Source organism: Bacillus sp. RC251, assembly GCF_044908765.1.
Classification (GTDB): Bacteria; Bacillota; Bacilli; order Bacillales; family Bacillaceae_G; genus Bacillus_A; species Bacillus_A wiedmannii.
On the sequence record NZ_JBIYDP010000009.1, the window covers coordinates 1 to 57671 of the forward strand.

At 33.0% G+C, this 57671-nt stretch carries 47 protein-coding genes and 7 pseudogenes (1 of these 54 running past the window's edge); 16 read left to right on the forward strand and 38 right to left on the reverse strand.

From position 1 onward, the window contains the following. Window positions 1-139: IS3 family transposase (locus ABH961_RS21840; protein ID WP_404520087.1), on the forward strand; the 139-nt coding region annotated here is incomplete at its 5' end. Window positions 140-299: 160 nt separating this feature from the next. Here ABH961_RS21840 and ABH961_RS21845 read toward each other — a convergent pair. From ABH961_RS21845 to ABH961_RS21895, 11 genes and pseudogenes are all read right to left on the reverse strand, one after another. Continuing rightward, on the reverse strand, window positions 300-626 hold the full coding sequence (locus ABH961_RS21845; protein WP_404520089.1) for a binary toxin-like calcium binding domain-containing protein: 327 nt from the start codon (window positions 624-626) through the stop codon (window positions 300-302). After that, window positions 627-836 (reverse strand): annotated as a pseudogene (locus tag ABH961_RS21850) (PA14 domain-containing protein); the annotation flags it as partial. Window positions 837-848: 12 nt separating this feature from the next. Beyond that, window positions 849-1019, reverse strand: coding sequence for a hypothetical protein (locus ABH961_RS21855; RefSeq protein WP_404519973.1), 171 nt, complete (start codon window positions 1017-1019; stop codon window positions 849-851). 332 nt (window positions 1020-1351) lie between these two features. Next, window positions 1352-2173 (reverse strand): hypothetical protein, encoded by an 822-nt coding sequence (locus ABH961_RS21860; protein WP_404519975.1) that lies wholly within the window; start codon window positions 2171-2173, stop codon window positions 1352-1354. Window positions 2174-3187: 1014 nt separating this feature from the next. Beyond that, window positions 3188-3661 (reverse strand): hypothetical protein, encoded by a 474-nt coding sequence (locus ABH961_RS21865; protein ID WP_404519977.1) that lies wholly within the window; start codon window positions 3659-3661, stop codon window positions 3188-3190. 577 nt (window positions 3662-4238) lie between these two features. Further along, window positions 4239-5150 (reverse strand): DMT family transporter, encoded by a 912-nt coding sequence (locus ABH961_RS21870; RefSeq protein WP_404519979.1) that lies wholly within the window; start codon window positions 5148-5150, stop codon window positions 4239-4241. 94 nt (window positions 5151-5244) lie between these two features. Further along, on the reverse strand, window positions 5245-6135 hold the full coding sequence (locus ABH961_RS21875) for an aspartyl/asparaginyl beta-hydroxylase domain-containing protein (protein WP_404519981.1): 891 nt from the start codon (window positions 6133-6135) through the stop codon (window positions 5245-5247). Window positions 6136-6953: 818 nt separating this feature from the next. Continuing rightward, a pseudogene (locus ABH961_RS21880) lies at window positions 6954-8386 on the reverse strand (IS4 family transposase). A gap of 174 nt (window positions 8387-8560) precedes the next feature. Continuing rightward, the gene (locus ABH961_RS21885; RefSeq protein ID WP_098643070.1) at window positions 8561-9184 is read right to left on the reverse strand and encodes an ABC-2 transporter permease; all 624 of its coding nucleotides are present in this window, start codon (window positions 9182-9184) and stop codon (window positions 8561-8563) included. Continuing rightward, window positions 9177-10046, reverse strand: coding sequence for an ABC transporter ATP-binding protein (locus ABH961_RS21890; protein WP_098643069.1), 870 nt, complete (start codon window positions 10044-10046; stop codon window positions 9177-9179). Before ABH961_RS21890 ends, ABH961_RS21885 begins: the two co-directional genes overlap by 8 nt. Window positions 10047-10048: 2 nt before the next feature. After that, complete coding sequence (locus ABH961_RS21895) at window positions 10049-10423, reverse strand: GntR family transcriptional regulator (RefSeq protein ID WP_098301006.1); 375 nt, start codon at window positions 10421-10423, stop codon at window positions 10049-10051. A gap of 547 nt (window positions 10424-10970) precedes the next feature. Between ABH961_RS21895 and ABH961_RS21900 the strand changes: the two genes are divergently transcribed. Further along, window positions 10971-11204, forward strand: coding sequence for a hypothetical protein (locus ABH961_RS21900; RefSeq protein ID WP_404519983.1), 234 nt, complete (start codon window positions 10971-10973; stop codon window positions 11202-11204). Between the two features lie 109 nt (window positions 11205-11313). Here ABH961_RS21900 and ABH961_RS21905 read toward each other — a convergent pair. The 5 genes and pseudogenes from ABH961_RS21905 to ABH961_RS21925 all read right to left on the reverse strand — a co-directional run bounded on the left by ABH961_RS21905 (window position 11314) and on the right by ABH961_RS21925 (window position 14556). Then, window positions 11314-11548: pseudogene (locus ABH961_RS21905) on the reverse strand (YuzF family protein). 194 nt (window positions 11549-11742) lie between these two features. Further along, window positions 11743-11976 carry a hypothetical protein gene (locus ABH961_RS21910; RefSeq protein ID WP_078205946.1) on the reverse strand — a complete coding sequence of 78 codons (234 nt, stop codon included), beginning with the start codon at window positions 11974-11976 and terminating at the stop codon, window positions 11743-11745. Between the two features lie 272 nt (window positions 11977-12248). Further along, window positions 12249-12413 carry a BC1881 family protein gene (locus tag ABH961_RS21915; RefSeq protein WP_000827566.1) on the reverse strand — a complete coding sequence of 55 codons (165 nt, stop codon included), beginning with the start codon at window positions 12411-12413 and terminating at the stop codon, window positions 12249-12251. A gap of 555 nt (window positions 12414-12968) precedes the next feature. Continuing rightward, window positions 12969-13430, reverse strand: coding sequence for a CarD family transcriptional regulator (locus ABH961_RS21920; RefSeq protein WP_000486309.1), 462 nt, complete (start codon window positions 13428-13430; stop codon window positions 12969-12971). 217 nt (window positions 13431-13647) lie between these two features. Beyond that, window positions 13648-14556 (reverse strand): acyl-ACP desaturase, encoded by a 909-nt coding sequence (locus tag ABH961_RS21925; protein ID WP_404519986.1) that lies wholly within the window; start codon window positions 14554-14556, stop codon window positions 13648-13650. A 476-nt stretch (window positions 14557-15032) separates the two neighbouring features. On the opposite strand from ABH961_RS21925, the pseudogene ABH961_RS21930 reads away from it, so the two are divergent. Continuing rightward, a pseudogene (locus ABH961_RS21930) lies at window positions 15033-15333 on the forward strand (hypothetical protein). A 295-nt stretch (window positions 15334-15628) separates the two neighbouring features. Here ABH961_RS21930 and ABH961_RS21935 read toward each other — a convergent pair. Continuing rightward, window positions 15629-15750: pseudogene (locus tag ABH961_RS21935) on the reverse strand (recombinase family protein); the annotation flags it as partial. Window positions 15751-15840: 90 nt separating this feature from the next. Between ABH961_RS21935 and ABH961_RS21940 the strand changes: the two are divergent. Further along, a pseudogene (locus tag ABH961_RS21940) lies at window positions 15841-16056 on the forward strand (hypothetical protein); the annotation flags it as partial. Between the two features lie 147 nt (window positions 16057-16203). Here ABH961_RS21940 and ABH961_RS21945 read toward each other — a convergent pair. Further along, the gene (locus ABH961_RS21945) at window positions 16204-16629 is read right to left on the reverse strand and encodes a DUF4879 domain-containing protein (RefSeq protein ID WP_064472726.1); all 426 of its coding nucleotides are present in this window, start codon (window positions 16627-16629) and stop codon (window positions 16204-16206) included. Between the two features lie 506 nt (window positions 16630-17135). Further along, window positions 17136-17465, reverse strand: a pseudogene (locus tag ABH961_RS21950) (Rpn family recombination-promoting nuclease/putative transposase); the annotation flags it as partial. 6 nt (window positions 17466-17471) lie between these two features. Here ABH961_RS21950 and ABH961_RS21955 point away from each other — a divergent pair. Beyond that, window positions 17472-18941: a hypothetical protein gene (locus ABH961_RS21955; protein ID WP_404519988.1), complete on the forward strand. Its 1470-nt coding sequence runs from the start codon at window positions 17472-17474 to the stop codon at window positions 18939-18941. Between the two features lie 46 nt (window positions 18942-18987). Then, window positions 18988-19311: a hypothetical protein gene (locus ABH961_RS21960; protein ID WP_404519990.1), complete on the forward strand. Its 324-nt coding sequence runs from the start codon at window positions 18988-18990 to the stop codon at window positions 19309-19311. Window positions 19312-19858: 547 nt separating this feature from the next. Here ABH961_RS21960 and ABH961_RS21965 read toward each other — a convergent pair. Both ABH961_RS21965 and tnpB read right to left on the reverse strand, forming a co-directional pair. Continuing rightward, window positions 19859-21142 (reverse strand): DUF2325 domain-containing protein, encoded by a 1284-nt coding sequence (locus ABH961_RS21965; RefSeq protein WP_404519992.1) that lies wholly within the window; start codon window positions 21140-21142, stop codon window positions 19859-19861. Between the two features lie 155 nt (window positions 21143-21297). Beyond that, window positions 21298-22419, reverse strand: a complete 1122-nt coding sequence (gene tnpB / locus ABH961_RS21970) for an IS200/IS605 family element RNA-guided endonuclease TnpB (RefSeq protein ID WP_064472591.1) — start codon at window positions 22417-22419, stop codon at window positions 21298-21300. 428 nt (window positions 22420-22847) lie between these two features. On the opposite strand from tnpB, the gene dnaX reads away from it, so the two are divergent. Both dnaX and ABH961_RS21980 read left to right on the forward strand, forming a co-directional pair. Further along, window positions 22848-24458: a DNA polymerase III subunit gamma/tau gene (gene dnaX, locus ABH961_RS21975; RefSeq protein ID WP_404519994.1), complete on the forward strand. Its 1611-nt coding sequence runs from the start codon at window positions 22848-22850 to the stop codon at window positions 24456-24458. A 2-nt stretch (window positions 24459-24460) separates the two neighbouring features. Then, complete coding sequence (locus ABH961_RS21980; RefSeq protein ID WP_255262816.1) at window positions 24461-24745, forward strand: hypothetical protein; 285 nt, start codon at window positions 24461-24463, stop codon at window positions 24743-24745. A gap of 213 nt (window positions 24746-24958) precedes the next feature. On the opposite strand, the gene ABH961_RS21985 is transcribed toward ABH961_RS21980, so the two are convergent. From ABH961_RS21985 to ABH961_RS22005, 5 genes are all read right to left on the reverse strand, one after another. Beyond that, entirely contained in the window at window positions 24959-25795 is an 837-nt protein-coding gene (locus tag ABH961_RS21985) for an aminoglycoside 6-adenylyltransferase (protein WP_098155302.1), read from the reverse strand. Between the two features lie 622 nt (window positions 25796-26417). Continuing rightward, on the reverse strand, window positions 26418-26696 hold the full coding sequence (locus tag ABH961_RS21990; RefSeq protein WP_404519996.1) for a GIY-YIG nuclease family protein: 279 nt from the start codon (window positions 26694-26696) through the stop codon (window positions 26418-26420). A gap of 22 nt (window positions 26697-26718) precedes the next feature. Further along, on the reverse strand, window positions 26719-27168 hold the full coding sequence (locus tag ABH961_RS21995; RefSeq protein WP_404519997.1) for a hypothetical protein: 450 nt from the start codon (window positions 27166-27168) through the stop codon (window positions 26719-26721). Between the two features lie 88 nt (window positions 27169-27256). After that, window positions 27257-27484 carry a hypothetical protein gene (locus ABH961_RS22000; protein ID WP_064472587.1) on the reverse strand — a complete coding sequence of 76 codons (228 nt, stop codon included), beginning with the start codon at window positions 27482-27484 and terminating at the stop codon, window positions 27257-27259. Window positions 27485-27646: 162 nt separating this feature from the next. After that, entirely contained in the window at window positions 27647-28228 is a 582-nt protein-coding gene (locus tag ABH961_RS22005; protein WP_404519999.1) for a hypothetical protein, read from the reverse strand. A gap of 273 nt (window positions 28229-28501) precedes the next feature. Here ABH961_RS22005 and ABH961_RS22010 point away from each other — a divergent pair, with 273 nt between their 5' ends. After that, window positions 28502-28708: a hypothetical protein gene (locus tag ABH961_RS22010; protein ID WP_404520001.1), complete on the forward strand. Its 207-nt coding sequence runs from the start codon at window positions 28502-28504 to the stop codon at window positions 28706-28708. A gap of 238 nt (window positions 28709-28946) precedes the next feature. On the opposite strand, the gene ABH961_RS22015 is transcribed toward ABH961_RS22010, so the two are convergent. The 7 genes from ABH961_RS22015 to iolG form a co-directional block, all read right to left on the reverse strand. Continuing rightward, window positions 28947-29738, reverse strand: a complete 792-nt coding sequence (locus ABH961_RS22015) for a 5-deoxy-glucuronate isomerase (RefSeq protein WP_404520002.1) — start codon at window positions 29736-29738, stop codon at window positions 28947-28949. Window positions 29739-29832: 94 nt separating this feature from the next. Next, complete coding sequence (locus ABH961_RS22020) at window positions 29833-30678, reverse strand: class II fructose-bisphosphate aldolase (RefSeq protein ID WP_404520003.1); 846 nt, start codon at window positions 30676-30678, stop codon at window positions 29833-29835. 128 nt (window positions 30679-30806) lie between these two features. Continuing rightward, window positions 30807-31703 carry a myo-inosose-2 dehydratase gene (gene iolE, locus ABH961_RS22025; protein WP_404520004.1) on the reverse strand — a complete coding sequence of 299 codons (897 nt, stop codon included), beginning with the start codon at window positions 31701-31703 and terminating at the stop codon, window positions 30807-30809. Between the two features lie 122 nt (window positions 31704-31825). Next, the gene (iolD, locus tag ABH961_RS22030) at window positions 31826-33760 is read right to left on the reverse strand and encodes a 3D-(3,5/4)-trihydroxycyclohexane-1,2-dione acylhydrolase (decyclizing) (protein ID WP_404520005.1); all 1935 of its coding nucleotides are present in this window, start codon (window positions 33758-33760) and stop codon (window positions 31826-31828) included. A gap of 154 nt (window positions 33761-33914) precedes the next feature. Then, entirely contained in the window at window positions 33915-35378 is a 1464-nt protein-coding gene (locus ABH961_RS22035; RefSeq protein WP_053446161.1) for a CoA-acylating methylmalonate-semialdehyde dehydrogenase, read from the reverse strand. A gap of 78 nt (window positions 35379-35456) precedes the next feature. Continuing rightward, complete coding sequence (gene iolC / locus ABH961_RS22040; RefSeq protein ID WP_404520006.1) at window positions 35457-36455, reverse strand: 5-dehydro-2-deoxygluconokinase; 999 nt, start codon at window positions 36453-36455, stop codon at window positions 35457-35459. A gap of 431 nt (window positions 36456-36886) precedes the next feature. Beyond that, window positions 36887-37912: an inositol 2-dehydrogenase gene (gene iolG / locus ABH961_RS22045; RefSeq protein WP_098374899.1), complete on the reverse strand. Its 1026-nt coding sequence runs from the start codon at window positions 37910-37912 to the stop codon at window positions 36887-36889. A 494-nt stretch (window positions 37913-38406) separates the two neighbouring features. Between iolG and ABH961_RS22050 the strand changes: the two genes are divergently transcribed. Continuing rightward, the gene (locus tag ABH961_RS22050) at window positions 38407-39687 is read left to right on the forward strand and encodes an MFS transporter (RefSeq protein WP_404520007.1); all 1281 of its coding nucleotides are present in this window, start codon (window positions 38407-38409) and stop codon (window positions 39685-39687) included. Window positions 39688-39776: 89 nt separating this feature from the next. Here ABH961_RS22050 and ABH961_RS22055 read toward each other — a convergent pair whose 3' ends face one another. Next, window positions 39777-40778, reverse strand: coding sequence for a LacI family DNA-binding transcriptional regulator (locus tag ABH961_RS22055; protein ID WP_098155474.1), 1002 nt, complete (start codon window positions 40776-40778; stop codon window positions 39777-39779). Window positions 40779-41696: 918 nt separating this feature from the next. Between ABH961_RS22055 and ABH961_RS22060 the strand changes: the two genes are divergently transcribed. Further along, complete coding sequence (locus ABH961_RS22060; RefSeq protein WP_404520008.1) at window positions 41697-42416, forward strand: S-layer homology domain-containing protein; 720 nt, start codon at window positions 41697-41699, stop codon at window positions 42414-42416. Window positions 42417-43154: 738 nt separating this feature from the next. Next, the gene (locus tag ABH961_RS22065; protein WP_098155479.1) at window positions 43155-43451 is read left to right on the forward strand and encodes a hypothetical protein; all 297 of its coding nucleotides are present in this window, start codon (window positions 43155-43157) and stop codon (window positions 43449-43451) included. A gap of 98 nt (window positions 43452-43549) precedes the next feature. Here ABH961_RS22065 and ABH961_RS22070 read toward each other — a convergent pair whose 3' ends face one another. Both ABH961_RS22070 and ABH961_RS22075 read right to left on the reverse strand, forming a co-directional pair. Continuing rightward, window positions 43550-43672 carry an IS3 family transposase gene (locus tag ABH961_RS22070; protein WP_176546097.1) on the reverse strand — a complete coding sequence of 41 codons (123 nt, stop codon included), beginning with the start codon at window positions 43670-43672 and terminating at the stop codon, window positions 43550-43552. Between the two features lie 29 nt (window positions 43673-43701). Continuing rightward, the gene (locus tag ABH961_RS22075; RefSeq protein WP_404520009.1) at window positions 43702-43866 is read right to left on the reverse strand and encodes a hypothetical protein; all 165 of its coding nucleotides are present in this window, start codon (window positions 43864-43866) and stop codon (window positions 43702-43704) included. Window positions 43867-44338: 472 nt separating this feature from the next. Between ABH961_RS22075 and ABH961_RS22080 the strand changes: the two genes are divergently transcribed. Next, window positions 44339-45013: a hypothetical protein gene (locus tag ABH961_RS22080; protein WP_404520011.1), complete on the forward strand. Its 675-nt coding sequence runs from the start codon at window positions 44339-44341 to the stop codon at window positions 45011-45013. A 218-nt stretch (window positions 45014-45231) separates the two neighbouring features. Here ABH961_RS22080 and ABH961_RS22085 read toward each other — a convergent pair whose 3' ends face one another. Then, entirely contained in the window at window positions 45232-45621 is a 390-nt protein-coding gene (locus ABH961_RS22085; protein ID WP_098649655.1) for a hypothetical protein, read from the reverse strand. 362 nt (window positions 45622-45983) lie between these two features. Here ABH961_RS22085 and ABH961_RS22090 point away from each other — a divergent pair, with 362 nt between their 5' ends. Beyond that, window positions 45984-46610: an ATP F0F1 synthase subunit alpha gene (locus tag ABH961_RS22090; RefSeq protein WP_098155491.1), complete on the forward strand. Its 627-nt coding sequence runs from the start codon at window positions 45984-45986 to the stop codon at window positions 46608-46610. A 239-nt stretch (window positions 46611-46849) separates the two neighbouring features. On the opposite strand, the gene ABH961_RS22095 is transcribed toward ABH961_RS22090, so the two are convergent. Further along, a complete protein-coding gene (locus ABH961_RS22095; protein ID WP_404520013.1) occupies window positions 46850-54457 on the reverse strand; it encodes a non-ribosomal peptide synthetase in 7608 nt (2535 codons plus the stop codon). 365 nt (window positions 54458-54822) lie between these two features. On the opposite strand from ABH961_RS22095, the gene ABH961_RS22100 reads away from it, so the two are divergent. Both ABH961_RS22100 and ABH961_RS22105 read left to right on the forward strand, forming a co-directional pair. Next, window positions 54823-55749, forward strand: coding sequence for an aldo/keto reductase (locus ABH961_RS22100; protein WP_404520015.1), 927 nt, complete (start codon window positions 54823-54825; stop codon window positions 55747-55749). A gap of 484 nt (window positions 55750-56233) precedes the next feature. Continuing rightward, window positions 56234-57671 carry the 5' portion of a pyridoxal phosphate-dependent decarboxylase family protein gene (locus ABH961_RS22105; RefSeq protein ID WP_404520016.1) on the forward strand. Its footprint extends 215 nt past the window's final position, so 1438 of the gene's 1653 nt are visible here — the first part of the coding sequence; the start codon lies at window positions 56234-56236; its stop codon lies beyond the right edge, outside the window.

Genomic DNA, 57671 nt, shown 5'->3' on the forward strand with positions numbered 1-57671 from the left:
TTCACAAAAGATAACAAAAGTATCCAACACAACTGTGCGAAAGATTGTGCTAGAATACATTCATTACTACAATTGTGTGCGAATTCAAGAAAAATCAAACCACCTATCCCCTAAAGAATTTAGGGAACAAGTGGTTTAAGTGTTTTGATTGGTGTCCCGTTTTCGGGGTTCACTTCACATGATACAACGGGTTTTTATGGGTTTAGCATTTTCTTAGTTTTGTAAAACTCATTTTTAATTTACAACTATTAAACACATTCTAAAAAGTGGACCTTTACGGACAAAAAAGAAGAATCGATTTAGAAATTCCGTGTGTGTAAATCCAGTACCCTTTCCAAATCGGTGTAGGGATCAGCTGTTGTACTAGCACGAGATGGATCGGATAAATATTTTCTGTATCCTTTCTCTGCAAAAGAATCATCCCATTTTACTACGAAATTTCTGTCAACTGTATAGCCATTTATCTCCCAATCATCAGGAATACCATCATCATCCTCATCTAAAATGTCATCATCTATTAATTGAGAATCAAATAAACTTGTTTGAGGAAGTAAGGGACTTGCTATTTTATTTTTATTTCTTCGAGAACAATTAGGAAGTAATAAATTCTTAGATTGTATAACCATTTTTTCATCAATATCTATACAAGACCAATATAATTGAAAATCGGTCACTATATCTGATGGATTTGACTGTTCTGGGCGATATTCAATCCGTATTTGATATGTTTTATCTTTGTCTAAATGAAGAGGGTGAACCATAGATGACTGGTTTATAATGATTTCTTCATCGATTTGAACAATAACCTGACTATCATCAGATGTAGAAAAGAGATATCTATCTGTTTTCTATGATTGAATGTAACCTAACCATCTAACTGACTGAACAGTTTGTTTTTCCTCAACTAAAAGGTGCTGAATATCTTTTTTCATCAATTTTGTCTCTCCACTATCCATCAGAGTTATGAAAGCAAGTTCACGAAAGTTCTTATCATTAAAATAATAACCGATTAGCGACATTTAATTTTCCTCCTAGTGTATCTCTTAATATAAATTTAAATGATTCAATATTATATTCAATAAAATGTGGTTATCTCCTTTGCATTAAACGGTGACCTAATATTTTTACAAGTATATCTTTTGGAACAAAAAAAAGAACCCTTTAAACAATAAGGATTCTGCAACAGGAAATAACGGCTATACAATAATAAGAGAAATTTAGTTTAATATCATATCCTTTAGTTACTTCTAAATAAAATCACATCTCCTGGTTTAATATTCTTACATGCATCATGATTTTTATATGAATCAATAAGTAAATTGTCATTAAACTATAATTTCATTTTCCATTTTTATTGATTATCTTCCATATTTAAACCTAAAAATTCTAACTTTGTATAATCCATATTTGGATTGTTTTCTTTTGCTAACTCGATAATACCCAAAATACAGGCATATACATCTGTCTTTGGAGTCCTGATTTGATAAGTCTTCTTAGTTTCATTCGATTTAATTACAACATCATAAGAAGACTCCTGGATCTTTGTTTCAACTACTTTTATGTTCTGCCAACTTGGTCTTATTATTGCCGATAGTGCTTTTCCCTGAATAGCTTGTAATTCTTCTTCTGTTGGAGCTACACTTGAAAAGTAATTAACCCGACACGTTTCATTATCTTGATTATTAATATTAAAAGTTACCGCAAATTTGTAATCTCCCTTAGTATTATCTTCAGTCTTAATTATGTATTGAGTACTTGGTTTAATAAGGATGATTTCAACTGAGTTAGCTAGTCTTCCGATTCCAAAGTCTGTTATTGCGTCATACTCTGAATATGCTGATACTTGCTTAGTTACAATAGAACCATCAATTTTCAGCTCTACATCCCATAAAGATTGTTCTTCATTCCCTTCAACGCTATCCATCATTAAAAATATATTTTTCTTATCACTATAACTACGTTCATTTAACCACGTACTAAAGTTATTTTTATCAATATAATGGTCTATATGCTCAAGTATGTTTCTTCTAGCTTCCCGCTCATCCTCTGCAAATGTATTAATAATATATTCAAAATAACCCATTGGAAAAGGATTATGCCTCAATTCGTTTTTTAATTCGTCTAGTGTATCGTGATGGCAAAATACCAATCTTACCCCATATTTTTTCAACATATAGTTATTCCTCCTTATAGTGATTAAGTAATTAGTAAGAGTTGTACAAATATATAGCCCCAAAAAGAGAACTAATATAATTAGAAGCTTTAAAATATAATATTGAGAAAGTCTACAATAGAGTGTCCCATATGGCTTGTTTCAAGACTTTTGTTTTTGACTGCTACTGAAATAACATCTCTAAGGCGACTTAATTTATGATGATTTTTTAGCGTACGATATTTGAGCTTTGTTAACGGTAACCCTGTGATTGAAAGTAAACTTCTGGTAAAAGTTTACATTCTTTTTAGGGCGAATAATATTTAAAAAGTAAAACTAAGTTTATACCTTTTTATAATTTGTAAAACACACCATTAAACATCCAAATAAAAACCCAGTGATTTCATGCACACATACTGATATCACTGGGTTTTATAAGTTTAACATTTTGTATCTTTTGTCAAGCTCATTTGTTAAATAAAAAAATCCCTTCACGTTTTGTGAAGGGATTAGTCTACATTGAAAGGGTACTTCCATTTTAATATGGAAAAGAAAAAACTCGTATTGATAAAATCATTTTCGTAGCTTAGTTTAATGCTTTTTGTAAACTTATTTAAATACATCTTATGTTGACGATAAACAAATGAAGAAGTAGAAGTAATGGAAGATGACTACTAATTTAAATACATCTTATGTTAGTGTTAAACCCCAATGAAATATAGATAGATACTTTAACAGATACGGAAAAAAACCTGATAAGATGAATATTAAACATTATTTTACCAACAAATAGATGTATCGTGTAACCCTACAATTATATATAGATCTCGAACTACCGAAAAACGAAGGGATTCATTCTTTCATTTTTTTAATACAAACCAAACGGCAGAAAAAATATAATGCATAGAATGCCCCAAACAGGTGGATATATAATACTTTTTCACAATCCTTTACTAACCGATACACATTGGATAAAACTTACAGGTTTTCTATCTAATCATCTCTTCCTATGTTTACGAGAAAAAAGTGAATCTCCTATTTTGCAGAAAAAGATTTTTGAACTGCGCTAAGTTCTTCTTTTGTTAATTGTTTCTTCTTTTCATTGGAAGCAGAATGAATCTGATAATGAAGGTTCTTTTCAGTCCAATCTATATGATAGACTTCATTCTTTGTCTGATCGAATGCTTGACGGGTTTTATCAAATGCATTGATCTCTTGAGAGGATTTTTGCGGAAGTACTCTTTCTCTTTTTGTTATTTCAACAATTAGTTTCTGGTCTTCTTTGCTTGAGTAAACAATGGAAACACGCTTTGCATTCTCATCTATAACTGTCATCGTCATCGAATCTACTTCAAAAGGTAATTTAGTAGGATATGATATCGGAAAAGGGGGGGATTTTGTTACAGTAGCCATAACTTCTTGCGATATCGGATACAAATTTACATCTTTTACAAAACAGCCTGTAAGCATAGTAACAAAAAACAAACTAACGAACCAAGATTTTTTCATTATTTTCCCTCCTTTTTATAACGTATGTAACTTTTTTGAATACATTCTTGGATAGAATGGCATAAAAATTAAAAATTGAACTACCCCTACTTAACGTGGTTTGAAGTGGGAGATTCTTAAGTAAAGCGTTCCCACGAATGCTAATAATGGATTAGACAATCCCTGTCGTTCCGACAGTTAAAAATCGTAGCGCCTCACGTTTGATATTTTGTCCTGCATTCACGTTACACCACACGACGAACATTTCCATTCTCGGATTTATAAGTTCTTGAGCGCTCTGGTGCGATAGCCATACGGAGAACATAATTGAATGGATGGGAATCACAAAAACAAATATGTGTAACCTTCATACTAAATCTTCTTACATAATTTATTGCTATGCAATTAAGATGGCCATATAATTCGTGACCTATATTTTTATACACTTATACGATATTTTTGTTATTAAGTTATCATTGCCTGTGAGTTAACAATTTTTCTAAAGACACAATAAAGAATGCCCAAGATAACTCCATTAGAAATTATCAAGGGCATTCGCTACGTATATAGTTGGATTGAGAGACCGATTATTTCAATTTTAAACAGATTTATGTCTTTCACTCCCTACTTTTGACCGTAGTAGTGCTTTAATGTTCATGGTTCCTGAGATTAACAAACCACCTATAACTAAAATTGCGCCAAATAGATGGTACATTGTAATATCTTCATCGAGTATTAACCAAGCTAGTAAATAACCAAAAATCGGCGTTAAGAATAGATAGTTGTTCGCTTTTATTGGATCTTTCTTTAATAAATAAAACCATAGTAACATAGATACAATTGAAGTCATTACGACTTGCCAAAATAGACCAATAGCAAAATTCATATCTAAATGAATGTACGGATTTGTATCTAATAAGAAACTTAAAGGAACCGCAAATAAACTACCAAAGATGATTTGCCAAGTATTAATGACCAGACGATCGATCTTCATATCATATTTTGTGAAACATACACTCCCAATCCCCATAGATAGCATGCCAACCGCGAGAATAATGACGCCCGATACAGTGGCTTGTGTATCTTTTAGATATGGATATACGGCAATGAATAAACCAAGCGCCGCAATACACATCCCAGTCCACTCTTGTTTGGTTACTTTTCTACTTAAAAAGATAGAAGACAACAAAGCAACAACAAATGGATTTACAGTGATAAATAAGTTAAATAAACTAGATGATACTAACTTTAGCGACAAGAAACAGCAGCCTACATACAAAGTAGTATTTAATATACCAAGTACAACTAACTGCCTCCACTCTACTCCTTTAGGCCATCTGTTTGATTTGATAAAATAGGTAAAGACAAACATGATAAGACCAGCACTAATAAGCCTCGTTGTTGCAAACATTAAAGGGGATGAAGATAAAAGACCAATTTTTGTGGCGATAGCGCCTGACGCCCATAAAATACTAAACAATATACCAATTAATATCTCCATGCGAACCATTCTCCTTTCCTACATTACAAATAGTAAAACAACCGATTTTATCAAAATAAAATCGGTTGTTTATGTGAGGAACTATACGTTACCTGTTCTAAAATCAGACAGTAACTTCTTCTTTCCAGTTGTCCATACTGAAACGCTCACCTAAATCACGATGCTCAATAATATACGCACGTAAATGTTTTGCTTTCTTAACAATTTCCTTGTCACCGCTTCTTTCCGCGATTTGATCTAGCCAATCGTAGCATTTCGCAACAGGGATATCTTTTTCAAAATGAATTTTTGATAAGAAGAATACAACATCTCTAAAATTAATTCTTGAAATTACTTTAGATAGTGAAGTAATTAATTCCTCTTCAAATGTTTCATCTAACTTATCACGTTTGACAATAAATCTTTCTAAATCACGATTATATGTCTTTTTATTTTTGAAGATATCAGATGGATCAAAATCACAATCAAATACATAGTCTAGGCAAAGGAAAACGCGGCTATCTTTAGAGAAATTAGCAGCTGCATGTCCAATTGCTGCATCAAGGAACCAAATTTCGCCTTTTCTGATACGGAATACTGCTTCTTCATCTGAATGGAAAGCCTTTTCATTATCTTCTAAAGCTAAGAAGACACGAAAGCGTTGCTTTGTACTATGAGAGAATTCAACGAAATCTCTATGTGGGATAACCATTGCATCCACTAAATTACGTGTACGAACCATTTTTAAATTATCAAAAGTGAAGTGTTCTTCAAGAAGTGAGTTAATGTATGGTAACTGCTTACCGTACTCCGTTTGTTGTGCTGCATGATCAAAATCACGATACATTGTATCATTTTTATCATTTGAAGCATTCCATAGAGAGTTGTTCATCCAATAACCCGAACTGAACTCATCATACTCTTCTGGAATAACTGGAAAATTCGCGATTGTAACTAAATCTTTCTTTAATAATTCCTCGTTTAAATCTAATTTACCAATGATATAAGATGCCATATTAACTATTCTCCCCTTTAATTATAATGTGAACATTACTAAACCGCAATATAAGTGACGTAATAATCTGATTATGTATTCTTTTCAGAATCAAGATTAAAAGATTATTTACATAGACTAATAACATATATATTATATTTAAAAAATAATATAACCTACATACCATTTCATTATATAACCTATCGAGTACTCATCATTCTCATTGTTTTTGACACATTCCTGAAATCAAATATATACAATTCATATTGAGACACATAGTCACAATACCTACATTTTATATTTTTGTCTGTTTCACAAACATGCGGTACATTCAGATTTCGAATCACTTTTAATATATGTTCTTTGCAAGCATACAAAAAATAACCTGATTTCTATAAAATGATAAGTGAGTATTGTAGTTCTTATTTCACTTAGTGAAATGCTCTTTGAAATAATTTCCAGTTTCGCGCGAATGTACAGAAAATTGAATATCAAAACTACAAATTAATTATATGAAAAAAACAACAACAGGTCTATATATTTTTCGCGGAAAATTCTGAATTAACGGACTTCAATTCGCTTTTCATCTCTACAAAACACTGCAACAAAGCGATTTGATGGTAATTAACTGAAAATTTTGTAAAAAAATGAGAAATATTAATTATACTTATCCAATTATTTGGTGTAATACTCTAATAGGGATACCACCACATCGCTATCAAGCTAAGCTTATGCAAAGTCAATTTTAGATGAGATTGTTTCTTTTTTCTAAAGGGCAAGTGTAGTTGATTGAAAGATTTGCATAAGAAATAAACCCTAGCGGGTTTCACTTTTTTGAATTAAGCGGCTTGATTATAAGACAGGGGACAATTGTAAACGACACCTAATATATCAAAGACCGTTTTTTTCTCATATCGATGAGATTTCCGCCCGTTTTGCTGTAGGAGATTGAACAGGCGAAGTAACACCTTTGATAACTCTTGGGTGTTTTTTTGTATAGTTTGGAATAGAAGAAGAAAATAGTCTTTAATCATATATATGGCTTTATACTCACTAAGCTCTCGTTTTTTCTTCATGAGGAGCAATTGGCGCATTTGAAACATGATAGAAGAACAGAGTAGAATGGCAATCAACTGACCATATAAATGGCACTCCAATCGTTCTGGTTTTATCTTTTTACAATGATGAATTTGAAAGAATGACTTCCACGTTTTAAATAAAATTTCAATTTGCCAACGCAAAGAATACCAGTCATGTACCTGTCCCATCGGGACAACATCTGTAGGGGTGTTTGTCATATATACATTGATACCACTGAGTCGTTTACTACGGGGAGAATACTTCATTCCTTTCTTTTTTTCTCTTACAGCTTGATCTTGTAATCGTTTTTGTTGCTGTTGTTTTGTTAATCGATGAACAATTACACGAGCTGGCACTTTATCTATCATTCCTACATAAGCATCAGCTATTTCACATGTTTGTCCTAGTTGAAGGGAGCTCATTAACGTCTCCATATCTATCTGTATATACTCTGTACCTTTCTTAATTCTTCCATCTTGAAAATAATCAGGGTTAGGATTTTTTTGATAAATACGTGTATTCGACTTGATACGAGAGATATAGTAGGCCTCTTTATCTTGTATATATTGAAGGTCTTTTAAATGAAAATAACCTAAATCTCGGATACATAAATCATTCGCTGTCACAGTTGGGGCACACAGAGAGCCGTAAGTGCGATCACGTTGTTTACCTGGACCTGTATGAATATGTAGGAACTGTGTCCACTTAACAAATCATACTCAAGTTGAATTTTTATCCCAGCCGTATGGCTGCATCCTCCTGCACCTGGATAAACCGATGAAAATACATCCGGGAGTTGAAATGCAGTTGAATCTAAAATACGAATACGCTTGAAAACAGAAGTGTATGGAGAAGAAATCGGCATAGATGCGGCCAATTTTTTACTTAATAGTTCGGCCAGTAGGTGTTGTAAAAGTTGGACAGCTGCCTTATTAAATCGCTGATTCAGTCCCTCAGGACTGATGAGTACTTCTGTTGATGCTTCTAAATAGGTAGATAACTGAGTTAAAGAAGTCATAGCTACATTTTGGCTTAACCATACACATAAAGCTACTAAATCTTTTGCTTGGTACTTACTGGTTCGTTGTACAAAGCCAACATCTCTAGCAAGATCCCGTAAGGTATTTGGAGATAAAAAACTTTGAATCTCTTGAGCAAATAGTTGTAATTCATTGGATATAGAAATAGACATAAAAAACCGCCATCCTTTCCTATGATTCTACAGAAAGAATAGCGCATTTTTTCATTTTTGGGGAGAACTTTGTTTTATTAGTTTGATAACGATTGAGTAGCACCACAGCGTTTAAGAGCACATCTGTATAACTGTTACTCATTAGGTATTCTATATTTCTGCTAAACAAGACTCCTAAAAATCAGTGCGTTTATAAATTCTCACCGTTAAGAAGTAAGAACCGATAAATATAAGTATGGTAACGATTGAAACAAGTATAATGAGTTGATTAATAGTAAATTGTGTAGTAACGCCATATGCAAGGTCAGTAATATTTACATATGCCTCAATTGTTCTCCATAAAACAACAAATACAGGAAAAATAATGCTGACAGCAGCTATCAAATATTTATTGGTAAAGCGATAGAAAAATGGTAAGTAGAGAGATGTAAACAACATTGCAGTAAGAATACTAATCACAATTTCCTGTGGAGTTGCAATTTGACCATAAGTCGGAGATACAAACTGAATTATCGCTTGAATCGATAAAGAAAATGACACCACTATAAGCATAAAAATCATTGTACCTATATATTTTGACATAATAATTGAATTTCTACTATAAGGAAGGCTGTTAATAAACTTGTGACTATTATTCTTTGCGTCATAATAATGTAGATTTATCACATAAGAGCCAACTGGTAAAACGACCATTAAGTAAAAGTTTCCAAATGTCATAATAAAAAAGCATATGATAATCAAATACAATAATATAATTAATTTTTGCAATCGAAAGTCCTTTAATATTAAATTATACATATTGAATATTCCCCTTTTTTGTATAGTACATAATATCTTCTAATGTCGCTTCTTCAATTAAAAAATCATTCCCTAGTTGAGTATGTGTATGGAGTGCATTACTTGTAAGTGCTTCAAATCCGATGTTTGTTTCACGAATCCCAATCAATTGTTCCCTGATTTTTGGTGTAAGTAAAGCTGTATCCCCTTTTACAATTGCATATTCTTCAGAAATACTATGCATATCTTTTTCGAACACAATTTCTCCATTATGAATAAATACAATATAATCAGCTATACGGTCTAAATCAGTTGTAATGTGCGTAGAGAAAAAGATTGTTTTATCTTGATCGACCATTAAATCATAAAGAATGTCTAAAATTTCTCTCCGAAATACAGGGTCAAGCCCAGAAGTCGGTTCATCCATAATAATAAATTCGGCATGGTGTGAAAGTGCAAACGCTAGGGAAGTCTTCATTTTCATCCCTTTAGACATTTTTTTCATTTTTATGTTAGTCGGTAACTCAAAGTTTCGTATGTAGGATTGGAAGCTATTTTCATCCCATTTTTTATAAGCTGGAGCAATGAATTTTTTCAGTTGATGAACTGTCATATCTTCATAAAAGATATTGTCATCATATACGAATCCAATACGCTCTTTAATAGAAACTTGATCCTTTTGATAATCCTTACCAAAAACTTTGATATCTCCACTATCCTTGCTAATAAGATCCATAATTAGTTTAATTGTTGTACTTTTTCCTGCGCCATTTCCGCCAACAAATCCCGTTACAAACCCCTTTTTTATGTTGAACGATACATTTTTTAAAGAAAATCCATTATATGTTTTTGAAACATTTTTCAGTTCTACAATGTTTTCCATTTCTATTCCTCCTCATAAATACGATGAATAATCTGTATTAACTCATCCTTTAATAAATGATTAGCCTTACTCTCTCGAACGATTATGCTGAACTTTTCACGTATTGGATCACTTGGTTCATCAACTTGTTGCTTTTTTGTTTGTTTTGCAACAAATGAGCCTTTCCCCACTATAGAATAGATGTAACCTGCTTTTTCAAGTTCTTCGTATGCTCTTTTTGAAGTAATAACACTTACCTTCAAGTCTCTAGCTAATGAACGCATGGAAGGTAATGCGTCATCTTCTTTCAATGTCCCATTTGATACTTGTAATATAATTTGGTCAATGATTTGTTGATAAATAGGAGACTTAGACTTATTAGATAGTAAGATTCTCATGATTCAACTCCTTGCGTCCTAAATGCTTATGAACACATTATACACACTATGCACAATATATACAATATATACATTTGGGGCAATGTTAATTTTTCATATAGGATACCGTCACATTGATAAAAAGACGTTATCCTTTCCTATGATTTCTCAGAAAGAATAACGTCTTTTTCATTTTAGGGGGTATTTTGTCTTGTTAGCTTGATAGCGATGGGATACCACCACACATCCATCAACTTAAGAAAAGTAAACACCCCAAAAACAAAAAAATGAGCTGACTTCTCAAAATAACTAACTATAGAGAAAGAAAAATTTCATTTAGTGGGTACTTCAAAACCTTAGCTTGATTGAGATGGGGGCACCATATCAAAAAAAGAAAATTGTACGTTTAGACATAAAAATGACACATTTCGATTAGTTCTCTGTACGTTAAGGAATTAGTTTGTATATTTGAGGAGATGTACGAGACAGATGTGAATTTAGGGGGATCCAATATACTTCTATTCAAATATGATAGAATAGAAGTATATGCAAAACGGAGGAAAAACAAATGAACTCAAACACAAAACAGTTTATTAATGATATCCAGCAAAGAAAGAACAATTATATAGAAAATGTATTAATAGCAATACAACACCCTAAAAAAGAGCAAGCTGAACAGGTCATTCAAAATATAGTAGAGAAGATGGATATGATGATTAGTCTAGTTACTACGTACATGAGGATTGAAACGGGATCTACGGAAGAATTAAAAGAACTGCAGAAAGAAATTATTCATGCTTAAGCATATATCCAAAAACGAAAATTTGAAGAAACACAGAGATAAAACCCTGTGTTTTTATTTGGTCGTCTATGAAACCAATTTGTTATAAATCAAATTAGATGTAATTTGATCATTGTTTTGGCATAATCCATACAATTTGTTGAATGCGTACAATATATGGTACTGTATCTTCAATAAGCAAATGATCTGGTTTCACATCCTTTAACTCTCCCCCTTACATTGCCTCTTACAGTTTCAATAACCACATGTTTACCAATTATCGATTGTAATGTCTGATATACGTAGGGATTCGGTACACTTACCATATTTTGTTCACTAAAGTCATTTCCCTCTAAATAACTCATTCTATAAGACTCCTTTCTAACTTACATTCTTTCTCTTAATATATGATGTAAATCTTTTAAATATGCTAGAATGATAATTCATTATAGGAACGAAACTAACATTTTAATAAGGTTCCTTTTGCTAGTTAATAGGTGATGATATAGGGATATTTTGAATGTACATTCAGGTTGTACTTCTCAAAATATGTATTATTTTAAATATGCCCTTTATTAGCATACTGCTCATACTTTTTTTGAGATTCTTTCGTAATACGTGCGTTAAGTAAAATCGCTACCAACAAAAACACTCCATATTCCCCCCCTGTAGCTCCTATGATAATCACACTACTACAAACAAGTACAATTAATAGGAGAAACGAAACTAAAGAAATACGTTCATAGTTCTTTGACATCTTCTCGTATTTTATGCGTTGTTTCCTTGCATACATCTAAATTCCTCCTTAAAATTATCAATTTTCCTATAAAATAAATCTCGCCCTTAAAAAGAAAACAATCTATCGGTTCAAATAATTAGTTTTTTTAAGCAACTAATTTATATAACATAAAAAGAAATCCTACCAATATTAAGCTTACCACTATGATAATCCCGACCCTCTCCTTCCTTTTAACCCCAATACATTAGATAAAAGTTATGTATATCCCATATTAGCTGCAGCAAACAAAAAGGATCATCCCTTTTCGTAAAGGATCATCCTTTTCTTCATTCAACAATTTTTAGGTATTCTTGATTAATTAAAATAACAGCCGGTCCATCTACAACAATTCCACCAACTTCAATTTTTTCATAAGGCTCAATCTTAATAGAAGTAATCCCTTTCCGCTTCTTTAACTCGTTACTTAATTCTTGCGTTGGCATGCGTTTCATATCTTCACTCCTTCTTATTGTTTCATTTAATCTTATTATGTGAAATAAATTGTAAAAATGGGTTCTAGTTCTAGAACTCCCATCAATTTGTATCGTTGACCATATATTTAGATGTTACCAACTCGCGTATCTCTCTTATGAAAAGAAGATAAACAATTACTATTCACTGTCTCAGTAAATGTAAAAATTCTTAAAGATAGAGATGAGATTGATTGTTTTTTCTTCTAGAAATAATGACTTAGATATATATACCTAAAACAATGAAAGCCCTACCTCTCTTTCATCCTTACGGCTCCTTGTCCGTGCCAGTGTGAATCAGGATTGCAAAAATCAAGTGACTATTTGATCGAGTTATTTAATGAAACTTCGAACGTTCGTAAAAGAAATTTAAAAATAAAAATGGATTAGATTGAAGTAATAACAAAAGAGGTTTCTACTCTAAAAGTGAGTTGAAGAAGTTGAATGTCTTTGAAATGATTTACTTTTAATAATCATCATATTCCCGAAAAATTCAGGATATTTCCGGGAGATGTAATACATTATCTATAATGAACCTTAACAGAAACTTTTTATTTGATTTTCAGTGATACCTTTAATTAATCCTAGTTCACTAATCAAAAATTCATGTGCGTTATCCAACATTTTTTTGTCGCTTGTATTCAGTGCTTTTTCTTTCTTCATACGCATTAAATCACGTACAACTTCAGCACCTTCTTGTATTTCACCCGTTTTTATTTTGTCCGTGTTCACTTTATGCCTTTGTTTCCACGGCAGTAATCTATCTGATTCTCCATGCTGGAAAATATGTATAATGTGTTTTAATGCAAGTATATCAGTAACTGGTCGTATACTCGAACTCAATATTTTTCCCGTAGGAATCATTACTTGCATATTACGGATTGACATTTTTATCACATAATACTGTTGTTTTTTCCCTGAGAATTCTTTTTCTTCTATGGCTTCAATTATACCTGCTCCGTGCATTGGATAAACAATGTTATCGCCAATTTGAAACATATAATCCACCTCCATATATGGTAACCTTCTTAACCTTAACATATATTTTATTTTTTATCAAATATTTTATAATATCATAAAATCATTTTTGTCGTCAATAACATTTTTAACAAAAATTAAATTAAGTAGAAAACACCCCCAAAACAATAGGGAGTGTGTCAGATTTCCCACAAAGGGCATGGGAATGTCCTCGCTTATATTCTGAAATCTCTACTCATTAACGTAGATCAGCTTTCCCTTGAAAACGACCAAATCGATCCCGTATTTTTTTCAATCTTGTGTGGTATTCCAAAATCTCAATTCTTGCTTTTTCAGCTAAAGGTGCAATTGGTCGTAAGTCTTTTAACCCCCAATAATCAACTACTACATCAAGTACTTGATCAAAATATTGTAGTGGTCCATAGTTCGCTTCTTTTGCAATTACAGCCATTCTATTTTCAAAATCAGGCATGACGGCACCTGGCATTTTAAAATTCTTAATCACATTGGCAATATGATAGCAATAATTAGGTTCTAATTCCAAATGTGTTCGAATGACGTCTCGATAAAACGCATAATGAAGAGTCTCATCTTTGGCAAGACGGCGTAATAATGTAGCAAGATCTGGATCATGCTTACTTGCCACCTTAGCTACATTATTGTAAAACACCATTGTTGCAAGTTCTTGTAGGGTCGTATATGTCATTGCTTCGATTGGTGTGTGAAAATCAGGTTCAAATCCACCCTCAACGACTGACTTTCTTAATTCATGTATTCGTTTAGGATTCACACTTCGAGTGAGTAGTAAATATGTCTCCAATAAATTCGAATGTTGATCCTCTTCTGAGGTCCAGGTATGAATAAAGTCTGTAATAACAGAAAGGGATCCTTTAAAAGTTGCAGATAAATACGTTGTAAACCATGGTAAATTCACTTCTGTTAATAAAGCTGTTTCAATAGCCGTAATTACGCCAGAAGGAAGAGTAACTTGACTTTCATCCCAAGGAACTCTGTTAAAGTCCATTCCCTTATCCCATGGTAAAAACTCATGATAACCCCAGTCTATCTTCTGCGCTCTTATTTTATGTTGTTCATACAGTTCTTTTAAACGTGGTTCTAATCGGAAATCTAAATCATTTGTTAGCATATATAAGTGCCCCCTTTTCTTATCATAGATAGTCATCCTATTTTTACATTCATTTTTATCCTTAAAAATTTTCTACAAATAAATATTACTTTCCTTTTTTTAAGTCCAACATAATAAATTTGTAAAAAAACTCCTTAAGAGCGCTATGTTTTTATATGATTTTTTCATATAAAAAAGGATACTGAGGATAACATTCATGGATGAACATACTCGTCATGTTGTAAATCTTGGTGAGTGTAAAAAGGTGCATGCCTATATAGAATCGTTTTATAATAAAGATTGATAGTATTTTATACACACTATCAACTTATTTAGATGTAAGATCAAATTTATTAGATTAAGCGCTTGAAAAACAAGTACAGTTGATGAGATAGCCTTTAACGACAATTCCCAACAAGAACAATGTACATTGACTATGATAATTTAGACCGAATTTTGTGAAACAGTATACAACACAAAGGGAAGAGGCGATAAACATGCAGTCAACGGAAGCGCATATGAAGGAAAAACAACGTAGAGAAAAAATAGAAATTATATTTAGTCACATGGTAAAAGGAGAGAGTTATTTTCACGGCTCTTCCTATCAATGGAAAAACATTGTATATCAAAATTATAATAGAATACAAAAAAAAAGAGTTGGAAGTTGAACAACTCATTTCGAAAATGGAAAAAGCAGGGGTTCGTTTTACGCAGCACCGTTCACTCATACACTATCCCGTCATTGATTTTGTAAAATATATAGCTAAGATTTATAAGGAGCCCCTCGAAATACAATAATCATATTTAAAATAAACCTTTATAAAAGGTTTATTTTCGAAGATTTTTAACTAAAACCCCAAAAAATAATTAGAATATTATTTTTATTCACAATATTATTTATTTTCGTTATAATATCAACCATAACGTATTATATTCGCTTGTATATCTTCATATTTTGGGAATTTTATTACACAAAAAGACAGCTCTTAATTAGAGTTGTCTTTTATTTTTCTCGATATATAATACTGTTCTGGTGCAAAAACTCCAGGATTCTTACAGCCAGGGAAAAGTTGGATTTTTCATAGGAAAGATGCTACTTTTTTCTCTCATATTCCTTCATTATTTTATAAAACGTATTTTTCTTTAGCTCTAACATTTCCATAAATATAATAGCTGTTATTCCCCACTTTTCCATTTAGAATAAGTTTCTTCTATATTAATTATGATAATAGATGGTTTTAATGCTACTGTTAGTTCAACCTTACTTATTTTGCGGTCTATGACAACTACCCTGTCACTACCCTATTTAGTAAGAAAGAAGATTTAGAGAAAGCTAAAAAGTACTATGATGAGCCTGGAAACTCAGCTCCAATAATATTCTTTCCTATATACGCTAAAGGCGATTTCCTTTAACAGATAAATGTTGATATAAAAACTAAAGAGTTTAATACATATAAAGAAGTTAGGGATAAAACCATTAAGCAGGCTAATGAATGCACTTTCATTTTGCGGAAAATATGATAAAATTGTATTTGGACAGAAGTCCAATACATATTATTAAAAGTAAAGTGGTTCAAGTCGGAGGAAGGCACCTTAGGGTGTCTTTTCTTTATGAAAAAATCCCCACACAAGGTGCAGGGATTTTATGCTAGGAATATATAAAACTAATTATTTAATATATAGCGAAGTACGCCACGTATCTCTTGGATAGTTTATTGAAGTCTTTTGATATTCAAAAGTCCCTTCTTGATGCTTTGATGCATCCCATTTATATTCCCAACCTACAATAGGATTACCACCAATTATTTGTGAACCAATACTTTTCACATCAAATCCATTCATTTTCGCAAAAGGAAACTGGCCATACCCTATTTCTTTTGTGTAAACATATAAGTAACTTCCCCCATGATCTTTAGTTGTACTAAAACTATTAGGATTAATGTATTCAACCCCACCCAATTGTGACTCTACTTTCACTACACTTAAAGAAGTTAGAGGTGCCGCTGGTCCTGCAGATGCCTCCGATGCCATTCCTAAACCAACTACCGATGCCATTGCTAATGATGATATCCCTAATATAACTTTTTTAAACATATAAACATCCCCTTCTTTTATATAGGTACAAGTTTGATATTAACAGAATTTTATAAGGATAATCATTATTTTGAAATTGTTAACAAATTATACTTTTTTAGATATGTAATTTAGCATATTGATTGACATGTATAATAATATATCCGTTGCTTTCAATTTAAAAAACTCCTTAATGGGATAACGTCCCATCGCCATCAAGCTAAGGTTTTGAAGTACCCCCTAAATGAAAATTCTCTTTCTCTACAGTTAGTTATCTTGAGAAATCAGCTCATTTTTTTGTTTTTTGGGTGTATACATTTCTTAAATTGATGGACATGTATGGTGAGGCCTTATACAGGATTTTTAATCAAACTTTTTACAAACGGTACAACTTACTTTAAAATCACACTAATATAAATTAAAAGTAAACTGTCTAAAAAAGGGAAAATATTTTAAGGAGTTGATGTTTAAAGGACTAAATAAAAAACTTTGCGATATTTTTCGCAAAGTTTTTGTAATAATACATATTACAATAGTAATTTTCGTATTTCTTCTGTACTTAGACCTGTGAATTTTGCAATGTCTTCTAATGGCATACCATTTTTATGTATACCACGAATTAATTGAATTTTCCCTTTCTCAATACCTTTTTCAATGCCTTCCTCTAAGCCATCTTCTCGAGCATGTGCTAACTTAGCTTGCTCATCTAGAAGTAACTTTTCACGAGCTTCATAAGCTGTTCGGAAAGAAGAGTCATGGCTCATATTTTCCCACTTATTCATCGCTTTTTGTAAAATTGGATCTTGATTCATTGCAATCTCCTCCAATGTTTGAGTTAAATGTTCATCTTCATGTGCTGATGTTTGAATCAGTTCCTAACGACTTTAAAAGGATCTCATATACAAAGCTTAGTTGATAACATAAACGCAAAAGAAGCTGATCCAAATGTACAAGTAAAATATCAATCTATCCTCACGAACTTGCAAATGATGGAGGATGATTTTAGTAAAATCCATAAGTTTATGTTATTAAAAGATAGTATTATGGTTTTAGATAAAGCAACAAAAGACTCTGGTACAATGATTAACAATGTACAAGCTGCAAAAGATTTGATACCAGAAACGAAAAAACAAGTAGTAGAACTCGTGGCAGAATTTATGGACCAATATGCACAGATTTTTGCCGCACAACTAGACGCAGCTTATGGTTTTCCTGTAGAAATAGATGAAGCATATGTTCAACCGATAAAAGGATTCATAGATTCCTTACCGAAAGATGAATTAAAAAAACAAGCAAACGGATTAAAGGATACTGCAACAGATATAAAAGATTGGCATGAAGATTTCAAGGGTAGGATACCCGCATATAAATCCATGGCTAAAGATTTACACACCTTTAATAAAAGTGTAGATAAATTTGCTAAATCAGTAGATACAGCAGCTAAATCTTTACATAAGCAAGCTTTGATGGTCGAAGACTTAACAAGAAGTGTTTCTACACACATTAAAGAAGCGCAACAAGCATTCCCGACTCTTCACACAGATATCATGTCAGGTATCGACGCTACGAACCACCTTTTAGATTCTGCTAATAAGATTGCGGGATATAAAATTGATACATCTAACGTAGCTAAAAATGTCGGAAACATGGACGGTTTAACAAATCGTCTTAAGGATTTTGGTGTACCGCCTGAAAAAATGAAAGAATATCTGGAAGAACAGAAGCGTACGAATGAACTTGGGTCCATGTCACTTGATTTTATGCCAGTTGTTGGGCAAATTAAACAAGGTCTGCAACTTTATAACGGAAGAGAATTTTTCACAGAGAGAGAATATGGTCCAGATGATTATGTTTGGGGAACTGTTTCTACACTAGTGGGTGGGTCTCCTAAAGTTATTGGTCGTGTGTTTGGTAAATATGGAGAACTAGAACAAAAAGCGAAGGATTTAGGAAAAGTATCAAAAGTAACGGAAGAGATTGGATGGAGTATGCCGAGAGGTGGCGGCGTTATTGATGGGCGTAAATACTCTGAACATGCACTTGAAAGAATGGCTCCTGATACAGTTCAAGTTCGAGCCGAGCTTACAAAACGAGCACGTGAGCGAGCTGAAAGAAAAGGGTATACATTCGGATCAGATAAATACATGGAAGAATTAAAGAAAGTTGATCCTCGGGGAATGACTCCAAATGTAGTTGAAGATATTATAAAAACGGGCACTCGCAAACCAGGAGACAATCCTGGTACTTGGAAATACGTTAGGGACGAAGGCTACGTAGTTATAAATGATAAAGGTGATGTTATCACAGTTGTTCCCGCAAAGAAAAAAGAATAGAATGAATAGCATAGTAAGTAATCTATGACAAAAAGGTTGAGGAATATTGGATATTAAACATGATAAGTATGAGTTGTTAGAAATTTTCGAAAGCGAGCCGGAAGATTACTATATTCCAGGTGCGGGTGCGTATCGATATAGTAAAATCGATACACTTGGATTTGAACTGGTTATGAATATGTTTTATTATGATGCAACAGTTGAATTGATAATGCTATACGAAGACAAACGTATCATAGAAACCAAGATGGAATCGGTGAAAGAAATATATACTCGTAATGATTCACTATTCATTCTAGGTACAGAAGAAAAGAAAAAAATCAAAGTAAAATTCAAACCACATTTTACAGTTACAATAAATGAGTTTTAAAAACTTGAAATCAATAATCGTAAATATTCTGAGCATGCTTTAGAAAAAACAAGGCTTTTACTTCGTGGATACGACTACAAAGTAAGAGCCTTGTTTCATTATATTTGTTCATACAGTTTTCCTTATGGTCTTCTGTTTTCATCCTTCAATCGCTTATTCTTTATCAATTTTTTGAACAGCCTCGATTTGTTTCTCATTTAGAAAAATGTTCTTTTCTTCTAACGCTCTAAAATAAAATGAATCAAGTTCATCATCAGCAATAAATTCCTTAGAAGTGTAAATATCAGCTATTTCAGCTTGAGGTATTGCCTTTACTTCAAATTAACCCTCTGGTAGAAATACACTTTGTTTTTTTGACATCTTTAAAAGCTTTCCCTCTCTTTCATACTTGTGTACTAATGAAAACAGCCCTCCTGGAAAAAGAATGCCATGTACAATATACATAGATCTTTTACCCGAAGGGCATAATCTCAAACAAGAGAAAGAAAATTCAAAAAATATATTAAAGCTATTATATCATACTTAAACATACAATTCACTTTGCATATTATTCACTAGCATATCTTTTTAATGCACTTTCAAATGCTGAAATTCCCTTACTATTTACAAAGCGAATAGGAGTGTTATACCGAGCTGCTGCAGGGATAATTAATTCATGATATATATGACTCAGTAATTCTGTTAGATAAAAGACTACATCAGCTTTTTTAACTGCACTATCTATTTTACGATGCTGATCTTCTGCTACAAATATAATTTCTGCATTGTATTTTTCAACGCACTCTCTATAGTATCTTTCTTTATTCCCACCAATTACAGCCACTTTCTTTCCTGATAAATCATTCTTATACACATTTCCTTGCGGCTCTTCCTCTTTCTGCAATTGAATGATTTCTTGAGCCATTTGTTCAATCATTTTATTTAAATACGCTACTTCTTTTTTATGTTGTTCTGACTTGATTTCCTCCTCAGTTGCCAAATCAGTCATCAATTCATTTACTGACCTCTCTGTTTGTTTAACAACTCTTGATGCCTTAGCATCTGATGAGATTTTTTGTTTTTTCAGATGTTCATTTTCCATTTTATATTTATTTAACATTTTCTCTTGTTTATTAAACTTTTTTTCATACTCGTTTAACTTACTTTGAAGTTTATTCTGCTCCTCTTTAAACGAAATCTCTTCGGCCTTTTCTTGACTAGGATATCTCTCCTTATGAAATATTGCTAATTCTGCAAGAATGTTAATGTATCTGAATGGAGCAGCCTCTAAATACAAATCATGCATATCGTCTGTTCCTTGTGTTTTTATATAAGTAGTAATAAAAATTGTGAAATGCATTCCGTACTTCTCAATTACTTCTTGCACATCTTTAATTTTCTTCTGATGGTTATCTGTTTGATCATACGCTGCTTGTAATTGTGCTATCTCAATTTCACCAGCAACCTTCAAGTTTTTTTGAAGCCTTTCCTTGGTCTGCGGTTTACTATATTCTTTTAACAATCGATCAATTTTACCACGTTTACCTTGTTTCTTTTCCTTCGCTGTTAAGAAAATTTTACCGTCATTGAAAAACCGTGTAATTATTTTCTTGTGTTTCGGTGAATCGCTTTCTATTAAAGAAATAATAATGTACAAATCAACAACATCATTTAATGATTCCGTAGATTCTAGCCAATATTGAGTAACAGCATCTTTCACTGTTGTAAATAATTCATCAGAAATCTTATCCTGAGCTATAGAATCCCCTTCCTCAAAACACTCACTATAATATTTAAATAAATTTATTAACTCTTTGTCTGTCTTTTTCGTAATTGATACTAATTCACCCATCTTTAATCCCCTCCACAAAAGAATTTTCTGATAACTTCTCTAAATAGTAATATGTGGAATTATGAGTGTCAAATCGATTCTTGAACTACCCATATCTTCACTTCGTTTAGAAGTGAGGGATTCCTAAGTAAAGAGTTCTATCGAACTCTAATTTATTAGGCTAACCCCGCAGTCCTTGCGGTTAGAAGCCTTATCGCTTCATTCTTTAGATTGATACTTGCGTTAAAATCCCTATCATGGTGTGTACGACAAGAAGGGCAGTCCCATTTACGTAGGTTTAGATTTTTAACGTCTTTATTTTGAGATCCACAACAAGAACATAATTGGCTTGAAGCAAATGTTTTTGATACAACAATGACTTGTTTGCCGTACCATTTTGCTTTATATTCCAACATGATTCGAAACTGTGACCAGGATACCTCACTAATTGCTTTTGCTAACTTATGATTCTTTAACATATTCGATACCTGCAAATCCTCTATACCGATAACATCGTGGTTTTTGATGATTTCAGTTGAGATTTTATCCAAGTAATCTTTTCTAGCATTCGCCATGTATTCATGAATTCTAGCTACCTTTACTCGCTGTTTATTCCAGCGAGTAGAACCTTTCATTCTTCTAGAAAGAACACGCTGTGCTTTCGCCAATTTCTCTTCTAATGATCGAAAAAACTTCGGATTTTTATAGATTGTTCCGTCTGACAAAATGGCGAAATCTTTTAGCCCTACATCCATCCCAATGTAAGATTGTGTTTTCGGAAGTTCTTGTACTTTTGTTTCAACTAACAATGACACAAAGTATCTGCCAGAAGGGTTCCGTCTAACTGTAGCATTTAAAATACGTCCCGTTATTTCACGACTTTTAGCAAATCGAATAAGACCTAGTTTTGGCAATTTAATTTTGTTTCCTACAACGGTAATGTTTTCATTTGTTTGTTTTGTGGTATAAGATTGTACGTTATTCTTCTTAGATTTGAAACGCGGGGCACTGTTTTGTTTTTTGAAAAAACGTATATAAGCATCCGCAAGATTTCGAACAGAAGACTGAATCGCAATACTATCCACTTCTTTTAGCCAAACAAACTCTTTCTTCATGGCAGGGAGTTTGGCAGAGCATGCGCCATATGTCAAACCTTTTCCTGTTTCTTTGTATGAGTTATCCCATAAAGATAGGAAATAATTGAATACAAAACGTGAACAACCAATCGTTTTATTAATTAAAGTTGCTTGTGTTTTATTTGGATATATACGAAATTTATATGCTTTATTAATTAGCATTCATTTCACCTCCTTTCCGATATATATCTATTATACAACAAACATACATTCGTCATTTAATGAAGTGATAATGACAAATTTCCCAGTAATACTTTAAATATATTGAATAATTAAGATGGCTTTCTTTTATCTCTTTTTCGAGGCCAATTCATCTTCCACATACTCGCTGGACTGTGCCCATCACGTTCCTTAAGGAAGAAGCCTTTTTGACTAAAATGATAATGTTTTTAATCTTCCTTTTTTCAATATCAAGAGTTATAACATTCTTATAATTTTTACTTTTTGATTTTTTTCTTTAAATTAAAAGCAGCCCTTTGGGTTGAGTTAACACATGAAAATGTGAACAGTAACTCTACTCATTTGGCTGCTTTTTTGCATTTAAAAGGCTTGCCATTTAATAAAATTTGATATTTATGGGAGGAATATTAATGAGTAATTATGTTGCACTATACCGTGCGTATAGACCAAATAGCTTTAACGATTTAGTGGGGCAAGATCATATTAAAACGACAATCATGAATGCAATCAAATTAGAAAAAGTAGCACATGCCTACCTTCTATCTGGGCCACGGGGTACTGGAAAAACAACTGTTGCCAAAATAATTGGAAAAGGTGTTAACTGCTTAACTCCATTAAGTAATGGTGAACCTTGTCAAAAGTGTGCTAACTGTAGTGATATTAATAATAATAAATTCGCGGACATTCTAGAATTTGATGCTGCAAGCAATAATGGAGTGGAAGAAATACGACAGATACGAGACCAGGTACATTTAGCACCGGTTACAGGAAAATATAAAGTGTACATTATCGATGAAGTGCATATGCTTTCAAATTCTGCATTTAATGCCCTATTAAAGACATTAGAAGAGCCACCAGCACATGTTATTTTCATACTGGCTACAACAGACCCACAAAAAGTTCCTAAAACTATCATTTCTAGATGCCAACAATTCGAATTTCGAAATATACCTCTTCAAGCAATGATTGACAGGTTAAAATTCATCTCCAATGATCAAGGAATTCAGATTACAGACGAAGCATTACATTTAATATCTCAATTAGCTGAAGGTGGTTTAAGAAATGCTCTTAGTATAATGGACCAAGTCATCGCATACGCAACAAATAATGTAACAATAGAGCATGTTGCAACTGTCGTTGGTAAGGTAGCTATTCAGGATATTGAAAAACTAATACATTATATAACTGAGAAAGATTTAACTAGCACTTTGGATTCTTTACAGACTATCCTAGAGAGAAAACAAGCGGATTTCTTTTTAAGCGATTTAATCGGTTACTATAGAGACCTCATGATATTTAATCTATCTCAAAAAACTGACATGTTTAAAGTGGCCATTTATAATAATGCCTTCATAAACCTTGCTGAGCGAATACCATTATCCAAGATTCCAAGTATTCTTGAAGAGCTTACTACGGTACAGTATAAAATAAAAAATTCTGTATATGCAGCAACGCTAATCGAAATTGCATTAGTTAAGATACTTCAGCTGGAGCAGGAAATATCAACGAACCAACAGAATATCAAAAAGAATGAAAATGAAGATTCCAGTGAACTTAATCAAACATTGTTACAAAGTTTACTTGATACCATAGCAGCATTCAATCAGCGTTTAGACGAATTAGAAAAACAAAAAGAAGAACCCACTTCTAATCAAAGACGCAGAAACATTCAAATTTATCGCGATCCTAAAGCTAAGGAAACTGCAAAAGATATAGTTTTACCAGAAATTACTTGGGAAACAAGCAAATTATTAGAAACTTTCCTCCCTAACTGTATTGCTCATATAAAGAAAGATAATCCCCTTATTGCAAATAGTTTAGGAGAAATAGTTCATGCTACTGGATCCAAACACCATATTATTTTCGTAATGGAAAATCCCCAGCAAGTTGAGACATTATATAATCCATTAAATGATTCCATAGTTACTAAAACCATTTCACAATTACTTAGACGCACCATTAAGATGATTTACTTAGAAAAAAGTGAATGGGAAGAGATAAATACAAAAAAGGAAGTGTAAAAATGAATCGTATCAAAGTACCATTTGGAAGAAAAAAGAAACCTAAACTCCCAGTTACAGATATTTCCGCCTTATCTTCTATGGAATTTGATCATCTATTGTATGTACTTAACGAACTAGCAAATAGATATACGTATTATAATAATCCCCCATATGACATTAGAACGTTTTATCAATTAATTGCATTCCATCTAGCAAATAAGTTAACGAAGCATCATACCTTTTCTAATATTGAATTAGGGATCCTAAACGTTATACTTGAAAATAGGCACCTACCTGTAAAGTGAGAATAAAGTTATTTAATTTAAAAATCTAAAGCAAGCATAACCCCGTTCTAAATTTCGAACGGGGTTAAAAGATAGTTGTTTAATTCTTAATATAAGATACTTCACTGTACTTAAAAATATAACAATAAAGTCGTTTAAAAATGCATACAAAAGTTGTGCATTTCTAAGTCTACTATCATACCATTTAAGTGTAATTCTTTAAAAGTATTGAGTTTATTTTTGATTAAGATAATCCTTTACCTTATTCGCTTCTTCGTAAGGATATTGATATTCTAGAACATCAGCAACTTCAATAGCTACTTGTTCAAATAAACGAATCATTTCAAAAAGGGAATTCCATCCTTGTTTATACTCTCCATTAGGGTACGTCTTCAATAAACTTTCCCATATGTCCTTATTAACATAGCGCTCTAGGTACTTACTGTTTTTTCCTACACTCAATGAAAAATTGGTTTCAATGCCAACTTTCCATTCCAGCATTGTTAATAGCATTTCTCTTACACTATTTAAGTGTTCATAAGCATAAAGTATTTCTTCTCTCCATAACCCTTTAGCTACATTAGTTGAGATCCACCAAAATTCATTACAACAATCAGCAAAAAAGACAGCGGATGGTTTTTTAACCCAATATCCTTCATCTGTTGGCCCAGCTAGTGTAGGCATATTTCCATCTTTATCTAACAGAATAATTGTTAATCCATCTTCAGAACAATACTCATTTCTTTCCTCAATAGGAATCAGCATTAAATCAATTCTATTCCCATCTTCAAATAACATTAAGTATGTGAATCGTCCATCTAATTCAGGTGGGATTAACTCCATGTCCTCGGGTGTTTGCATTATAATCCTTTTCCCAAAAACATCTACCCAATCAGGATTATTTAAAAACGATTGAAAATCTGATACAAGATAAACGATATCGTAATCCCTGAAATTATCTTTTGGTACATTAGAGTTTGTTCTAGAACCATTCATTCCAACAGCTCTTACTCTCTCATCTTCATTAGCAACTTTTAATATCAATTCCATCATTTCTTTTTCTGTACGCATTCCTTATTCTTCCTAAAAATGTAAATAATGTTTATGAACATTTCTAAAAGGAGGACCTCTAATTTGTATTGTATAACGTTATATAAAGTGCTCCATCATTAATATCCTAAACCCTCCATTTTCTAGATTGAAATTTATTTAGTGAATAAAATGTTATTCTTAACATAATACCATAACATTTTTTAAACAACATTATTATTTATATACACTACCAATTGAGGAAAGAAAAAAAATCAGGTGATTTTGTTTTATTAAAGGAAATTGATAAGCAAAACAATTCGAATGAATTTATTAATCAATTAATAGAAAATGACTTTCAATTAGTTGAGAACATTGCATATGTACGGATAAATAAAAATATAGACTGTAATTAAACACTCCATAAAACATAACCCCGCTTAAATAAAATATAAGCGGGGTTAAAAAATTCTGAACAAAATCAACCAAATATATCCACCTTTTCTTCACTTGGTTTTTCAAGTTCTTTAATTTTCTGTTCTTGTTCTGAAATAATCTCTTTTACAAATGAACGAAGACGACTCAGAAAGTCTCTATGCATACTGTCATTCCCAGCAATATTGAACAATGGAAATAATTCATTAATTAGTTCATGTTCATAAGATTACCTTTCATTTTCATCTTCTACAAGATATACCTTTACCCGATGAAAATAATGATTTAAAAGCTCTGTACCTTTGCTTTTGCCTTTTAAATGTTCAAGGATACGTCCTCTCAAGTTATTCGACATTCCCACATACAAATTAACCCCAGTAACCGAATAAAATACATATACATCACCGACATTTAAATGAAATCCAGTTTCAATATCCTTGCATTCTACTGTTACAGAGGGATATTTTGTAATCGGTTTTCCATAGAAACTATTTTGATTTTGCTTCATAAAAATTTCTCCGTTTGATATTTCAGTCAAAAATACTATTGAGGAAGCTATTTCCTACAAAGCTATAAGATGCCGATTTTTCATCCCATTTTAATTCGACTTCTAATATTTCTTCTTTATTCAGTACTGTATTTTTAGAATCACGGTATTCAATCCATTTTATTTTTTGGGGAACATCCGGAATAAATAGTGCTGTAAAATAAGCTCTCCTTAAAATCGTTGCCAATTGAGCATAACGATCTCCTACTGATCGACTACTATTACCATACATCACAAATCTTGCGCCTATATCTCTTGCTATGTCTTTATCATTAAGAACATACACTTCTACAGGAAATCGTTGTACTTCCCGTACCTTATCTTCATTTGATTCCGTGGACATAAATAACCCTGTGACGTAAGGTAATTCAAACTTATATACTCCTGAATGTATTTGTTGATATTTTGGTACTTCTTTAGTTCTATTAAACATTAGTAATCCCCCTTAGTAGTTAAATAAAACTAGATTTAATTTTTTGTTGCCATCACTGTATTCTCCCTTAAATGCAATTCAATTTTGGCTACCGATCACTCTTTATCCTATAGATGCTGTTCTTTAGCTTAGGCTTCTTGTGTAACCGTACTTTAGTCCCATTAATGTCCAAGTCAATTTTTTCTTCCTCTAAAGCCTCCATTTTCTCTTTATGTTCTTTTTCAATTTTATCTCTTTCTTCTTTTTTCTTAGTCGCTTTAGGACCAATTACGAACAGAATTAAGAATATACTCACCATGACAACAAAAGTAGTCACTAGTACCTCTCCCCCCTTTGCCAAAACTTCGTACAACAAAATTCTTTTTAATGTCTAAGACTTAATTCAGAAAATTAGAGGAGAACGAGTGCTAGTATAATTACACCGAAAAATAATAGAAATTACCTGCACTATTCCCTCCTTCCCCTAGATAAACATAGATTATAAATGGCGCAACAAGGCGGGTACTATCAATGTCATTACAAATATAAAAATTGAACTATATCTCAAACTCGAACTCCATTTCCCATATTTCGGATGTTCAAATTTCTTATAAAGCATACCTAGTGCTAGAGATATTAAAAACATTAATACAGCTGTCCCTAAAATTATAGAAGTGATTAAACCCACCATATTACCCATAAAAGTTTGAAAATCAAAAGAACGTGTTGTCAGCATTAACACCGGTAAAATCCTTATTAGTAGTATGAGAATGAAGGATCCTACTCCAAAATATATAGATCTTTTTTTCCACTTTATATGTTTAAACCATAAAGAAGCTCCAAAAACTAGTAATGATATTAAGATTACTACAGAAAGAATAAGGAAAATAACATCAAAGAATGCAGGCACACTCGCATGGACTGCCCCATCTATTTTATCTCCCCCATCTTTTATTACATCACTGCCGCCATTAAACAAAGAACCAAACCAGTCTACAATCCAATCAGTCATCCAGGAAATATCGAATGGTAACTCTTCATTATTTGTTTGTGCAGGAGCAGCTGAGTTAAATACCTCCAAATTATCATCCCCCTTAAATGAATTAAGCCCTTTACTTTAAGTATATAAACTTACCTAACCAAAACTAAGAAAATATCAAATCATATCTTTTTAGATAGAAGAACCACATTTTCGAATTTCAATTCTGTACCTCTTTATTCACCACTAACATTTTCTTATTAGTTAACTTTGCAATATAAGTTTGTATATAATTCCTTTCAAAGACAAAAAATATCGGAGTGTCAACTAATAATTCCACTGTTTTTTTCTCATTCCAAAAAGGAGCTGTATAATATGGACAAAGAAAACCTATTAAGCAAACAGATTAATCGCATCCCATCGGATGCCCTGAATACCCCTAGTAAGGAGCAAGAACAAATGCTAGAAACATCATCTCAAGTGGAACATAATCCAAACAATAACAATAAAGATAATAACCAAGACCTATACAGCACAGACTTACCCATTTCAGATGTAGATAGAACAAAAAACAAAAAATAAATTACAAAAAAACTCAATAACCAATAAACTAATTTTTCCCATGAATAACTAACAAGTCAAAAACACAGACCAAAATAAAAGATTTATTTTACATAATTTCTGATAGAATTCTCCTTCTTTAAATGTTTGCAGGACAATAATCCGGCGATAACAGTAAGAGGGATTTTCCTTTCCACGTACAAATAAAAAAAACGAGCACCTTATCACTATGAAGAGGATTGCTCGTTTTTATTTTGGTCTATTCCTTTTCTGGCCAAATTTTCGCGTTTGGTTCTAATAACCACTTGTGCTCTTCCTCCATGATACGATCATTCCAAGGATTATTCTCAAGATGTCGAATCATCCAACAAAAATACATGGCATATCCAGGCGCTGTTGCTTGTGGATGGTCTAGCTCACCCGGAATTGTAATAAAGCTATTATGTACAACGCGATATGCATCCTCGCCAACCATTGCACATCCAAATCCCTGTGGCTTATTAAAGCGATAATAATATACTTCTGGCTGATCATGGTGATGTGGTGGATAACTGGACCATCGCCCTGGATAAGAAATAACTTCTCCTACTACCATATTAGAATATGCTGCATTGTCATAGTCAAAAATCGTACGAATAACACGCTGCGCTGTTCCTTCCCATACTCCTTCTCCAGCTACAACACTTTGACACTCATTTGGAGTATATAACTTAGAAGCAAATTCTTGATCATTATCCGTTTTTTGGACTAGCACTTCACTATCTGAAAGAGCAGTAATTGTAACCTTCACATTTTTAGATACATGCAAACACCAAGGGTTTTCTTCAAAAACAGACTGTCTTTGAATAACTTGTTCCATTCCTTCCCACTCTAAACGTATTGCACCTTCTAGTAAAAGAATTGCCGTTTCATTCTTATCATTAAATAGTAACTCTTCTATCCCATTAGACATCTTATATATGCCTATGTCCATTAACATATCACTACATTGACCGTTCATTTCTGTTAAGACATTATACCCTTCATTTAATTCACCTAATTTTCCTAACACGGCTTTCTCCCCCTTTTAATTAATGGCTACTCTATCTTTGTCAGCTAACTATATTTTGAGTTCCTTCTGATATTAATGAAGAAAACCTTTCTGGTTATGCTTTGTTTTCACTTCCGAATATGAGCATATGATTTTTAACGTTTTCGTATGCGGCCTCAATTGCATCTTGATGATACATAAAATAATCTGAATAAGGAGCATTTAGGATAGCAGCGTTAACCGCAGCAATTACATTCTGAAACGTCGCTGTTGCCACATTAATTTTACAAACACCATGTTGAATACATTGCTTGAAATCCTCTGGACTAATGCCAGAACCACCATGTAATACTAGAGGAATACGAACTACCTCATTAATCTCCTGCAAGCGGTCTAATCGTAAATCAGGATCTCCATTGTACATACCGTGCGCATTTCCAATCGCAACAGCTAACGCATCAACGTCTGTTTCTTCTGCAAATCGTTTTGCTTCTGTAGTGCTTGTCAGTAACATTTCAATATCTTCTAATCCGTCCTCACTACCACCTACTCTGCCAATCTCAGCTTCTACCGTCGCTCCGTACTGTTTCGCAAGCGCTACAATTTCTATTGTCTTTTGGATATTCTCCTCTAACGGATAGTGAGAGCCATCAAACATAACCGAACTAAACCCAATTTCTAATGTCTCTTTAATCTTTTCAAACGTCATACCATGATCAAAGTGAACCGCTACTGGGACAGTCGCTTTTTTCGCCGCAGCTACCATCAAAGGACCAATCATATGAATTGGCGAATGATTCAAACGAACTTCCGCAATTTGTAGAATAAGAGGTGAGCTTAACTCTTCAGCTGCTTTAATAGTTCCCATTACCATTTCCATATTAGCGACACTAAAAGCTCCAACCCCATAATTCTCTTGATTTGCTTTAATTAAAATATCTTTCATTTGAACTAATGGCATTACATACTCCCCTATTTCAATATTATTTATTACATGTAAAACCAACCTTCACGTCTTTTTACCCCTTTTGTAAGAAGACATGTTGATTACCATACCATTTACTTAGGGATAATCTTAAAATGCTTAAATTACAGACCTGCTTTCTCTTGTATAAATTTTCGGGCTTTTAATGCGTATTCAAAAGGATTCGCTAAAGCTGGATCTTGCTCTGCTTCTACCACAAACCAGCCCTTATAATCAGAGTTTGCAAGGATAGTAAACACTTCATCAAATACTATTACGCCATCCCCGGGAACTGTAAATGCACCATTCTTCACTGCCTGTAAGAAGCTTAATTCATTTTCCTTTACAGCATCTACTACTTCTTGGCGAATATCTTTTAAATGTACATGTTTAATACGAGGTAAATATTTTTTCAAAATATAAAGCGGCTCTTCTCCTGAAAAAACAAGATGACCTGTATCAAAAAGCAAGGATACAAGCTCTGGATCAGTCATATCCATTAATTTTTCAATTTCTGCCGTTGTTTGAACACCCGTACCCATATGATGATGGTATACAATATGTAGCCCCTTTTCCTGAGCTAATTTACCGAGGTGATGTAACCCATCCGCAAGCTTATCCCACTCTTCTTCCGTAAACACGGGCTTGTTTTGAAATAGCGGTACATCCATTAAACCTTGAATGCTATGTCCTTGCTCTGAAACAACGATGACTTTTGCACCCATATCATATAAGAAATCTCTATGCTTAATAAATGCTTGTACCGTCTCTTCAAGCGGCTTCGTTGTTAAAAACGTACTAAACCATGCACTAGCAATCTCCAAGTTTCGTAATTCCAAAGATTTTTTTAATACAACAGTATTTCTCGGATATTTATTACCTACTTCACTTCCATTAAATCCAGCTAGTGCCATTTCACTAATACATTGTTCAAACGTATTTTCGGCCCCTAGCTCCGGCATATCATCATTTGTCCAAGCAATTGGTGCAATTCCAAGCTTAATTGTATTTTCTTTGAACATCCCCTTGTCGCTCCTCTTTACAAAATGTGATAGAATTTTGCCAAATTCTCTTATCTGTTCATTAAAAAGAGAGCTTCCTAAACAATATGCATGTAGATAAAAAGCTCTCTTTGTGCCCTAATCTAATAAGATCTTGCCTTTTGCAAGCTGCTTACTTTACTCTCGTAAGCAGCTTGTACACTTTGATTATTAGATACTTCTGCAACACCTACATGCCACCATGAATCGTATCCATTTGTCATTGTTTTTGGTAATACTTTAATATCAATTAATGTAGAAACTGTTTGTTTTTTCGCATCCTTAAGCGCTTCCTGTAATTGTTCTATTGATGTAACGCGATATGTTTTCACACCATATCCAGCCGCGCTAGCTGCAAAATCAATTTTCATAATAGCTCCGTTTAATTTACGAGTTTCTTGGTTTCTGTAGCGAAACTCTGTTCCAAAGCTTCCCATTCCATTACCCATTTGTAAGTTATTAATGCAGCCAAATCCGGAGTTATCAAACAATAAAACATTAATTTTTTTGTTTTCTTGAAGACTTGTTACGAGCTCAGAATGCAGCATTTGGTAACTGCCATCTCCTACCATTGCATATACTTCTTTCAATGGTTCAGCTAGCTTTGCACCAAGTGCGCCTGCAACCTCATAGCCCATACAAGAGTATCCATACTCCATGTGATATGTATTTGGTTTTCTGGGTGCCCACATTCTTTGTAAATCACCTGGAAGACTTCCTGCCGCACCAACAATAATTGCATCTTCATCGAGTAATGTATTGATTTGTCCAATGACTGCAGTCTGTGTTAATTGTGTACCAAGTGCGTCTACATACTCATTTAATTTTCCATCAAAATGGCCTTCTACTTCTGGTGTGAAATCTTGACCTGTAAAGCGAATATTATGTAGACGTGATAATTCTGTTTCCCAAGACTCTTTTGCCTCTACAATTTCTACTGTATAACTAGATCGATAATCCATTACTTGCAGTTCATCTATTAGAGCAAGAAGCGCTTCTTTCGCATCTGCTATAATCTTTAATGCATCCAGCTTATTCGCATGGAATTCTGAAATATTGATGTTTAAAAACTCAACTTCCTCATTTTGAAATAATTGTTTAGATGCCGTTGTAAAATCAGTAAATCTCGTCCCGATTCCAATAACAAGATCCGCTTCCTTTGCAATTGTATTAGCTGCTATATTTCCAGTTACCCCGATGCCACCAAGATTATATGGGTGACTACTTTCAATTGCACTTTTTCCAGCTTGTGTTTCTCCAAATGGAATGTGGAATGTTTCAGCAAACTGTTTTAACTCTTCTGCCGCTTCTGCGTATCTTACACCACCACCGCAAATCATAACTGGCTTTTTCTTTCTCTTAATCATTTCCACTGCATCCGCTAAGCTGGCTTTTGTAGGTAGACGACGTTCAATACGGTGAACACGCTTTTGGAAGAAGTAATCTGGAAAATCCCATGCTTCCCCCTGGACATCTTGTGGTAAACAAATTGTTACAGCACCTGTATCTGCCGGATTCGTTAAAACACGCACCGCTTGAATCATAGCTGTCATCAATTGTTCAGGACGGTTTATCCGGTCCCAGTACTTACTTACTGCACGAAAAGCATCATTTGTAGAAATAGATAAATCATGTGTTTGTTCAATTTGTTGAAGAACAGGATCAGGTTGTCTCGTTGCAAATACATCTCCTGGAAGTAATAAAACGGGAATATTATTTGCAGAAGCTGTTGCTGCAGAGGTAATCATATTTGCTGATCCAGGACCTACAGAAGAAGTACATGCCATAATTTGTTTTCTATGTTTTTGTTTTGCAAAGGCCATCGCAGCATTTGCCATTCCTTGTTCATTTCTCCCTTGGTATACTTCTAATTCCCCTGCGTCTTCTTCTAAAGCTTGACCTAGGCCTACTACATTCCCATGACCAAAAATCGTAAAGATTCCCTTAATAAACTTTTGTTGCTTTCCATCAAACTCTACATACTGCTCGTTCAAAAATTTCACCAATGCTTGCGCAGTCGTCATTCTAACAGTTTGCATATGATTTGCTCCTTTCTATCTCTATCAGTCATTCTGCATATGAAAAAGGAGTATTAGGAATTTGATAGACTCCTAATACTTCCTTCTTATGTTTTACTACTTCCGTTACTTTTGCTTACAAGCAACTAGACAGATTCTACTTCTCTCTTAATAATTACTTTTCCCAACGAGATGTAAGCATTTTCTTTCTTGTATAAAACTCAACGCCGTCAGTACCGTTCGCATGAAGATCACCATAGAAAGAGTCTTTCCATCCAGAGAACGGGAAGAATGCCATTGGCGCCGGAACCCCAACATTCACACCTAACATACCTGATTCAATAGTTTCACGGAATTGACGTACACTTGCCCCGCTATCTGTATAAATACAAGCTCCATTTGCAAAGCGAGACTCATTGGCAATTTCAATCGCTTCATCCAATGATTTCACACGAACAATAGATAAAACAGGAGCAAAGATCTCATCTTGCCAGATTTTCATTTCTTTTGTAACATGGTCAAAAATTGTTGGCCCAACGAAGTAACCAGCTCCTTTTACAGCTGTATCCTCGCGTCCATCACGAACTAATGTAGCGCCCTGTTCTACACCTGAATCGATGTAACCAATTGTGCGCTCTTTATGGTTATCACGAATAACTGGTCCTAAAAACACATCTTCATCAAGACCATTACCGATAACAATTTTGTTTGCTTCTTCTACTAGTCTTCCAACTAATTGATCTGCAATTTCTTCTTCTACTGTTACAACAGAAGCAGCCATACAACGCTCACCAGCAGAACCGAATGCAGCACTAATAATTTGCTTTGTTGCTAGTTCAAGATTCGCATCATTTAATACAATGGAATGGTTTTTCGCACCTGCTAATGCTTGAACGCGTTTTAAGTTTTCTGTTCCTTTTTTGTATACATATTCTGCGACAGGCTGAGAACCTACAAATGAAATTGCCTTCACTAATTTATGTTCAAGAAGGCCGTTTACTACATCGTGTGCGCCATTTACAATATTTAATACCCCTTTTGGTAAGCCTGCTTCTTCAGCTAATTCGGCTAATTTTGCCGCTAGAAGTGGTGTGCGCTCTGAAGGTTTTAATACAAATGTATTACCACAAGCAATCGCAAGTGGGAACATCCAGCATGGAACCATCATCGGGAAATTAAATGGTGTAATGCCGCCTATAACACCAATTGGGTAACGATACATGCCAGACTCAATACCTGTTGCAATATCAGGAAGCTGTTTTCCCATCATTAATGTCGGAGCGCCCGCAGCAAACTCCACACACTCAATACCACGAAGAACTTCACCGTAAGCCTCGTTATAGCTTTTTCCGTTTTCAATTGTAATAAGTTTCGCTAACTCTTCCCAGTTATCTACTAGTAATTGTTGATATTTAAATAGAATACGAGCGCGTTTAGGTACAGCAGTTTTAGACCAAGATTTGAACGCTTCATTTGCTGCTAGCACAGCTTGTTCAACATCTACTTTTGTTGAAAGTGGTACTTGAGCGATTACTTCTCCTGTTGCAGGATTATATACAGCTTCCATCTTAGTTGAAATGGATTCTACCCATTCGCCGCCAATGTAGTTTTTTACAATTTGTGCTGTTTGTACTGTCATATTCATTCTCTCCCTTTTATGTAATGTAGAAGCGTCCATTAAGATACGCCCTTACTTGATTATTAATTCATGACGTTTCTATACCAATTCCTCAGCCGTTTCCATGAATGCAGAAATCTCTGCCCTTGTTGGCATTGCATCAGAACAGCTATGTTTAGAAATAACGATTGAAGCAGAAGCGCCTCCTAATCGCATCGCTTGAGGGATCTCAAGCCCTTGCATTAGGCCATAAATAAATGCAGAAGCATACGAGTCGCCAGCGCCAAACGTCTTTAACACCTTTGTTTTAAAGATACCGCCTCGGTGAGATTGCCCGTCTCTTGTATAAGCGATTGAACCATCCCCGCCGTGCTTAATTACGACGATTTTCGCATGATGAGAAAACCATCTTTCAGCCGTAACTTGGTCATTAGACTGTTCATAGTTTAATAGTTTTTCCATCATATCGAATTCTTCACGCGTTCCAATAATGACATCAGATTTTTCAGCCGCTAGATTATAATACACAGCCGTTTCAGCTTCTGACTGCCATGTATAAGGGCGGTAATCCACATCAAAAAATACAACTACATCATGCTTACGCGCATATTCTAGCGCTAAAAATACCGCCTCGCGAGATGGACTTTTCGCTAAAGCTGTTCCTGAAATTAAGAGTGCTTTTGATTGTTTAATATAGTCCTCAGATACCTCTGTTGGATCAAAGTTTAAGTCTGCGACATTGTCGCGGTACATTAAAATACTGCAATCTTCAGGACTTTTAATTTCTGTAAATGCTAAACCTGTCACTGCACCTGTACGATCTATACATATCTGATCTGTATTAATATTGTTGTCCTTTAGGTACCCGGTAATAAAACGGCCCATTTGGTCATCAGATACTTTACCGATAAATCCTGTTTGTAAGCCAAGACGTGCAGCACCAATTGCAATATTTGCAGGAGAACCTCCTACATATTTAGTAAACGTTCTTGTTTCTTCCATAGGACGTTGTGTTTCATTAGCATTTAAATCAACGCATAAACGTCCAACCGCAATAAGGTCTAATGGACAATCTTCTTTAAAAATAAGTGGATTCATTGTTACTACCTCCCATGCTTTATCGTTTTCCGACAAAAGACTCCTTCCTCAAAAATGTGAAGGTGTAAAACACCAATTTTAGGTGGGAGATGAATGTCGGTTGGCATAAGCCAACATGTTTGCTACTATATACTTGTACAGATTGCTCTTTGAAAACTGAAGATATGAGGTTGGTTGCAGAAAAACGTTGCAACCGTAAAATCTTCAACGTTCTTTCGCCCCACGTTTGCTGAAGTTGCGAAAACCAAGCTAAAGTAGGAAACGTGGTGAGTCAACGTACAAGATACTTATGTTTTCACCGTAGGGACTACGGGCGGCGCCTGCTAAGATAACTGTTGGATACATCGGTGTTCGCAGGAATCTCCCACTTCAAACAGTCCGTAACGACGTTAAGTGGTGAGTAGTTCAACTATCTAGAAGTAAGCCTCTCTTTATTGATTTAATGCTGGCTGTTTATGTTCAATTTGTACAGGTTTTCCTGTTAGTAAGGATTCCTTTGCAGCCTTCGCAATTCGCTCTGCTTGTAATCCATCATTACCACTGCAAATAACAGCTTGTCCTTCTATAATTGACTTTGTAAATTGTGTTACTTCCTCAATGTAAGCTTGCGTGTAGCGCTCTAAGAAGAAATAAAGCGGCTTATCTTTTACAATACCTTCTGTTTTTGACACTTGAACTGTTGTCGGGCAGCAATTATCCGCAGCAACCGCGCCTTTTTCACCAAACACTTCCACACGCTGGTCATATCCATAAACAGCTTGGCGGCTATTATCAATTACCCCTAAAGCTCCATTCGCAAATTTTAATGTGACAATTGCAGTATCAACATCATTTACTTCCTGAATGGATGGATCAATTAATGTTGTTCCATATGCAAATACTTCAACGACTTCACTATTCATCACATAACGAGCCATATCAAAATCATGAATCATCATATCCATAAACAATCCGCCTGAAGAGCGAACATATTCTATACTTGGCGGTTGTGGATCGCGTGACGTAATTTTTAAGATATGCGGCTGCCCCACTTCACCTTGTTGAATCAGATCATAAACTTTCCTGAAGTTCGGATCAAAACGACGATTAAATCCTACTTGAAGAGATACTCCCTGTTCTTTTACCACTTCTAATGCTTCTAATGTTTCTTCTACTGAGAAACTAACAGGTTTTTCACAGAAAATATGTTTTTTCGCAAGAGCTGCTTCTTTAATAATTTGCGCATGTGTATTTGTTGGTGAACAAATAAAGACAGCATCAATTTCTGGATCTGCTAATAAATCCTGATAGTTTGTAGTCAGAGTAGAAATCCCTTTATCTTGAGCCCACTTTTCTAGATGACTAATTACTACATCTGAAACCGCTTTAATTTTTACTTGTGGCATAAGTTGCAAATTATCAACATGTAGTTTCCCAATTCGCCCAGCACCAATAATCCCAATCTTTAAAACGTTCATATGATTTCTCCCTCTATATTAAAATTTAAGAAACGAAATGAAAGTCTATAGGGTTTAGCGTATCAAATCAGTTAAGCGCTTTCCCTATTTTTCTTCATTATACACACTTGATTCTAAATTGAAAACACTTTTATTTTTTTGAATACTTCTCTTTTCATCCGAATTTTAAATTCCCTCAATAAACGTATTACATAAAAATAAAAAATAAAAATTAGAAATAAATAATCTAAAAAGCTACAAATATAATCTTTTAAAATACTGATATAACAAAGATAACGAAGCCTTTTAAATAGTAATCCCCCATCTATAAGGTATTTCTTTCTTTTCATACTCACTATTATTTTATTGTCCAATAAGTAAATAGAATGACTCTATAAAAGAAAGTTGTAAATTGTCAAAAAATTTAATTGACGACCTCATAATGTAAGCGTATACTTTTTTTATCAAAAAGAATTAAGCGCTTAACCTAAAAATAACATATCGGTGGTGGGAGAATGAACGCTATTAGTTCAAACAAAACATTTATGGACAGGATTGGGATCCCTTCTAATTTAACTTGGGGATACATAGGGATTATTGTTTTTATGATTGGGGACGGGTTAGAACAGGGATGGTTATCCCCTTATCTGGTTGAAAAAGGACTAACACTAGAACACGCTGCTTTCCTATTTACTATTTACGGAATTACTGTATCTGCTTCTTCTTGGTTTTCGGGGGTATTTGTACAAATGTGGGGACCAAGAAAAGTCATGACTTTTGGTTTAGTATCATTCATTTTAGGTTCAATCGGTTTCATAGGTATTGGAATTCAACATATGAATTATCCCGTAATATTAATTTGCTATGCCCTACGAGGGTTCGGTTATCCTTTATTTGCTTATTCATTTCTAGTTTGGGTATCTTACAGTACTCCACAACAAATGCTTTCAAGAGCAGTTGGCTGGTTCTGGTTCGTATTCCAGCTGGGGCTTAGTGTTATAGGAGCCTTTTATTCTAGTTATATGGTTCCGAAAATCGGAGAAATTGCTACATTATGGAGCGCTTTAATTTTTGTTGTCGTCGGGGGATTATTATCAATTGTTGTAAATAAGGATAAATTTAAAGCACAAACCGTAAGTGCTAACAAATCAAGCGAATTACTAAAAGGCATTACCATCGCATTTGAAAATCCTAAAGTTGGTATAGGTGGTATTGTTAAAATTATAAACTCGGCGGCTCAGTTTGGATTTGTTATTTTCCTACCTACCTATATGATGAAATATAATTTTACGATGACTGAATGGCTTCAAATTTGGGGTACTCTATTCTTTGTAAATATGGTATTTAATATTATTTTTGGTATCGTTGGAGACAAGTTTGGTTGGGTAAATACGATTAAATGGTTCGGAGGAGTCGGTTGCGGCATTGTAACTCTTGCACTCTATTATGTACCACAAATGGTAGGACATAATTATTGGGCTATATTATTTGTTGCCTGTTGCTACGGAGCAACACTTGCCGGTTATGTACCTCTTACAGCATTAGTCCCATCCTTATCTCCTGACAATAAAGGAGCTGCAATGTCTGTCTTAAATTTAGGTTCAGGATTATCAGCATTCGTTGGGCCATTAGTAGTAACTGTCTTCATCGGTCCATTAGGTGTTGGTGGCGTGATGTGGATCTTTGCTGGTTTGTACTTCTTTGGTGCATTTTTAACTCATTTCCTTACTATTCCAAAGGAAAATGAGATGGAGCAGGATTTAAATACGAAAAGCGGTGAGCAATTCTCTGTATAAGTCCTAAATATAAAAGAAGGTCATCATAACTGTATATGGTTAAGATGACCTTCTTTTTGTTACATTCAAATACGCTATAAAAAAAGATATCATGTAATATCCTTTACTGAGGATCGCTCTACTAACTGAGGAATAATTGTAATTTTTTGCTTAGCATGCCCCTTCATTTCCATCGTTTTTAGCAGTTGTTCAAACGTACAGGCTGCCATTTGTTTAATTGGTTGTTCTATTGTCGTTAACCCCGGATCTGCAATCTCAGCATAGATTGTATTATCAAATCCGATAATTGATAAATCTTCTGGAATTGAAAGCCCTTGTTTTCTTGCCTCATTCATAAGGCATATAGCAATCAAATCTGTACAAGCAAAGACGGCTGTAGGCCTGTTAGGCAAATGAAGTAATTCCTTACTTGCACGTTTACTATCTTCCACTGTCGAATAACAGCTAATGATATCCTCATCATCTAACGAAATCCCCAAATCCGTAAGAGCTTGTTTGAAACCATTCAATCTCCCTAAGCTACTTTTTCTATCCTTCTCCGTCATAATCGTTAAAGATGTATGACCTTTTTGCGTTAGATAACTTCCAGCTAGATAGCCTCCCCTCATATCATCAGTTGTCACAACATGAGTCGTGATGGAAGGATGATCTACAGTGAATAGTACCAATGGCAAATCTCGATTCACGATTTTTTTTACCAGTTTATAATCATTTAACTCCGTTGCAATAATAATGCCATCTACTTGCTTTTTAAATAATAGATCAATGTACTCGTGCTCACGTTTTGTTTGATGGTCTGTACTACATAAAATGAGTGTATACCCTGATTCTCGTGCACTATTTTCAAACGCTCTTGCTACTTCAGCAAAAAATGGGTTTGAGATATCTGGGACAAGTACCCCAATTGTATATGTTTTTTTGCCTGTTAACGCTGCTGCTACACTACTTGGCTGGTAATCTAATTCATCCATTACCTGATTTACTTTGTTTATTGTTTTTTCACTAATACGCCCAGTTTGATTAATTACCTTGGATACAGTCGCTATTGATACACCTGCTTTTTCCGCAACATCATAAATTGTTGGTTTCACTTTAATTGTCCCTTCTTCATCATCTTTTTCTATATTTTATCATAAATATATTTTGCTTCTTGGTACACAAAAGGAATTCTTTTAAAATTTGTAAGTATTTCTATCTTTTAGCGTAGTGCTTGATATTTACGAGCTAATCAATTTTGATGATACACCGGTAGAAATATTTCACCGATTTGTTTATTAGACACCTGATGTCCATATGCAAGGCTCATTACAACCAGAACATGCAGGAACGTTCATGGTTCTTTCTACCATTTACACCAACTCACAGTAATTTCTAATCAATTATTGTAATTCCTAATATTAAGATGTAAAATAACATTATCTTATATGCGCTTAAGATAGATCGGAATAAGAAAAGGAACCCTTCTGGGTTCCTTTTTCTATGAAAAAATAAAAAAGTATCCTATTTAGATGCTCCCTGCTCTTATTTTTTCTATATAACACTAATTCCTATTGCCATAAGGATATCTCATACACTACATACTAACCCTACTAATATTGAAAACTCTGGTAACCCAAAATATCCAAGTATCATACATAGAATTAAGCCTATAGGATATACAAAGACTTCTATCCAATTTACCCGTTCATTTTCCCTATCTATATAGGACATAGTTATACGATAATTAAGACTCTTAATATAATTAAAACAACACACTTTCTTCAAATGTAATCCTTTTTACTTGTCCTTTTACTGTCTCACTAATTGAAACTATCTCTTTTTCCTTTATAAAATAAAAAATATTATAACTAAATCTAGTTACTGGTCAATCCTGCAATTTTTTAAATATGACACTATTATATTTTACATCTACATAAATACATCTATCAAACCTATTATATTTATATATAATTACAATAGGTTTCGGTATACTTATTAAAATACTATATCGCTTTTACGGAGGAAATGTTATGAAAATAAAATTAGTTAAATTATGCTCTGCTCTATCTATTAGTACCTTAACAATACTTGGAGCTGGACATTATACTGCCCATGCTGAAGAAGTCTTTACTGATGTACCACAAAACCATTGTTCATTTACAGCAATACATGACTTAAAAGAAAAACAGATCCTTTCTGGATACGGAAATGGGATATTTGGCTTTGGAGATGATGTAACACGAGAACAAGTTGCCATTCTTATGTACAATTACCTCAAACCAGAAACTAAAGAAACATATACTAATCCTTATTCCGATATCAGTTCTCTCACAACCCATTACTCAAAGGAAATTTTATCTCTCACAAACTTAGGAATCTTCAAAGGAGATGAACATGGTAACTTCCGCCCAAAGGATACTTTAACACGCGCTGAAATGGCTTCTGTATTAACAAAGGCATTCCAATTAAAGGCAACAGGAGCATTTAATTTTAAAGATATACCGAATGGATATTGGGCAAAAGATGCAATTCATGCTATTCATTCCAACCATATCGCGGAAGGCACAGGTAACAATAACTATAGTCCTTATATGAAGGTATCTAGAGAACAGTACGCACAATTCATCTATAATGCTATGAACAGGAATAATGAACCAGGTAATAATAATTTACCACTTATTCCTGTTGAGGAAATTGGAGAGATTGGAGAATCTCATGTTACTAATGGAGGAACACTATTTAAAGAATAAAATGCTCTAATACAATATTAATAATTAACTCTCTATATCTACTTTCGTTTAATACACCGTAAGTTTGTTAATACTATAAAAACCAAGTCTCCAATTCCCCTGGAGCTGAGCAGTTAGTTCATTCTAACTGCTCTTTTTATTTTTTATCGTCACCCTTCCATATTACCTCCATATGTTGTATAGAGATATCTCCTTCTAAATTGTCATTGATGCCTCTTTCAAGTCCTAATACACACCTTAAAAAGAGCACTTTTAAAAAGTGCTCTTTTTACTTTGCATGTCACTCACCTTACGATGAAGTAAGATTTTAACTTATGAATAATTTATTGAACCCCTGCTAATAATATAAATAAATTGGTAACAGCCAATCTGTATCCATAATGAATCTCTGATTTTCTTGAATTCTCCCTGAGGCAAGGCGGCTATTTTTTATAGCTGCCTTTCTTGTATGAATTATAAATATATGCACATGCTATTAACGGAAGGCTTGAATCATTGTCATTGAAAATGTTCAGCACTTCCGCTCCTTAAGAGAACAGTCTACGCAACTGTTCTCTTTCCTATTTCCTTTTTTCACACATATAATAGAACAAGCATTATTAACTCCGCTACAATCAATCGCATTGCAACATTCTCAACATTTCCTCAACAAATTCTCAATATTTTTCATGGACAACAGCACACTTTCTCAACAGTTTTAATATCTTAATATTAAATACTGAAAGGAGATGTTGAAAAATGACTTGGTTCATTATTTTAGGATTTATGCTTATTTTAATAATAAGCGGTTTTCATGCACATAGTATTCATATCATTTTCAAAATAGGTTCAGATACAAAAGCTGTGCCAAGTTGGTCTTTCGTTAATAAAATAAACTTCCAAACATTAAAAGGATTAATAAAAGGACTAAATAAGGATAAACTTAAAATCATTACAATAGGAGAACTTGTTATTCCTATAAGTTTCTTTAATAGATTATTTAGCAAAACATTAATATTTCTATTCCTATTCTTTTACTCCCAATACTTAAACTAACGTAATATGAGATGAGTTAAAGAATAACAATCACTGAGCGTAGCAAGCCAACAATCGATCGCCTATGATGAACTGAACCTGAAGAATTAAACAAAAAATTAAGCGGCTGTTTGAATATGAGTCCGGTATTGTACTGGACTCATTCCTTTTAACTGTACTTTGATTTTTTTGCGATTGTAATGAACTATATAATTATCTAATAATATCTTAATATGTTTCACACTTTCGAATTTAGTAAGATAAATTACTCTTACTTTGTCTTGTTCTGTAATTCCATCTCTTTTTGAACGAAGGCCTTTAACTTTTTTAAGTAATCGATTTCCATACGTAAACATTTATTTTCCTCTTTTAATGCCTCTATAGTCTCTTCAATAGCTGCACTATCTAACTTCGATCTTGTATTTGTAATTCCCATAGCTGGATCCCCTTTCTTCTTATATATAGGAAATCCATGTCTTTTAAATCATATATTCCCCTTCATCTACGAACTCTTTCAATGAATTCCTTAACAAAAACGATTCATTTATTTCCTTTGTTTTTAATCTATTTCTAAATATTGCAGATCTACCCATTGAAAAATCCCCCTATATTCATTCCAGATTTCTCTCTCCTAAATGAATCGTAGTACATATTATCCTCAATACATTTATAGTTTTTTATAAGATTTTTAACAAAATCTTCTTACATTTAAATAGACATACTACTTTATTCTGTCAACTCTACCTATATTGATAAATATAAAAAATCAAATTTATTTGACATTTCAATGACTTCTAACAGGAAAATATATACATTAAATGAAACCTGATATATCTTTAATTTGTAAGTTGTAGTTAGTTGGCCAACTTTCCATACAATTTAATAATTTAAAATATGGAGGATCTAAAATGAATCAAGTATTAAGAAAAATTAAGAAAAAAATGATGTATCTAGTTGGTTCACTTCTAATTTCTCTATCAATGTTTTCAACTACTAGTTTTGCAGCTACAGAAGGTGCAGTAAAAAGTGTTACAAATAGTACCTATACTGGAATTGCAGCTGATATAAATCTACCAAAATCAGTTGTTGTTAAAGATGGGTATGTGAATTGGTATTTGGGTATTGGAGCTTCTAAAGTTGAGGGTGGTATTTCCAAAACACCAAGTGGATATAAAGTATTTCTAAATTCAGGATATAATGAATCAGGTCAAAACAGTAAGTATTGGAACACACAGTATGATGCATCAATTAAAGATGGTGACCGAGTAAACCTTAAAATCGTTAATAACGGAAATGGTACGGTTACTATGTATGTAAATGGAAAATCTAGATATGCAAATCAGCCTGTATATGGCTCATTTTCTCAATATGAACCAGTAAAAATGGTTCAGGGGGTTGAAGATACTGGACGTAATTCCTTTAGCCAAGCTAGCTTTTCAAACGTACTTCTAAGAACAGATACATCTGGGGCTACCTACAAAAGTTGGAACAGTTCAATTTCTTCCTCATTTTCAAGGCACGGTACTTATGGTAACAATTTCACAGTTTATTCTCAAGTACCATTAAGCGCAAGTTTACGCTAAAGGCGTTATTTGAATAATAATGTTTTTGAAAAAAAGTAGTTGCACTTGCAGCTACTTTTTTTATATAGGGTCCATTGTAAAAGATATTCTCGCCAATATAAATACCATCTTTAAACTTTTTCAAAAAAAAAGCTGTTCATTTAAATGTTATGTACAAAAAACGTAGAAATATTTAATTTCTACGCTTTTTATAGTCTAATCAATTCATTCACTTACTATTACAATTCCTCAAATTCATCAATTTCAGCTTTACGTTTTAAAAATAGTTCCATATCTTTACTCTCTCTTTCTATTAAACCAAGAGCATGTATATCATCCAAGGCTAGCTCTTTATATCCCCATATATAATCTATAGTTGTATCTTTGACATGTCTGTGTTCTGCACAATACCATTCTATAGGTTGTAACGCATCAGATATTTTAAATAATTCTGCTGGATACCATGATGGCATATTTTCACGTTCTCCTAAGATTAAATATGTTAATTCACCACTTTGTAACTTACATATGCCATAAACAATATATTCCTTCTTAATAACTAAGTTAAATATTTCCTCGGTTGCCTTTGTTAGATAATCTCCAGTGTTGTACAAACAAGCTACTTTCATAATAAACGCTCCTTATTCATTTTTTATCTTTAAATTTAAAATCATCAAATTCACCAGTTTTTGTATTTTTAATATAATGTATTTCCACACCATTTACACCTAGGATTTTTCTTTCCCCATTTCGCACGAAGGTTCCTTTTTGCTCTACGGTAACACTTTCATACATACACATCTTCATTTCCATTTGAATGATAAATTATTAAATCAAGATTTATTATTATGCAAAATTACATTTCAATTGTAGTTGATAATCATTCTTACTGTAACTATAATGATTACATGTTAGGTGATATACGAAAGTTATTTACGAATTAAACCTAACTGCGCATTTAACTACAACCGGAATGGAGATGTTATAAGGTATGAAAAAAATCATTTTAGCTGGTGCATTAGGAATTGCAGCTCTTGCAGGCACAAATCTACCAGGATTAGAAGTAACAAAAGCAAGTGCAGCTTCTATCGAGTCAAATTTATCAACAATTGAAGGGCGTGTAGTTCACGTTACTGATAATGTTATCTCTGTTGAATCAACAAAGTATTCAGAACCTATTAGTATTTATTTAAACTCTACACCAAATGTAAAAGTTGGTGATCAAATAAAAGCTACTGGCGCAATGATGCGTAATTTTACGGACTATATGATTGCAGAGTCAATTGAAAAGGTTCAAGGTACTGATACTTTACACCAGGGAAGTTATTTAAAACATGTTTTTGCATACGAATATGAAATAGGGCATGTTACAAAAGTAGATAAGTTTAAATCTGGAATAGAAGAATATAATTATGTAATTGTTCAATATACTGGAATTGACGGAAGTAAACGTAATGTTACAGTTTATTTGACACACGGGCAGAAATTTAATGTAGGTGAAAAGGTTAAAGTTCATATGGCGAACGCTGAAAGAAGTAATGAGTGGTCGATAACAGATGAGATTGAAAAAGTTAATGATTCTCAAGCATTAACTGATGATCGATGGATTTGGTCTTAATATAAAATTGTATTTTTTCTCTTATTGAAAAGAATTATTTGTCTTGGTTAATTTCTTCTGTTAGTAATATGAAGAATTGAAATATTATCCAACCAACTAAATGTATAAACCTTTTAATCGAAAAGAACTTGTAGACAAAACTACAAGTTCTTTTTACTTTTCCAAATAATAAGAGAAAGTAAACAAATATTCAAAACTTCATATTTATAAACCAATCTGTTCAAAATCGATGGTATATTCTATAGCAATATCGGTTCTTTAGTGGCTGGTAAAAACTCGATACTCATAGCGTAATGTAATAGCAAATTGATATACTCTTGATTTGGCTCTAAACAATGTACATTCTTCAAATATCCTTGCGTGTATAAACAAGATGGTATAGCTACTGATAGCTCTTCTACAGATTCTAATAAAGGCATTATGAGCTCTAAAGCTTTCTGTTCATCAGTAGTTAGATTTGTATTAAAAAACTTCTCTATATACTTCTCTTGTTTCATTAACAGGATATCGTATCCAAAAGCTTGTAAACTATTAATAAATTGATCCCATTTAAGCTGATTTGGATTACAGATATGCATGGTTTTATTTACTGTATTGGCCTTATAAGATAATTCAGTAATAGCTAAACTTCCATAGTCTACAGGCGTTAAATCTACATACGTATTGACGTCAGGAGCTATGCTAGATAGGCATATCCCTTTTAATAATCTATAAAATGCGTTTTCATTAATATTGTATTGAAATTTACCTGTTTTAGAGTTACCCACTAAATTCCCCACACGGTATATTGTGGCGCGAACTCCTTTTTCCATTGCTTCTCTGACCATTTTCTCGCCTTGAAACTTACTTTCTAGGTACAGATTATCTAAATTTTGCCCTCTATCAAAATTAGACTCAAAGAATTCAAATTCTTTTGGATCGCTTTCAGCCTGACCTACTACACTTAAAGTCGATATATAATGAAAACGTGCATTTGTGTTCTTAGCTAATTCCAATAAGTATTTTGTAGACTGAACATTTACCTTTTGAAAATGCTCACGTTCTCCATAGTGTCTAACTTCTCCACCACAATGTATGATTGACTCTACCCTATTCTTTAAATGGTCCAATTGCTTTAAATCTAGACCTAGATTCATCAAAGATAAATCTCCTTCAATTAATTCTACTCTCTCCTTCAACTTTTGGAGGATTTCTTTACCGAAATAAAACTCCATTCTTTCTTTTAACTTTGCACCAATTACTTGATTCTCATTTTTTCTTACTAAACAGTAAATAGTCGTAGATGGCAACTGTAATAACCGTTCTAAAATATGTGCTCCTAAATATCCTGTTGCCCCTGTAAGGAAAACTGTTTTTGGATAATTCACCATATCTAACTCACATTCTTCTAATTTAGTTGTTTCATAAACAGGAGTCATTTTCGTTTCATTTTCCATACATGCTACATTCATATTTTTCTCTTTCTTGAACGACATATCTTCCATCTCTTCAATATGAGAGGCTAATTTTTCTATTGTTCTATACTTAAAGAAATCTTGAATTTTCAAGTTAGGGTATAACGGTTTTAATTTGACTAATGCCGGCATAACTTTTAAAGAATGTCCACCCAAATTAAAGAAATCATCTTTTAACCCTATAGATTTTACGTTTAGAACTTCAGACCATACCTTTGCAATGTCTTTTTGCACTTTAGTTTGAGGTTTAAGTTTACGCTCATCTTTTTGCTCATGACCAAACTCTATTTTTGGCAGCTTTTCAAAATCAATTTTATCGTTCGCCGTTTTTGGTATTTCTAACACATGAGAGTAATATTTAGGGACCATATATTCTGGCAATACATTTGATAAATGTATTGCTAACTTATTTTTCTCTATCCCTATACCGGCCACTGTTTTATAATAAGCTTGCAATAACATTCCATCTTCCGTTTGTGTTACTACAGCCTGACTTATCCCCTCAAGTTGTAACATTGCATCTTCTATTTCTCCTAATTCAATTCTGTGCCCTCTAATTTTAACCTGCTTATCTTTTCTTCCCATAAATTCTATATTTCCATTTGGTAACCATCTTGCTAAATCACCTGTTCGATATAATCTTTTACTATTGTCTTCTGAAAATGGGTTTGAAATAAATGCCTGTTTTACTTTCTCTTCCTGCTTCCAATACCCTTGGGCCAATCCTAAACTTTCAATATATAATTCACCCATGCACCCTACCGGACAATGTTGCATATATGAATTCAATATATGAACTTTTGTATTAGAAATTGGTATACCAATCGGTACGCTTCCTAAAAGGTTATTTTCGCCTTCTAAAACTGGTATGAAATAATACATTGCTGAAACGGTTGCTTCAGTAGGGCCATACTCATTTACCAGTTTTACTTGGTTTTTAAAAGTACTTTGCCAACTTCTAATAGCATTTGTTGATGCAGCTTCCCCTCCCATTATTATAAATCTTAAAGAACGTATCTTTTCGCTATCTAGTTTAGTTAATGAAGTCGATAATTCATTGAAAAATACTGTTGGTAAGTCAGAAATAGTTGCTTGAGTTTCTTGAATGGCTTGAGCATATGCGACAGTTGAATAGCGCTGTTCATCACTTAATAAATATAGTTCTGCCCCATTTAACAAGGTAGAAAAAATTTCTGATACTGAAGTATCAAAACTATGGGAATAAAACTGTGTTACTTTATCATTTGGAGAGATCTGAAACACTTCATGTCTCCATTCAACTAAATTTAATACTCCTTTATGCGTTAATAATGTACCTTTTGGTTTTCCTGTTGAGCCTGAAGTATAAATTACATATGCCAAGTCATCTGGTTTATTTAAAATTTTTACATCATCATTTATAGTCGTACGATATATATCCTCTATTATTGAAACCTTATAATCACTTACATTCAAATGACTTTTAAATTTGTTACTCGTTATAATTCTACATGCCTCACTGTCACGAACTATATAATTTATTCTATCCTCAGGGTATTTTACATCTATTGGTATATAGGCAGCACCGGCTTTTAATATTCCAAGCATAGAAACAATACTATTCATACTTCTATCTAAAAATATGGCTACCTTATCACCTCTTTTTATACCTTTTTCGAGTAAATGTTGAGCTACTTGATTAGAGCTCATATTTAATTGTCTATATGTTAAAGATTCCGTTGCAGTCGCTATAGCAATCCGATCGGGTTGTCTATCTACTTGCATATAGAATTGCTCTTGTATATTTTGAAAATAAGGATATGGTCTTTCTGTATGATTTACGTTTTTATATAAAGATTCTTCTTCCTGTGATAGAAATGAAAGATTTTCATATGCCACTGTTCGTCGATGAATAAAGGCGTCCAGTATATTAAGTAAATTTTGAGTGAACCTATTAATTGACTCTTCCTTGAAAAGATTAATATCATATTCAAATGAAACCCCTACATAATCCAATCCTTCTTCAACAGCTAAAGAAATGTCAAACTTACTAATATCTTGTTTATTAGGTAACAACTGAAGCTTGTATGCATCATGTTGCTGCAGAATATCTTTTTGATAACTAAACATAGTAGAAAAAATCGGGTTATTTCCAAAGCTTCTATCAGGATTTATTTGTTCAATTACTTTATCAAATGGGTACGATTGGTTTTGGAATGAATTCAAACATTTCTCTCTTACTACTTTTAATAGCTGTGTTAATTTTTTCACATCATTCAATTGTGTTCTAATCGCTAAGGTATTTACAAAAAATCCTTGTATTTTTTCAAATTCTTGATGATTCCTTCCAACAACCGGTGTACCTACAATAATATCTTTTTGATCCGTTAGATAATGTAACAATTGAATATACGCTGCCAAAAATAGCATATACATAGAAACATTCTCTTGTTCACATACTTGTTTTAAAGACTCTTTCATTTCATTATCTAACTTCATTTCAAATACTGTACCTTTATTTGTTTTATTTGTACTTTGACGATTCCTACTAAAATCTAAAGGAAGATTTAATATAGGAAGAGGTGCTGCAAGTTCGGCCATCCAATAAGATTTTTCTGTATCCCATCGACCTAAATTTAACTGCGCCTGTTCCCACTCTGCATAATCTACATATCGATTAGAAATAGTTGGAAACACAGGATTTCTACGTTTAGCAAAGGCACTATATACCTTCATTAATTCATCTAATAAATTCCTTACACTCCACTCATCTGTAATAATGTGATGTAAATTGATATAGAAATAAGACTTTTTCTTATCCAGATTAAAAATTCTAATCCTAAAAAGAGGGCCCTTTTCTAAATCAAATGGTGTATGATCCGTTTGATTTATTGTTGTACGTATATATTCTTGTTGTTCTTTTTTAGACATGTATTCAATCTCATCGTGAATCAGGTCAATCGCTATTGAGTTTAAAATGACTTGTCTAGGCTCTCCATTTCTTTCAATAAACACTGTTCGTAGCATCTCGTGTCGTTCAACTAAAAATCTTATGGTGTCTTGTAAAATATCCTTATTTAAACTCGGCTCAATATATATGTGTAGTGGTGTATCATACACTCTATTAATGGCGTTATACTTATTTAAAAACCAGATTCTTTTTTGAGCACTTGATAACTGATAACTTTCCTTATCTGCAACTTTTAATACTTGCATCTCCTGTTCTTCCCTATCATGATTTACTGTCATTGATTTGTCGATGTAAGCAGATAGACTAGCAATCGTTGTATGCTCAAAAATATCTCTAATTTCAATTTTTAGATGAAACTCTTTTTGAATTTGATTTAAAACTTGCACAGCAATTAATGAATGTCCCCCAAGTTTAAAAAAGTCATCCTCTCTGCTGATTCTATATTTCCCTAAATTTAAAATCTCTGCCCATGTTTTTGCCAACCTTTTTTCCGTTTCACTTATCGGTGATACATATTGCTTCTGCATGTTTTCAAGTAAAGATGGGATTTGTAATTCTAATTTTTTTCTATCAAGTTTCCCACTTGGTGATAAAGGAAAACTTTTAAGATGAAATATATAATTCGGTATCATAAAATCTGGTAAACTTTCACTTAAGAATGTTTTTAATTCCTCTTGTTTAAGTTCTCTATTGTCTTTTGATAAATAAAAACTAACGATTTTATCGTTTTGGTAAGTGAATACTACAGCATCTCTCACTTCTGGATGTTTAAATAATGTTCCTTCGATTTCATCAAGCTCAATGCGATATCCACGTATTTTTACTTGATTATCTTTCCTTCCGATAAATTCTAAATTTCCATTTGGTAAAAGACGAACTAAATCCCCAGTACAATACATCCTTTTATCATGATTATAGGATTTATCGAAAGAAATGAACGCCTCTTCTGTTTTTTCCTTTTGATTTAAATATCCGTTAGCAACTCCATCACCGCCAATAAATAACTCACCTACTACACCTGACGGACATAACGTACTGAACGGGCTAACCACGAAAACTTCACTATTAGCAATTGGTTTACCTATTGGGATACTAGAAATTTCTTTTTGTATCTCACCATTTACTTCATACATGGTTGCACACACAGTAGTTTCAGTAGGACCATATGCATTAAGAACTGGAATCTTTAAACCTAATTTACTTTGCCATTTACGAACTGATTCAGCAGGTAAGGTTTCCCCTCCCACAAATAAACGTTTTACAGATTTTAATTTAAGTAACATTTCTTTTGGCATATCAGCTATTAATTTAAAAAATGCAGTTGGTAAAACCACATATGTAATACCATTCTTTTGAATTACATTTATAAATTCCTCTGTTGAACGTTTTTCGATTTCAGAAATTAAATGCATTCTTCCTCCACATAGCAAAATCGGAAATATTTCCATAATGGAGGCGTCAAAAATAATCGTTGCAAATTGTAAAAACACATCTTCTTTTCCTAAATGAAATGTATTAATTACTGAATATGATAAATTAATTACGCCTTTATGTGGTACAACGACTCCTTTTGGCAAACCTGTTGAACCTGACGTGTAGATAATATAAGCTGCATCTTCTATGGTATGCGTAGGCGCAATATTTTCTATAGAATTAGCGTAATGAAAATCTTCTAGATAAATTGTATGAATCGCAAAACTTTCAACCAATCCCCTGTATTCTTTCTTCGTAATAATCATTTGACTTTCGCTATCTTTTAAGATGTATTTTATTCTTTTTTCAGGAAACTTTGGATCGATTGGTACATAAACTCCACCTGATTTTAGGATACCTAGAATCCATACAATGGTATCAATCTCTCTTTCCATAGTAATACTTACACGTTGTCCCTTTTTTATATCATTTTCACGTAAATAATTCGCAATTTGGTTGGACCTTTGCTGTAATTCATAATTGGTAATAGATTTGTCCCCCATTGAAATTGCTATTTGATTTGGCGATTTTAATGCTTGTAAATCAATTAATTGATCTAGTGTTTTTGAATTAGGATATGTAAGAGCATTTGAGTTCATCTCTTTGTATAGACGATGATCTTTTTCTAAAAGCAAATCCAATGAATGAATAGGTTCATTCACATTCTTCATTAATTTTTGTAACAAATATATATACCTTTCTACTAAATCACTAATACTCTCTGGTTTATATAATGCTGAGTTATAGTCAACCTCAATTTTATTCTCTGTTTCCCCTTCATATCTCAGTATTCTCCAAGTCATATTAAAAGAATTTACTCTTTTACAATCTGTTAAAACTGTTGACTCAATATCAGGAATTTTTAATTCCGGTATCTTCATTGTATTAAATGCTGTGGAATATACCATATTATCATTTGTATTTTTATTTAGATTTAAATCTTTTACTATATGTGAGTAAGGATTATGTTTATACGTAATAGCTAGATGAATAGATTTATTCACTTTATTAAGTATCCCCTTAAATGTCTCTCCCTTTTCTATTGTTATACGTATAGGTAATGTATTAACAAAATAACCAAAAGTATTTCGTTCTTCTGTATGTGGTCTAGTATTAATTGGAATACCAACAATTATCTCTTCAGCATTTGTCATTTGATGAAGTAAGGTACAATAAGTACTTAACATTACTCGATAAATACTTATATTATTTTTTTTAGCAAAACATTGTATTCGATAAAATAGATCCGAATTAATATTCTTGCTTATATTTTTATCTGTATATCTCTTTTCATTCATTTTATTAAAATCAATAGGAAACTCTGTAGAGGCTAATTCACCTTGTAAATAATCTTTCCAATACGATGATCCTTCTTTATATATTGCACTATCAATAAAACCCTCCTCATACTCTACAAGGTTCTTATAAGGAGATTCATATTCTACATTCGTCTTCTCTTGAAGTAATTCACCATACGTATTGGATAATTGTCGGATGAAAATTCCTAAACTCCATCCATCGTAAATAATGTGATGAAACATTAAATGTAAAATAAATGTATCTTCACTGAATTTAATGATGTGGAATTTAAACAAAGGTCCCTCTTCTAAACTAAATTTCTCATTCACTATAGATTCTAAGAAATTTTTAAAAATAGATTTTTGTTCTGTGTTTTTAAAAGCAGTTAAATCCTTAATTGGTATATCAAATTCTACATTCTTTTGAATTAATTGCTTTATTTTTTTATCCCTCTTCCTAAATATTGTACGTAGTGCCGGATGCGATTGCACTATTGTGGTAAGCGCTTTCTTCAAAACCTCTATTTGAAGAGTTCCTTTTAACTTTATTATACTCGGTTCATTGTTCATTCCTTTTCCTATTTCCATTTGATGAGCTATCCATAATGCTTCTTGGCCTACTGTTACATCCAATTCATCTACAATTTCATATTTCTCTTGTATTTCTTTCATATGAATTTCTCCTTTTATAAATATTTTAAAACGGATAATATTTACAGTTACAACTATATGTACAGATTCTGCGATTTGTAAATATATATATTCCGACTAAATTCAACATTTATTTCACTTAATGTATAGTTATTAAAATTATGAATAAAATTCATATTTATGCTGTAACAGTTCATACTTTTATTCAATTTAAGCATAAAAAACCATTTAACTAATAATTCTAATTTCTTTTTATACAGTATTCTTGCATATATTTATTAAAGTAATTGCCTAATTTATTCTTCGAAAACAAATTCAAGAATATTCCAACTTGTCACTATATATATTTCTAATAATATAAACTGTAAAGGAGGAGTCCGTACATAATGGAATATAGATTATTAGGTAACTCGGGATTAATAGTTTCAGAGATAGGATTCGGTTCTTGGGCAATTGGTGGAGATGAATGGGGAGCAGTAAAAGATAATGAATCCATTGATGCAATAAATAAAGCGATTGATCTAGGGGTTAATTTTATTGACACTGCTGATGTTTATGGACTAGGTCATAGTGAAACGTTAGTTGCAAAAGCTATAAATAATCGCAGACAGGATATAATTCTTTCTACAAAAGGTGGATTAATTGGTCATCATTATGACCCAAATCAACCAGCCGTTTATGGAGATCCTCAAAAAATCATTGATGCGTTTGAGGCTAGTTTACTACGGCTTAAAACTGATTATATAGATGTTTACTTTTGTCATATTTGGTGGGATAAACCTGAAGAAACAGAAGCCTTTCTACAAGCTTTCCAAACCTTAAAAAAATCTGGCAAAGTGAGAGCAGTTGGCGTTTCTACTAATGATTTAGATTATATTAAACATTTTAATCAAAATAATGATTTAGATGTCGTACAATTCGATTATAGTATTTTGAATAAAGAACCTGAAAAAGACATCCTTCCTTATATTGAAAAACATAATTTAGGTGCTGTGATAAGAGGTCCACTTAAGATGGGGATTTTAACAGGGAAATTTAATCATGAAACCCAATTTCCAGACGATGATTTAAGAAAAGATTGGCCCAAAGAAAAGTGGTTTAAAGATAGCTTAAACAAAGTAAAGAAATTACGTTCACTTGTACGCTCAAATCGAAGTTTAGCGCAAGTTGCTTTACGTTATGTTTTAAGTCACCCAGCTGTTTCAGTTACTATTCCTGGTGCAAAAAATTCTACTCAAGTTGAAGAAAATTCTTCACACTTAACTCGTCCATTATTATTAGATAATGAAATTGAATTCATTAAAAAGGTTTGATCAGATCATTATTCACCTACAAAAATCATGCTGATTTTTCTACCAAATCCATACTACTACTTCTTCTCCACTAGAACATATCTTTAACACTTCCACCCTATTTTTTTCTCTATTCCCAACAATATCTACAGTTTATAAGGTAGTTGAGCTCTTATATTCAACTACCTTATAATAGTTCTACATCAAATTAAATTATCTACTACATTAGTTGAATACATGCTAGGGTAACATAAAAACCAAATAAACAATTAATTCGGAAATATTTTTAGAAACTTTATTATCTCACAATTACTTTTTTTAAAATAAATCAAAAAATTTTTCTTTACTTTAAATTCCATAGTTCATATAATCTTCTATGGAATTACATTTTTTTCTAAAAAGCTCCTCTTTTCTAAGTATTCGAAAGGGCAATTACAAATTATTATACCCTTATGTTTAACCAAGTAAAATAAAAATCCAGTTTTTCACAAGGAGAAGTGACTGCATGCAAGATATTTTAAAGCTATTTCCGAGCGTTGACGGAAATAAAGAAAAACAACAACTTTTATTAGAATCTATGCAGAAAATAATCAAAAATCTTGACCGATTAAAAAATGAAGAGCGAGCTACTTTAGGTAAATGTGAGGAAAAATCAGAAGGATACTACAATAGCTTAATTCACCAAAGTCATATTCCACTAGCTGGCATCACTATGTCTGAGGTTATAGAAGAACTAAACCAATTTATGAATGGTCATCCTTATCCAAATAAATATTACTTGTCTAACGCTGTACCACTACCAAGTATACCTTCACTATTAGGTGTAATAACCATGGCCCTTTTAAATGGTAATGGTGTTTGGGATGTATACGGTCCAGGGGCAGCAGAAGCAGAAGTAAAAGTGGTATCCATGCTTTCAAAACTGACAGGTTATAATCCACATAACAGCGGCGGCTATACAACATGGGGTGGACAAGGATGCGTGTTTTCGAGCTTGCGCTTAGCAATTTCTAAACAATTCCCATCAGCAAAAGAATATGGTGCTCCACAAAATGTATATTGCTTTGCTTCTGAAAATGCACACTATAGTTTATTAAAGTCGGCTGAAGCAACTGGTATTGGGTCAAATCACTTAATAAAAGTGAAAACTGATCCCTATACAAATTCTATGGATATAGAAGATTTAGAGAATAAAATGATACAAGTTATTAAAAATGGCGGTATCCCCCTCTATATTCTAGCTACTATGGGGTCAACAGATACTTTTACCATTGATGATATAAGAAAAATTAAAGAGAGTGCTGAAACAATACAGGAGAAATATAAATTAAAACCTATTTATATCCATGCTGATTCTGCAATGGGCGGATTCTATAGTTTCTTTAATAATTATAGTTTTGAAGAAAATTCACTCTCATTTGAACCTAATGTGAAAAATGCCTTACAATACGTACAAGATAAAATGCAATATATGTCCCTTGCAGACAGTGTATGTTTTGATTTTCATAAATTAGGACAAACACCTTATGCTTCAAGTATTTTAATTGTAAAAAACCATACTGATTTACAACTGATGGACATTGAACAAGATGATACACCTTATCTTGGTAATAGATCATATGGGAGTTATCATACAGGCTATACCTTAGAATGTTCACGAGCTGGTAGCGCTATTCCTATGTATATCAATCTATTAGCCTTTGGAATTGAAGGATATCAAAAATTATTAGCAAATTATATTCGTGTAAATCTATTATTTAGAGAGAAGTTGCGCACGGCCCTGCCTCAAGTTGCAATCACAAATGATTTTACATATGGACCAATTACAACTTTCCGTTTCTATCTGAATGGAGATGGCCAAGAAAATTGGGAAAAAGAACGAATAGGCCTTGCAACAAAGGAAGAAATTGAGGATACAAACCGATTAAATATAGAACTATTTA

Excerpts from the sequence above, each read along its gene's own strand:
- ABH961_RS21895 (WP_098301006.1), bottom strand. The coding sequence starts at position 10,423 with ATGAGAATCTTACTATCTAATAAGTCTAAGTCTCCTATTTATCAACAA.
- ABH961_RS22095 (WP_404520013.1), bottom strand. The coding sequence starts at position 54,457 with ATGAAAGAAATACAAGAGAAATATGAAATTGTAGATGAATTGGATGTA.
- ABH961_RS22075 (WP_404520009.1), bottom strand. The coding sequence starts at position 43,866 with ATGGGAATTACAAATACAAGATCGAAGTTAGATAGTGCAGCTATTGAA.
- ABH961_RS21865 (WP_404519977.1), bottom strand. The coding sequence starts at position 3,661 with ATGAAAAAATCTTGGTTCGTTAGTTTGTTTTTTGTTACTATGCTTACA.
- ABH961_RS21945 (WP_064472726.1), bottom strand. The coding sequence starts at position 16,629 with ATGTTTAAAAAAGTTATATTAGGGATATCATCATTAGCAATGGCATCG.
- iolC (WP_404520006.1), bottom strand. The coding sequence starts at position 36,455 with ATGAATCCACTTATTTTTAAAGAAGATTGTCCATTAGACCTTATTGCG.
- ABH961_RS22100 (WP_404520015.1), top strand. The coding sequence starts at position 54,823 with ATGGAATATAGATTATTAGGTAACTCGGGATTAATAGTTTCAGAGATA.
- ABH961_RS21990 (WP_404519996.1), bottom strand. The coding sequence starts at position 26,696 with ATGAAGCAAAATCAAAATAGTTTCTATGGAAAACCGATTACAAAATAT.
- ABH961_RS21915 (WP_000827566.1), bottom strand. The coding sequence starts at position 12,413 with ATGAAACGCATGCCAACGCAAGAATTAAGTAACGAGTTAAAGAAGCGG.
- ABH961_RS22065 (WP_098155479.1), top strand. The coding sequence starts at position 43,155 with ATGACTTGGTTCATTATTTTAGGATTTATGCTTATTTTAATAATAAGC.
- ABH961_RS22090 (WP_098155491.1), top strand. The coding sequence starts at position 45,984 with ATGAAAAAAATCATTTTAGCTGGTGCATTAGGAATTGCAGCTCTTGCA.
- ABH961_RS21890 (WP_098643069.1), bottom strand. The coding sequence starts at position 10,046 with ATGGAAAACATTGTAGAACTGAAAAATGTTTCAAAAACATATAATGGA.
- tnpB (WP_064472591.1), bottom strand. The coding sequence starts at position 22,419 with ATGCTAATTAATAAAGCATATAAATTTCGTATATATCCAAATAAAACA.
- ABH961_RS22085 (WP_098649655.1), bottom strand. The coding sequence starts at position 45,621 with ATGAAAGTAGCTTGTTTGTACAACACTGGAGATTATCTAACAAAGGCA.
- ABH961_RS21985 (WP_098155302.1), bottom strand. The coding sequence starts at position 25,795 with ATGCGTACAGAAAAAGAAATGATGGAATTGATATTAAAAGTTGCTAAT.
- ABH961_RS21910 (WP_078205946.1), bottom strand. The coding sequence starts at position 11,976 with ATGTATGCAAGGAAACAACGCATAAAATACGAGAAGATGTCAAAGAAC.
- ABH961_RS22020 (WP_404520003.1), bottom strand. The coding sequence starts at position 30,678 with ATGCCATTAGTTCAAATGAAAGATATTTTAATTAAAGCAAATCAAGAG.
- iolD (WP_404520005.1), bottom strand. The coding sequence starts at position 33,760 with ATGCAAACTGTTAGAATGACGACTGCGCAAGCATTGGTGAAATTTTTG.
- ABH961_RS22035 (WP_053446161.1), bottom strand. The coding sequence starts at position 35,378 with ATGACAGTACAAACAGCACAAATTGTAAAAAACTACATTGGCGGCGAA.
- ABH961_RS22010 (WP_404520001.1), top strand. The coding sequence starts at position 28,502 with ATGGACAAAGAAAACCTATTAAGCAAACAGATTAATCGCATCCCATCG.
- ABH961_RS21900 (WP_404519983.1), top strand. The coding sequence starts at position 10,971 with ATGAACTCAAACACAAAACAGTTTATTAATGATATCCAGCAAAGAAAG.
- ABH961_RS21995 (WP_404519997.1), bottom strand. The coding sequence starts at position 27,168 with ATGTTTAATAGAACTAAAGAAGTACCAAAATATCAACAAATACATTCA.
- ABH961_RS21980 (WP_255262816.1), top strand. The coding sequence starts at position 24,461 with ATGAATCGTATCAAAGTACCATTTGGAAGAAAAAAGAAACCTAAACTC.
- dnaX (WP_404519994.1), top strand. The coding sequence starts at position 22,848 with ATGAGTAATTATGTTGCACTATACCGTGCGTATAGACCAAATAGCTTT.
- ABH961_RS21920 (WP_000486309.1), bottom strand. The coding sequence starts at position 13,430 with ATGTTTCAAATTGGCGATAACATTGTTTATCCAATGCACGGAGCAGGT.
- ABH961_RS22050 (WP_404520007.1), top strand. The coding sequence starts at position 38,407 with ATGAACGCTATTAGTTCAAACAAAACATTTATGGACAGGATTGGGATC.
- ABH961_RS22060 (WP_404520008.1), top strand. The coding sequence starts at position 41,697 with ATGAAAATAAAATTAGTTAAATTATGCTCTGCTCTATCTATTAGTACC.
- ABH961_RS21855 (WP_404519973.1), bottom strand. The coding sequence starts at position 1,019 with ATGTCGCTAATCGGTTATTATTTTAATGATAAGAACTTTCGTGAACTT.
- ABH961_RS21860 (WP_404519975.1), bottom strand. The coding sequence starts at position 2,173 with ATGTTGAAAAAATATGGGGTAAGATTGGTATTTTGCCATCACGATACA.
- ABH961_RS21885 (WP_098643070.1), bottom strand. The coding sequence starts at position 9,184 with ATGTATAATTTAATATTAAAGGACTTTCGATTGCAAAAATTAATTATA.
- ABH961_RS21875 (WP_404519981.1), bottom strand. The coding sequence starts at position 6,135 with ATGGCATCTTATATCATTGGTAAATTAGATTTAAACGAGGAATTATTA.
- ABH961_RS21965 (WP_404519992.1), bottom strand. The coding sequence starts at position 21,142 with ATGGGTGAATTAGTATCAATTACGAAAAAGACAGACAAAGAGTTAATA.
- iolE (WP_404520004.1), bottom strand. The coding sequence starts at position 31,703 with ATGTTCAAAGAAAATACAATTAAGCTTGGAATTGCACCAATTGCTTGG.
- ABH961_RS21870 (WP_404519979.1), bottom strand. The coding sequence starts at position 5,150 with ATGGTTCGCATGGAGATATTAATTGGTATATTGTTTAGTATTTTATGG.
- ABH961_RS21925 (WP_404519986.1), bottom strand. The coding sequence starts at position 14,556 with ATGCTAACAAATGATTTAGATTTCCGATTAGAACCACGTTTAAAAGAA.
- ABH961_RS22080 (WP_404520011.1), top strand. The coding sequence starts at position 44,339 with ATGAATCAAGTATTAAGAAAAATTAAGAAAAAAATGATGTATCTAGTT.
- ABH961_RS21845 (WP_404520089.1), bottom strand. The coding sequence starts at position 626 with ATGGTTATACAATCTAAGAATTTATTACTTCCTAATTGTTCTCGAAGA.
- iolG (WP_098374899.1), bottom strand. The coding sequence starts at position 37,912 with ATGAACGTTTTAAAGATTGGGATTATTGGTGCTGGGCGAATTGGGAAA.